The following is a 41,327-nucleotide window of genomic DNA, read 5'->3' on the forward strand; positions in this document are numbered from 1 at the left end:
GAAACGCGGACATCGACGCGGTCTCGGGCGCCACGTACACCAGCGCCGGCTACAAGAAGTCGCTCCAGTCGGCCCTGGACAAGGCTCCGGCCGGGGGCGGCGGCTCCTCGCAGGCCGCGGGTTCGGGAGGCGGCCAGGCCGAGACGCAGACGCTGACCGGCAGCGCGGCGCAGACGCAGTACGGTCCGGTCCAGGTGCGGGTGACCGTCACCGGCGGGAAGATCACCAAGGCCGAGGCCGTCCAGGCCCCCAAGGGCGGCCGCAGCGACCAGATCACCTCCTCCTCCGTCCCCCGCCTCAACCAGGCCGCCGTCACGGCCGGAAACGCGGACATCGACGCGGTCTCGGGCGCCACGTACACCAGCGCCGGCTACAAGCAGTCCCTCCAGTCCGCGCTGGACCAGGCCGGTGGCTGACACGGTGGCCGACTCCGCACAGGCTCCCGCCGCGGTACGTCATGCCGAGGAGACGATGGGGACCGTCTTCTCCTTCGACGTCCGCGGCGGGGAACCGGCCGCCGTGCGCGCTGCCCTCGACGAGGCCGTAGCCGGACTGCACCGCGTCGACGAGGTGTTCAGCACGTACCGCGAGGACAGCCAGATCTCGCGGCTGCAGCGCGGGGAGGTGACCGTCGCGGAGTGCGATCCCGAGGTCGCCGAGGTGCTGGAACTGGCCGCCGAGGCGGAGCGGCTGAGCGACGGCTGGTTCAGCACGTCGTACCGGGGCCGCCTCGATCCGACCGGCATCGTCAAGGGCTGGGCGGTCGAGCGGGCGGCGCGGGGGCTGGCCGATGTGCCCGGGGTGTGCGGAGTGAACCTGAACGGCGGCGGCGATGTGCAGTTGCTCGGGACACCGGGTGGGCAGCGGCCGTGGCGCGTGGGCGTGTCCGACCCGTTGCGTCCGGGGGGTCTCGCGGCAGTCGTCTCCGCGGCCGGGATGGCGGAGCTGTCCGTGGCCACGTCCGGGACGGCGGAGCGGGGAGACCACATCGTCGATCCCCGTACGGGGCGTTCCGCGGTGACCGACCTTGTCGCCGTGACGGTGGTGGGCCCCCGGCTCACGTGGGTGGACTGCTGGGCGACGGCGGCGTTCGCGATGGGCTCGCGGGAGGGGCTGGCGTGGCTGGAGTCGCTGCCGGATGTGGAGGCGCTGTTGATCACGGCTGGGGACGAGGTGCGCTGTACCGGGGGGTTGGCGGCGCGGCTGGGGTGAGTTGTGGCTTCGAGGGCGGAGGCTCCGCAGCCGGCGTAGCGGGGTGCCGCTGCGGTTATGCGTGCCGTCCCTGGCGGCACGCATAACCGCAGCTGACCAACCCAGGGGCGCGGGGAACTGCGCGACCGGCCATGGCCGCCCCCCGCCCGAACGACAACCACTCAGTGCCCGTTCTGCGCCAGCCTCAGCAGATGATCCGCCAGTGCCTGCCCACCCGTCGGCTCCCGGCTGATCAACAGCAACGTGTCGTCACCGGCGATCGTCCCCAGGATGTCGTGCAGCTCGGCCTGGTCGATGGCAGAGGCCAGGAACTGCGCCGCCCCCGGAGGGGTACGCAGCACCACGAGGTTCGCCGAAGCCTCCGCGGAGATCAGCAGCTCCTGCGAGAGCCGCCGCATCCGCTCCTCCTTCGCCGACCCGCCCAGCGGAGCACGCGGTGTACGGAACCCGCCCTCACTGGGCACCGCGTAGATCAGGTCGCCGTCGGCGTTGCGGATCTTCACCGCGTTCAGCTCGTCCAGGTCCCGGCTGAGCGTCGCCTGCGTGACGCTCAGTCCGTCGTCGGCGAGCAGCTTCGCCAGCTGGCTCTGCGAGCGGACCGGCTGCCGGTTGAGGATGTCCACGATCCGGCGGTGGCGGGCGGTGCGGGTCTGCGGCACGGCGGGCCCGTTCGCCCCCGGCTGCTCGTGGTCCTGCGCCTGGCTCATCGTCGTCTCATTCCCCGGATCGTCCGTCCCCGCATACTGCCTGGAGGATGCCGGGCAGCGCCCCGAGGAACGCGTCCGCCTCGTCGTCGCCGAGGTTCAGCGGCGGCATCAGCCGGACGACGTCGGGGGCGGGCACGTTCACCAGGAATCCGGCCTCCTGAGCCGCCTGGCGCACCTGGGGCGCGAGCGGCTCGGTGAGCACGATACCCAGGAGGAGTCCCGTACCCCGGACGAAATCGATCAACTGGTGGCCGAGGCCCTCGATTCCGTCCCGCAGCCTCTCGCTCTGCCGTTTGACGTTCTCCAGCAACCCCTCGTTCTCGATGGTGTCGAGGACGGCGAGCCCGGCGGCGCAGGCGACGGGGTTGCCGCCGAAGGTCGTGCCGTGCTGGCCGGGCTGGAGCAGGTCGGCCGCGCGCCCGAAGGCGACGGTGGCGCCGAGCGGCAGTCCGCCGCCGAGCTGCTTGGCGAGGGTGACGATGTCGGGCAGGACGCCCTCGTGGGCCTGGTACTCGAACCAGTGCCCGGTCCGGCCGATCCCGGTCTGCACCTCGTCGAGGACCAGGAGCGCCCCGGTCGCTGCGGTGATGGCCCGGGCGGCCTTGAGGTAGCCGGCCGGGGGGACGACGACGCCGAGTTCGCCCTGGACCGGCTCGAGGATGACGAGCGCGGTCTCCTCGGTGACCGCTGCGGCCAGGGCCTGCGCGTCACCGAAGGGCACGTGGGTGACGTCGCCGGGCAGCGGCAGGAACGGCTCGCGCTTGCCGGTCTGGCCGGTCATCGCCAGGGCGCCCATGGTCCGCCCGTGGAAGGCGCCCTCGGTGGCGACGATGTGGGTCCGCCCGGTCAGCCGGCCGATCTTGAAGGCTGCCTCGTTGGCCTCGGCGCCGGAGTTGCAGAAGAAGACCTTGCCGTCCCGGCCGAAGAGGCGGAGCAGCCGCTCGGCGAGGGCGACGGTCGGCTCGGCCATGAAGAAGTTGGAGATGTGGCCGAGGGAGCCGATCTGGCGGCTCACGGCCTCGACGACCGCCGGGTGGGCGTGGCCGAGGGCGTTGGTGGCGATGCCGCCGACGAAGTCGAGGTACTCGGTGCCGTCGGCGTCCCACACCTTGGTGCCCTCGCCGCGTGCCAGGGGCAGCAGCGGGGTGCCGTAGTTGTTCATGAGCGCGCCCTGCCACCGCTCGGCGTACTCCTGGTGGGCGGTCATACGGCATCCCCCTCTTGCTCGTCCGGCACGACCATCGTGCCGATGCCCTCGTCGGTGAAGATCTCCAGCAGGATCGAGTGCTGGACCCGGCCGTCGATGACGCGGGCGGTGGTGACGCCGTTGCGTACGGCGTGCAGGCAGCCCTCCATCTTCGGCACCATGCCGGACGACAGGTCCGGCAGCAGCCGCTCCAGCTCGACGGCGGTGAGGCGGCTGATCACCTCGTCGCTGTGCGGCCAGTCCTCGTAGAGGCCCTCGACGTCCGTGAGGACCATGAGGGTTTCGGCGCCCAGAGCAGCAGCGAGTGCCGCAGCCGCCGTATCAGCATTAACGTTGTAGACATGCCCCACCTCACCGTCGTCCTGGGAGCGGGCGATCGAGGAGACGACCGGAATGCGGCCGTCGGCGAGCAGGGCCTCGATCGCGCCCGTGTCGATCGCGGTGATCTCGCCGACCCGCCCGATGTCGACCAACTCGCCGTCGATCTCGGGCCGGTGCTTGGTGGCGGTGATGGTGTGCGCGTCCTCGCCGGTGAGGCCGACGGCGAGCGGTCCGTGCTGGTTGAGCAGCCCGACCAGTTCGCGCTGGACCTGCCCGGCCAGCACCATCCGTACGACGTTCATGGCGTCCTCGGTGGTCACCCTGAGGCCCGCTTTGAACTCGCTGACGATGCCGTGCCGGTCGAGGGCGGCGCTGATCTGCGGGCCGCCGCCGTGCACGACGACGGGCTTGAGGCCGGCGTGGTGCAGGAACACCACGTCCTGGGCGAAGGCGGCCTTGAGATCCTCGTCGATCATGGCGTTGCCGCCGAACTTGATGACGACCGTCTTGCCGTTGTGCCGGACCAGCCAGGGCAGCGCCTCGATGAGGATCTGCGCCTTGGGCAGGGCGGTGTGTTTGCGGGTGGTGCTCATGACGAGTACGCGCTGTTCTCGTGGACGTAGTCCGCGGTGAGGTCGTTGGTCCAGATCGTCGCGGTCTCGGACCCGGCGGCGAGATCGGCGACGATGTGCACCTCGCGGTAGCGCATGTCGACCTTGTCGCGGTCCTCGCCGACTCCGCCGTTCTTGCACACCCAGACGCCGTTGATGGCGACGTTGAGCCGGTCCGGCTCGAAGGCGGCCCGCGTGGTGCCGATCGCGGAGAGCACACGGCCCCAGTTGGGGTCCTCGCCGTGGATGGCGCACTTGAGGAGGTTGTTGCGGGCGATGGAGCGGCCCACCTCGACGGCGTCGTCCTCGGTCGCGGCGTTGATCACCTCGACCTTGATGTCCTTGCTGGCGCCCTCGGCGTCCCGGATGAGCTGCTGGCCGAGGTCGTCGCAGACCTGCCGTACGGCCTCGGCGAACTCGGCGTGGTCCGGGGTGACGCCGGAGGCGCCGGAGGCGAGCAGCAGGACGGTGTCGTTGGTGGACATGCAGCCGTCGGAGTCGACCCGGTCGAAGGTCGTGCGGGTGGCGTCGCGCAGGGCCTTGTCGAGCACCTCGTCGTCGAGGGCGGCGTCGGTGGTGAGGACGACGAGCATGGTGGCGAGGCCGGGGGCGAGCATGCCCGCACCCTTGGCCATGCCGCCGACGGTCCAGCCGTCCTTGGTGACGACGGACGTCTTGTGGACGCTGTCGGTGGTCTTGATGGCGATGGCGGCCTTCTCACCGCCGTGCTCGCTCAGGGACGCGGCGGCCTTCTCGACGCCCGGGAGCAGCTTGTCCATCGGCAGGAGCACACCGATGAGGCCGGTCGAGCAGACGGCCACCTCGATGGCGCCCCGCCCGAGGACCTCGGCGGCCTTCTCGGCCGTCGCGTGGGTGTCCTGGAAGCCCTTGGGGCCCGTGCAGGCGTTGGCACCACCGGAGTTGAGGACGACGGCGGAGACCTGGCCGCTCTTCAGCACCTGCTCGGACCACAGGACCGGGGCGGCCTTCACACGGTTGGAGGTGAAGACGCCGGCGGCGGCGCGTCGGGGGCCGGTGTTGACCACGAGGGCCAGGTCGGGGTTGCCGTTCTCCTTGATCCCGGCGGCGATGCCCGCCGCCGTGAATCCCTTTGCTGCCGTCACACTCACGGCGCAACTCCGATCGTCGTCAGTCCGGTGGTCTCGTCGAGACCCAGGGCGATGTTCATGCTCTGGACGGCACCGCCCGCGGTGCCCTTGGTGAGGTTGTCGATGGCGCTGATCACGATGATCCGTCCGGCGGCGGCGTCGTACGCGACCTGCACCTGAACGGCGTTCGAACCGTGGACGGACGCCGTGGCGGGCCACTGTCCCTCGGGGAGCAGGTGCACGAACGGCTCGTCGGCGAAGGCCTTCTCGTAGGCGGCGCGCAGGGACTCGCCCGTGACGCCGTCGGCGGCCTTGGCGCTGCACGTGGCGAGGATGCCGCGGGGCATCGGCGCGAGGGTCGGGGTGAAGGACACCGTGACCGGGGCGCCGGCGGCCGCGCTGAGGTTCTGGGTGATCTCGGGGGTGTGCCGGTGCACGCCGCCGACTCCGTACGGGGACATCGACCCCATGACCTCGCTGCCCAGCAGGTGCGGCTTGGGTGCCTTGCCCGCGCCGGAGGTGCCGGACGCGGCGACGATCACGGCCTCGGCCCCGGCCAGGCCCGCGGCGTACGCCGGGAACAGGGCGAGGGAGACGGCGGTCGGGTAGCAGCCGGGCACCGCGACGCGCTTGGACCCCTCCAGCGCGGCGCGGGCACCCGGCAGTTCGGGAAGGCCGTAGGGCCAGGTTCCGGCGTGCGGCGAGCCGTAGAACCGCTCCCAGGCGGCGGCGTCCGTCAGCCGGAAGTCGGCGCCCATGTCGATCACCAGCACGTCCGGGCCGAGCCGCTCGGCGACGGCGGCGGACTGCCCGTGCGGCAGCGCGAGGAAGACGACGTCATGACCGGCGAGGACCTCCGGGGTGGTCTCCTGGAGCACTCGGCCGGCCAGGGGCAACAGGTGCGGCTGGAGCGCACCGAGCCTCTGCCCCGCGTTCGAGTTGCCGGTCAGGGCACCGATCTCGACCTCGGGGTGCGCCAGGAGCAGACGCAGCAGTTCCCCGCCCGCGTACCCACTCGCTCCGGCCACTGCCGCACGTACCGCCATGGATCCTCCTCCTAGAGGGCATGACTATACGTTGAGCCGCAGTTTTATGCAATCGATGTCGTCCAGCCCCTGGCCGACCGGGTCAGCTCATGAACTCGGCGCAGGCGCCCAGTGTCACCCGGACCGGCCCCGCACCGGCCGGTGGATTCGGCCGGAAGAGCACACCACGGACGCGCCCCGGGGCGCGCCCTGACGGGCGCCAGGGCGGCAGCCACCCCCCGCCGGGCCGCCACCGGCCGCGCAGACATGTGGGCCGCCGCCCTCGGACGGCGGCCCACATCCGGGTCCGGCGGCTACCTCTGCTTGATCCTCAGGAACGTGACGGAGTTCGCCGGGAAGGTGTACGTGAACGTCCCGGCCACGCCCCGGAAGGTGGACGTCACGGGCGTCACCGGGGTGTCCGTCTCGGTGTTCACGGCGTCCTCGTCGGCGGCCAGCGTGGTGACGCGGGCCGTGGAGGCGACCTTGGCGCCACCGAGGTCGACGGCCGTACGGGCCTCGGCCGGCTGGGCGTTGACGACCTTGACGATCAGGTCACCGGTCCTGGCGTCCTTGGTGACGACCTGGCGGAACGGCTCGGCCGGCTTGTCGTCCTTGAAGCTGCCCCACTCCTTGCCGTCCAGGAACAGGGTGACCTGGCGGCCGCGCACCTTGATGTCGATGTCGTAGGCCCGGCCCGTCTCGATCGACCCGGCCTTCGTCATCAGGGTGCCCTTGCCGCCGTCCACGGCCTGCTCGATCGCGGACTGGGTGTTGTTCCAGCCGCCGAGGTTCCACCAGTAGTAGTTGCCGGTGTCCTTGACGCCGAAGGCGACGAGGAAGCCCTCCTTGCCGGACTTCTTGGTGGCCTTCACATGCAGGTCGTAGTCCTTCCAGGCCGGGTCGCCCGCCGTGACCATGGTGTTCTCGGCGGCGGCGTCGGTCTGGACGTAGCTCCCGTCCTGGATGCTCCAGCTGCCCGCGCCGGAGTGCTTCCACCGCGAGGCGTCACCGGAGAAGTCGTCGCTCAGCAGCGTCGAGCCGTCCGCGGAGGTGACCTTCACGTCGTCGTACGCGGCGCTGGTCGCCCACGTCGACAGGCCGACGGCGCCGGTGATGGGGCCGCTGACGTTCGGCGTGGTGGTGGCCTTCGACGGGACCACGCGGTCGCCGACGTTGGTCATGAAGAGCTTCTGGACCTCGTAGTTGGCCGAGTTCCAGGAGGCCCGGTTGTTGAACCAGATCATGTCCGGCCGCCACTGGACGTAGTCCTCGTTGGCGAGCAGCGGGGCGTAGGAGGCGAGCTTGACGATGTCCGCGTTGCGCTCCAGGCCGGTCATGAAGGCGGCTTCGGAGAGGCCGTTCTTCCAGGCGTTGCCCTGGGAGGCGTACTCGCCGAGGAAGACCTCGGGGCCCTTGCGGTCGTAGGAGTCGTAGCGGTCGTTGTTCTGCAGGAACCAGTTCGGGCTGTTGTAGTAGTGCTCGTCGACCATGTCGACCTTGCCCTCGCGGTTGAGCTGCCAGGCGGTGTCGAAGGTCGTGCCGGCGTCGTCCGGGCCCGAGTTGGAGATGACGGTGATGCCCGGGTACTCGGCCTTGATGGCGGCCCGGAACTGCTCGAAGCGGGCGAAGAACTCCTTGGGGAGGTTCTCCTCGTTGCCGACCCCGAGGTGGGTCAGGTGGAACGGCTTGGGGTGTCCCATCCGCGCGCGGACCTTGCCCCACTTCGAGGTCGCCGGGCCGTTGGCGAACTCGATGAGGTCGAGGGTGTCCTGGATGTGGCGCTTGAGCAGGGCGTCGTCGTCGGTGGCCTTGTTCTGGCCACAGCCGGTCACCAGGGCGGGGACGACGGGCAGCGGCATGGCGCCGATGTCCTCGGAGAAGCGGAAGTACTCGTAGTAGCCGAGGCCGTAGCTCTGGTTGTAGCCCCAGAAGTTGGCGTTGGTGGCGCGCTCCTCGACCGGGCCTACGGTGTCCTTCCACTGGTAGCTGCGCTTGCGCTGCCAGTTCGAGGCCTCGCTGTAGTCCTCCATGGAGCCGGTGTTGACCAGGCAGCCGCCGGGGAAGCGCACGAAGCCCGGCTTCAGGGCGGCGATCTTCTCGGCGAGGTCCTTGCGCAGGCCGTTCGGCTGGTTCTTGTACGTCTCGCGCGGGAACAGCGACACCTCGTCGAGCGCGGCGGCGTTCGCCGAGGCGACGGCGAGCCGTCCTCGGTTGCTCGTGCGGGCGGCCGTGAACGTGGCCTTGTACTTGACCCAGCCGCCCTTCACCGCGATCCGGCGGGCGGTGGCCAGGCTGCCCGCGGCGTCCTTCAGCGAGACGGTGAGTGTGCTGCCGCTCTCGGCGCGGGCCCACACGGAGAAGTCGTACCGCTTGCCCTGCTCGACCCTGATGCCGGTGTTGTAGCCGGCGTTCGTGACGGACGAACCGGCGCCCAGGGAGAGGTAGTTGCGGTTGCGTTCGTTGAGCCGCCCGGCGTCGTTCACGACCTGGGCCGTGCCGCCGGCCGTCCAGGAGGTCAGGGGCGTGTAGGAGCCGTTGTCGGCGGTGGAGTACTCGAAGGAGCGGTTCTGTACGAGCTCGGCGTACAGACCGCCGTCGGCGGCCCGGTTGATGTCCTCGAAGAAGACGCCGTACATCGTGTCGTCGATCGCGGCGCCCCTGGCGGACGGGTCGACGGTGATCGCGTAGTCGGTGACGTCCTCGGCGTGCGCGGGGGCCGGTACGAGGGCCGCTGCCGTCAGGAGGGCGGTGGTCGTGAGACCCAGTCTCCATCGGGTGCGGGCGGCGGTGCTTGGCATGGATACTCCGCGGCTCTCTGGTAGAGGAGTGTTCGAAATGTCAGACATTGATCAGCACTTCGAACGGCAAGATAGGGAGGGGGCGGATGCGCGTCAATGGGTCACACAGCAATGGCCGGGGCGGAGAGCGGGGCAGGATGGGCGAGTTCTGGCCAGTGCCGGATGCCCTGGCGTATCTGGCCGGGCGCTGGCGGGTGTCACGGTCGGTGCGGGATCTCGCGAGTGGCGCGGAGGGCGAGTTCACGGGGAGCACCCTCTTCGAGGCGCTGGAGACCGGCGGGCTGCTGCACCACGAGTCCGGCACCTTCGTCTGGCAGGGCGTCGCCCGGCCCGCCGAGCGGACGCTGACGTTCCTGCCCGGCCCGGGCGGCACGGCGGACGTGCGGTTCGCCGACGGACGGCCGTTCCACGACCTGGACCTGGCGTCCGGCCGGCATGTCGCCGACCATCCCTGTTCGGCGGACCTCTACCGCGGCGAGTTCACCGTCCGCGGCATGGACCGCTGGCGGACGGTCTGGTGCGTCCGCGGCCCCGCCAAGGACCTGCTCCTGCGGACCGACTACGCGCGCGAGGGCTGAGCGGACACGACGGCTACGCCCGCGAGGGCTGAGCGGAGGCCCCGTCGAAGCGCAGGTTCCAGCGGCCCGCCCGGCCTGTCACGCAGGTCGTCGACAGCGGACGGACGTCGATGTTCCAGTACGCCGACGGCGGTGCCTTCAGGGCGTACACCAGGGCGGCCCGGATCACGGACGGCTCGGCCACCGCCACGATCCGGCAGCCGTCCTCGACGGGCCGGGTGTCGAGCCAGCCGCCGACCCGGGTGATGAAGTCGACCAGCGACTCACCGCCGTGCGGTGTGGCGCGGGGGTCGGCGAGCCAGGCGTCCACGGCCTCCGGCTCCCGGGCCATCGCCTCGCCCAGGGTCAGCCCGCGCCACCGGCCCATGCCGCAGTCGCGCAGGCCGAGCTGCACCAGCGGCGCGTACCCGAGCCCCTCCCCCGTCGCCCGGCTGCGCGGCGTCGGCGAGCAGTAGCGCAGTTCGGCCGCGGCGAGCGGCAGCAGCTTCCGGGCGACGCGCTCCACCTCGCCCCAGCCGGCCTGGTCCAGCGGCCGGTCGTCCTCGAAACGCTCGGCGAGCAGCGGGGAGCTGCGAGCGGCGGCGACGAAGGTGACCCGAAGTGGCATGCGGCGATCGTGAGCGCCGCAAGTGCGCAGGTCAAGAGGTGTTACCTACGAGTTACCCAGGGTGTACCGGCCCTTACTGGCCGAAGATCAGGGCCATCCAGTGCTCGGGCCGCTCCAGCCCGGCGAACCCGAGCTTCTCGTACACCCCGTGTGCGTCATGCGTGGCGAGCAGCACCCGCCGCACCCCGTACGACCGCAACTCCTCCCGTACGGAGGCCACAAGCGCGCTGCCGACGCCCTTGCCGCGCACCGACGGATCGACGTACACGTCACACAGCCATCCGAAGGTCGCCCGGTCGGTGATCACCCGGGCGTACGCCACCAACTCCCCCGACACCGTCTCGTACACGCCGAAGTTGAGCGACCCCTCGATCACCCGGTCCTGCCTCTCCCGGGGGCGCCCCAGCGCCCAGTACGCGTCGGTGGACAGCCAGTGGTGCACACGCTCGCGGTCGACGCGGCCGGGGTCGGTGGAGATCTCATAGCCCTCGGGCAGGATCGGCGTGTCGGTCATGTCCGCGATGCTCGCAGGCTGCCCGAAGGCACGTCGAGCGGTTGTCCCAGCACCTCGTCACAGGCCGTGCGCAGCCGCCGTACGCCCTCGGCGATCTCCCCGGTCCCGGCGACTGCGGCGAAGCTCAGGCGGATGTGCCCGGCGGGCGGCTCGGCGCTGAAGTAGGGGCGGCCGGGAGTGATCGCGACGCCGGCGCGAAGGGCGGCCGACACCAGGGCCGCCTCGTCGGCTCCGTCGGGAAGGCGTGGCCACAGGTGGTAGCCGCCGGACGGGACGTGCGGCAGTGCGATCTCCGGCAGGTGCCGGGCGAGGGCACCGGTCATCGCGTCCCGGCGGGCCTTCAGCTCCGCGGAGACGGCGCGCAGATGACGGGGCCAGGCAGGCGAGCCGACGAGTTCGAGTGCGGCTTCCTGGAGGGGACGCGGCACGAAGAACGTGTCGACGACCTGAATGGCGCGCAGCCGTTCCAGGACCGGTCCGCGGGCGGCCAGCGCACTCACCCGGAAGCTCGGCGAGGTCGCCTTGGTCAGTGAGGAGACATGGACGACGACGCCGTCGGGGTCGTCGGCGGCCAGTGGGCGCGGCAGCGGCCCGGCGTCCTCGTGCACGAGCCGCCGCACGAAGTCGTCCTCGACGACGAACGCGCCCGCCTTCCGGGCGATGCGCAGCACCTCGGCGCGCCGCTCGGGTGCGAGCACGGCACCGGTGGGGTTCTGGAAGAGCGGCTGGCAGACGAAGGCCGGGGCGCCGGTGCCCCGGAATGCGTCGGCGAGCAGCGCCGGTTTCACCCCGTCGGCGTCCACCGGGACGGGCACCGGGCGCAGGCCCGCGGCACGGGCGATGGCGAGCATGCCGGGGTAGGTCGGCGACTCGACCAGGACGGGGGCGCCGGGCGGCGCGAGGGCGCGCAGGGCGGTGGTGAGCGCGGACTGCCCGCCGGCGGTGACCAGCACCTCGGCGGCCGTGACCGGGCCGCCGATGCTCCGCGCGAACCACTCGCGCAGTTCCGGCAGCCCTTCCATGGGCGGCCGCCCCCAGGCACCGGGACGCCGCCCGGCCCGCGCGAGGGCGGCGGCCATCGCCCGCTCCGGCTGCAGCGACGGGTGCAGATAGCCACCGCTGAACTCGATCACGCCGGGCGGCGGCGCGGCCAGCGACACCAGCACCCCGGAGGCGTCGACCGAGCGCGGCACCAGGTCGGCGGCGCCGTCGGCGCTGAGCGCGACCTCCTGCCAGGAGGTGTCCCCCGCGGGGGCCGGTGCCGTCCGGGCCTGTGCGCGGAACGCGCCCGCGCCGGGCCGGGTGACCACAAGGCCCTCGGCGGCGAGCTGTGCCAGGGCCCGCGACACCGTCACCGGGCTCACCCGGAACCTCTCGATGAGCGCCCGGCTCGACGGCAGCTTTCCACCCGGTGAGTAGCGGTCGAGCTCCCGCCTCAGATGTTCCACCAGTTCAGCCACGCTGCTACGCTCTTGCATGAGAGCACAGAGTAGCGCTACTACGCCGCCTTCGATAGCAGTCGCCGCTCCGGGTCCGGAACGCCCCGGCTTCGGCACCCTCCAGGCCGCCCTCGGCGTCGTCGCCTTCTCCCTCACGTTCCCCGCGACCGCCTGGGGGCTGGAGGGCTTCGGACCCTGGTCGCTGGTCGCCGTGCGGAGCGTCCTTGCCGCAGTGATCGCGGGCGGCTGTCTGCTGGTGCTGCGCGTGCCGCCGCCCGCCCGCCGGCACGGGCCGGGCCTCGCGGTCGTCGGGGCCGGGGTCGTCCTCGGCTTTCCCCTGCTGACCACACTGGCGCTGGAGACCTCCACCACCGCGCACGCCGCCGTCGTGGTCGGACTGCTCCCGCTGACCACCGCGCTCTTCTCCGCCCTGCGCGTCGGCACCCGCCCCTCGCGCACCTTCTGGATCGCCGCCCTCGCGGGCGCGGCGGCGGTGCTGGCCTTCACCGTGCAGCAGAGCGGCGGCGCCCTGACCACCGCGGACCTCTACCTCTTCGCCGCGCTGCTGGTCTGCGCGGCCGGCTACACCGAGGGCGGCCGGCTGGCCCGGGTCATGCCGGGCTGGCAGGTGATCGGCTGGGCGCTGGTGCTGTGCCTGCCACTGACGGTGCCCGTCGCCGCGCTCGCCCTGGCGCACGAACCCGTGCACCTGACCGCGCACAGCGTCACCGGCCTGCTGTGGGTCGCGGCGGGCTCGCAGTTCGCCGGGCTGGTCGTCTGGTACCGCGGCATGGCGGCCATCGGCATCCCCAAGGCCAGCCAGTTGCAGCTCGCCCAGCCGCTGCTCACACTGGTGTGGTCGGTGCTGCTGCTGGGCGAGCACCTCACGGTCGCCGCCCCGCTGACGGCCGCGGCGGTGCTGGTCTGCATCGCCGTCACACAGCGATCACGCGGCTGAGCGGGACGGCGTACGGCCACTGCCGGCCGGCGCCCCCCGCCGTAGACTCGGAGGCCACGGACCGCTGCTTCGCACCTCGTGAGGAGGCCCCAGATGCGCGCAACCGTGGGCGACCAGCTCGTCCAGCACGGCAGGGTGGTCGGTCAGCACGACAAGGTCGGCGAGATCGTCGAAGTGCTCGGCCAGGAGGGCAACCCCCCGTACCGCGTCCGGTTCGAGGACGGGCACGAGGGCGTGTGCTCCCCGGGACCCGACACGGAGATCCGGCACCGGGAGACCACCACCGGGCCATGACTCAGCGCGGGGGCGACGCCGGCTGCCCGTAGTGGTCGGCGACGACCCGCGCCATCGCCCCGATCCGGTCGGCCGCCACGTCCCTGGCGGCGAAGTAGACGTGGCCACGCACCTGCGGGTACTTCCCGGCCAGCGTCAGGTGGCGGGAGAGTTCGCCCGTCTCCTGCCACCCCGCGGGCTGCTCCGGGTCACCTGCCTTGTACAGCGCCTCCCCCACGTAGAGCTGTGTCGAGCTGCCGCGGGCGACCTCCGCCCACCAGGGCACCAGCTTGGCGTAGTCGGCGGCGGCGAAGCCGATGTTCCAGTACAGCTGCGGGACGATGTAGTCGATCCAGCCCTCGCGCACCCACGTGCGCGTGTCCGCGTGCAGGTCGTCGTACGTCTGCACACCCGCCCGGGTGTCCGAGCCGAGCGGGTCGGTCGCGGCGTTGCGCCACACGCCGAAGGGGCTGATACCGAAACGGGCGCCCGGCCGGACCTCCTTGATGCGGTCCGCCGTCTCCCGCACCAGCCGGTCGATGTTGTCCCGCCGCCACGCGGCCCGGTCCGGGAAGCCGCTGCCGTGCTGGTCGTAGGCCGCGTCGTCGTCGAAGCTCTGCCCCGCCACGGGGTACGGGTAGAAGTAGTCGTCGAAGTGGACGCCGTCCACGGGATACTTCGCCACCGCGTCGAGCATCGCGTCCTCGACGAAGGCGCGGACCTCGGGCAGCCCCGGGTCGTAGAAGAGCTTCCCGCCGTACGTCACCACCCAGTCCGGGTTCCGGCGTGCGGGGTGGGAGGCGGCGAGCCGGTCCAGGTCGGTGTGGGCGGCGATCCGGTACGGGTTGAACCAGGCGTGCAGCTGAAGGCCCCGGGCATGCGCCTCCTCCACCGCCGTACCCAGCGGGTCCCAGCCGGGGTCCTTGCCCTGGGTGCCGGTGAGGTACTGCGACCAGGGTTCGTACGGCGAGGGCCACAGGGCGTCCGCCGTGGGCCGGACCTGGAAGAACACGGTGTTGAGCCGGTTGCGGACCGCGGTGTCGAGGTGGGTGAGCAGCTCGGCGCGCTGCTGCGACGCGCTCAGCCCGGGCTTCGACGGCCAGTCCCGGTTGGCCACGGACGCGATCCAGACGCCCCGCATCCCGGAGTGCGGCGCCCCGCCCCGGCGCCCGGTCGCGGCCGACGCCTGAGGCATCATCGTGAAGGCCGACAGCGCCGCCGCCGCGAACGCCCTGCGTGACACTGGTCCCATCCGCATGCCCCAAAAAGCCGCGGATCCGCCCGGTCGCGGATCGCTCCGGGGCCAGCATGCCCGATGCGAACGCGACCCCGGCGATCGATCATCGATACTTGGCGGTAACGTGCACGAACGGAGCAGGCGCCGGGACCCGGCCGGTCTGCCCGGTCGTGGATCAGCAGCGAAAGGGACGATGTGACGGAGACCCCAGCGGGAGACATTGCACGCGTCGGAGTCGTGGGCTGCGGTCAGATGGGCGCGGGGATCGCCGAGGTGTGCGCCCGGGCCGGCCTGGACGTCATGGTCGCCGAGACCACCGGCGAAGCCCTGGAGATCGGCCGCACCCGGCTGTTCACCTCCCTGGCCAAGGCAGCGGAACGCGGCAAGATCACCGAGGAGGAGCAGGAGGCCACGCTGGCCCGCCTGAGCTTCACCACGGACCTCGGCGAGTTCGCCGACCGTGACCTGGTGATCGAGGCCGTCGTGGAGAACGAGCAGGTCAAGACCGAGATCTTCCAGGTGCTCGACCAGGTCGTGACCCGGCCTGAGGCGATCCTGGCGTCCAACACCTCCTCGATCCCGCTGGTGAAGCTGGCGGTGGCGACCTCGCGGCCCGACCAGGTCATCGGCATCCACTTCTTCAACCCGGCCCCGGTGCAGAAGCTCGTCGAGCTGATCCCGGCGCTCACCACGTCCGAGGGCACGATCAGCCGCGCCCAGCTCTTCACGGAGAAGCTGCTGGGCAAGCACGCGATCCGCGCCCAGGACCGCTCCGGCTTCGTGGTCAACGCGCTGCTGATCCCGTACCTGCTCTCCGCGATCCGGATGTTCGAGACGGGCATCGCCAGCCGCGAGGACATCGACAACGGCATGGAGATGGGCTGCGCCCACCCGATGGGCCCTCTGAAGCTGTCCGACCTGATCGGCCTGGACACGGTCGCCTCGGTCGCGCAGTCCATGTACGAGGAGTACAAGGAGCCCCTGTACGCCGCTCCCCCGCTCCTGCAGCGCATGGTCGACGCGGGCCGGCTGGGCCGCAAGACGGGCTCGGGCTTCTACACCTACGCCTGACCGTCCGGCTGACGCAGCCACCTCAACGCCGCCGCTCCTCCGGCCACGGCCGGAACCGGCGGCGTCCCCATTCCTGCGCCTGCCCGCTGAGGCGGCGGTGCAGCCAGCCCACCCAGAAGCCGAGCGGAGTGGCCACGAGAGCGAGCAGCAGCGCCGTACCCCACTCCTGCCCGCCGGAGGAGAACCGGAGCACCACGACCAACAGCGCGTAGAGCGCCAGCGCATAGGCCCGCGTTCTTCTGCCACTTCGTCATGACATCCCGGGTACCCCCGAGGCTGATTACGGACGGTCAGGTTTCGGCCAAGCTGCGGGCCCGGCACCGCACTTGGTGCCGGGCCCGCGGCATTCACACACCGTGTGCGCGTCGGGCTCGCATATGCCCTACGCACACTCTCCCCAGGCGCCCACCAGGCGAGTTGACTCCTCAGCGCGTGCAAGGGATGTGAAACGACTACGGAAAGGAGCGGACTCGTGACCGCCGATCCCGAGCATCCCGTCGTTCATGGAGAACTCGCAGAGTTACGACGCCGCCTCGATGTGGCCTACGCCCGAGTCGAGGGCGGGCTGGCCCTGCTCAGTCACCGCACCGAGGAGACCGCCAAGGAACTCGACGAGCTCAACACCCGGATCAACTCGCTCGAACACGCGCGCTGGCCGCTGCCCGCGGTCGCCGCCCTCACCGCCGTGGGTGCCCTCGTCATGGCGATCTGGCAGGCGCTGGGACATTAGCTCAGGGCACCATGTCCTGACCGAGCCTGAGATGGTGCAGCAGAAGTAACGCGGCCGCCATGTTGGCGGCCGGGACCTCGCCGCGGGCGACCATGTCGGGGACGAGTTTGAGAGGCACCCACTCCCGGCGGTCCGACTCGAAGTCGTCCACGGGGTGCCCGACGTACTCGCCCTCGTCGGCCCAGTACACGTGGTGCCGGGCGTCGGTGAGCCCGTTGGACGGCTCCACGCTCATGAGGTGGTGCAGGGGTCCCGGCCGCCAGCCGGTCTCCTCCTCCAGTTCCCTGGCGGCCGCACGGGCGATGTCCTCGCCGTCCTCGACCACCCCGGCCGCGAGTTCCCACCCCCAGTTGTCGGTGATGAAACGGTGCCGCCAGAGCAGCAGCACCTCGTTGGCCTCGTTCACGACCGTGGCCACCGCAACGGGCCGCAGCCGTATGAGGAAGTGGTCCAGGTGCCGGCCGTCCGGCAGTTCGACATCCGCGAGATTGACGCTGAACCAGCGGTTTGAGTACACAGTTTGTTCGTTGCGTTTCGTCCACTGCACGGTTCTGCCACCTTCCGTCGAGTAAGTGGCAATATCGCAGCAGGGACGGACTGACAGCAGGCGCACGGGAAGCGCCTCGGAGCGACACGGGCACCACCGCCCGGATCTACAACGGTACGCGCAGTGCTCCGTCGATGAGTTCGGCGGCCTCGGCCGTGCGCGCGCAGCCACTGCGCACCAGGTGCTCCCGCACCGCGCGCAGCCGGTCGCGCAGCCGCTGGGACTCCATGCCCCGGGCCTGCTCGGCCATCTGCACCGCGATGGCCACCGCCTTGTCGGCGTTGCCCTGCCGCAGCTCGATGGTGCTGAGCATCGCCAGCCGGTGCACCCGGCCGCGGTCGTGCGCCGGGTTGTCGACGGCGGCCGCGGCATGCTCCCCGGCGGCCGCGATCTCGCCCAGGCTCAGCAGCGCCTCCGCCACCTGCACGTTGACCAGGCCCGGCTGCACATAACCGGTCTCGTCGGGCTCGTAGCCGCGCCGGATGCGCTCGGCGGCCTGCTCGGCCCGCCGGATGCAGGACAGGGCGCTGCCGCCGTCGCCGAGGTGCGCGTACGCCTTGGCCTGCATCGCGTACAGGTCGGAGGCGAGCGCCGGGGTGATGTGCTTGCCGGCGGCCCGCAGCGCGGCCTCCGCGAAGGCGACCGACTGCCGGTACTCCCGCATGAACAGCGACTGGTTGACGAGCAGGGCGATCACATACGCCCCGAGTCCCCGGTCCCCGCTGGCCTTCGCGAGCCGCAGCGCCTGGTGGAAGTAGCGCTGGGCGAGCCCGTGGGCGTCGGAGTCGTACGCGCAGATGCCGGCGACCGCCACCAACCCGCCGGTGGCCCGGTGCAGTTGCCGGCCGGTCGCGTCGGTGTAGCTGCCGCGCAGCAGCGGGGCGGCCTCGGCGTTGAGGAAACCGACGATCCGGGCCCGCGTCGCGATGCCCCCGGCCTTGCGGTACAGCTGCTCGTAGTGCGTGCGGGCGGCCCGCAGCATCTCCAGGTCGCCCGGAGTCACCCGGTGTCTGCCGCCCCGGGAGACATCCACGTCCTCGGGCGGGTTCTCCCACTCCCACACCGGCATCACGGCGGGCGTGCCGGTGAGCGCGGGCGCGCCCAGGATGTGCGGGCGCTGCTGCTGGTCGGAGCGCCACAGGGCGGTGGCCCGTTCGACGAACCCGGACAGGGAGCCGGTGTGCGGGGCGGACGGCTCACCGGGCACGCCGAGGCCGATGTCGTCGAGGGTCACCTGCCGCTGCAGCCGGCCCGCGAGCACCTCGCAGATCAGGTCGGGCACCTGGCCCCGGGGGCGCTGACCCTTCAACCACCGGGCGACAGCGGTGTGTTCGTACCTCAGGGACAGGCCGCGCGCCCGTCCTGCCTGGTTGACGTGTGCGGCCAGCCCCGCGTGCGAGATCCCCGCCTCGTCCAGGATCGCGTCGAGCAGAGTATTGGGCTGCATGTGGGCCCCCCGGGTGGCTCGGTGCGGCCAGGTTAGTGGTTGCGTCTTCACACGGGGTGTGAACGGAGTGCCCGAATCCGCACTGTGTGCGCACTGTCGCTCAGAGTCGCCGGCCGGTTGACTGAACTGCCTCGAAAGAGGCCGGCCGGGCCGCCGGCTCCCCCTCGTACAGTGCGGCGGCCCGCTCCCGCCGTCCGCCCGGCTGCCTGCCCGACACTCCGTGGCGGGGCGGACGGCATCGCCGGCAGTGCGTTCTCCCGCCGTGGTTCAGAGGTGTGTGGTCTGCTGCGGGTGCGTCGTGGTCGTTCCTGACGGCATCGCCCCGCTGTTCGTGAGCACGAGCAGGGCGACATCGTCCGGGGGTGTGCCCCGGGCGTGCTGCACGAGGGCCGTGGAGATCCTGCCGGCGACACTCTGCGAGGAGAGCGGGCCGTCCCTCGCAATGCTCGTCAGCGCGGTCGCCAGGGGGAAGAAGCGGCCCCCGGCGTCGCGTGCGTCCTGGGCGCCGTCCGTGTAGAGGAACAGGGCGTCATCGGGCTCGAGATACCCCAGGTCCACGGTCGGCAGAACGGCCTGCAGGGGGAACAGCCCCAGGGGCGGGTACGGATCGCCGGGGGCCAGCTGTTCCACCCGGCCCCCGCTCATCCGGTACGGCCACGGGTGACCGCAGTTCAGGGCGAGCATCCCGCCGTCGGGCCGGATCTCCACGAGGAGCAGGGTCACGAACTCCTCGGCGGCGCTCGCGGGATGCTCCTGGCGCAGATGCCGGTCCAGGGCACGTTCCAGCCGGCGCAGCACCCCGCCGAGGTCCTGCTCGTCGTGCGCGGCCTCGCGGAAGCAGCCCAGCACGGCGGCCACGGTCCCGAACGCGCCGATCCCGTGCCCGCGCACGTCACCCATGACGGCCCGTACGCCGTACTCGGTGGCGACGACCTCGTACAGGTCGCCCCCGACCGCGGCGCCACGCTCCGCCGACACCTGGGCGGCGGCCACGTCCAGTCCGTCGATCCGCGAGGGCAGCGGCCGCAGCAGCGCGCGCTGAGCGGCACCCGCGATCCTGCGCAGCTGCCGCAGCTCTCGCAGCAGCGACTGCCGCACATGCAGAATCAGCCCGGTCCCGACCGCGAAGAACACCGCACTGGTGACGATCCGCGCCGGAAGACCGGTCTCCTGGGCGAGCGGACAGGCCAGCTTGTACGTGACGGCCGCCGCGCCCCACATCGTGGGCAGACCGAGGCTGCGCACCCGACCCCTGATGCGGATCATGCCGATGGCCCCCCAATAGGCCCTGACACACAGAATCGGACCGGCCAGAAAGGCCGGTCCGATTCTGTCGACAGCAAGCCGGAAAGGGCAGGATCACCTGCCTTTACCACTCGAACGAGTGAGGTACCCCGGCCTTCTTCAGCTCCGCAATGCGGCCCCGACACGCTCGCCCGCGAGGGCGACCGCCGCGTCCCGGGCCGCGGAGGCCTCGTCCACCGTCAGCGTCCGGTCGGCCGCGCGGAATCGCAGCGCGTACGCCAGCGACTTCCGCCCCTCCCCCAGCTGCTCGGCGTTCTCGTACACGTCGAACAGCCGGATGGACTCCAGCAGCTCCCCGGCCCCGTCCCGCAGCGCCGCCTCGACATCCACGGCCGGCACGAACGCGTCGACGACCAGGGCGACATCCTGCGTGGCGACGGGGAACGCGGAGATCCGGGGCGCCGCGGCCGTGGCGTCACCGGCGGCCTCCACCGCGTCCAGGTCGATCTCCATCGCGCAGGTGCGCGCGGGCAGCCCCAGGGCCTTCACGACCCGCGGGTGCAGCTCGCCCGCGTGTCCCACGACCCGCTCGGCACCGTCCACGGTGACCGCCAGCTCGGCGCACCGCCCCGGGTGCCACGGCCCGTACTGGCCCTTGCGGATGACGAGTTCGGCGCCGGCCTCACGCGCGACGGACCGCGCGGCCTCGACCGCGTCGGCCCAGTCGGCCGGACGGCCCTTGCCCCACCAGCCGGCCTGCTCGCGCGCACCGGCGAGGACGACGGCCACCTGCCGCGGCTGCTCGGGCAGCGCCGCGTTCAGTTCGGCGAGCTCCTCGTCGGTCGGGCGGCGGTCGACGGGCAGCACGGCCGCGATCCGCTGCTCCTCGCGCGGCCGGAAGACCAGACCGGACTCGAACAGCGCGAGGTCGTGCGAACCCCGGCCGTCGTTGCGCCGCAGCGCGGTGAGCAGACCCGGCAGCAGCGAGGTGCGCAGCGCGGGCTCCTCGTCGCTCAGCGGGTTGCTGAGCTTCACGACGCGGCGGGCCGGATCGTCCGCGTCGAGGCCGAGCTGGTCGAAGACCTGCTCGCCGATGAAGGGGTAGTTCAGCGCCTCGACGTATCCGGCACCGGCCAGGGCCCGGCCGACGCGGCGGTGCAGCCGCTGCCGGTCGGTCAGGCCGAGGCCCGCCGGGGGCTTGGGCAGCGTGGAGGGCAGGTTCTCGTAGCCCTCCAGCCGGATGACCTCTTCGGCCAGGTCGTTCGGGTCGGTGAGGTCGGGCCGCCAGGACGGCACGGTGACGATCAGCTCGTCCTGCCCGTACACGTCGCAGCCGACCTCCTGGAGGCGGCGTACGACGGTCCCGCGGCCGTAGGCGACGCCCGCGACCTTGTCCGGGTGGTCGGCCGGGATGGTGATGGTGCGCGGCGCGGACGGGGCGAGGACCTCGGTGACGCCGACCTCGGCGGTGCCGCCCGCGAGCAGGACCAGCAGGTCGACGGTGCGCTGCGCGGCGGCCGCCGCGGCCTGCGGGTCGACGCCGCGCTCGAAGCGCCGGGACGCCTCGGAGGACAGCTTGTGCCGGCGGGCCGTGCGCGCGATCGACACCGGGTCGAAGTGCGCGGCCTCGATCACGACGTCCGCCGTGGCGTTCTCGGTGCCGATGGGGGTCCCCCCTGCTCGAGCGGAGTCGAGAGCTTGGGGGAGGTCGGCGATCTCCGTGTCGGCGCCGCCCATGACGCCGGCGAGGCCGATCGGGCCGCGGTCGTCGGTGATCACCAGGTCCTCGGCGTCCAGCGTGCGCTCGACACCGTCGAGGGTGGTGAGCTGCTCGCCCTCCTCGGCCCGGCGCACGCCGATCGTGCCCTGGACCAGGCCGCGGTCGTAGGCGTGCAGCGGCTGGCCGAGCTCCATCATCACGTAGTTCGTGACGTCGACGGCGAGCGAGATCGGGCGCATGCCGACCTTCTGCAGCCGGCGCTGGAGCCAGATCGGGGAGCGGGCCTCGGCGCTGAGGCCGGTCACCGTGCGGGCCGTGAAGCGGTCGCAGCCGATGGGGTCGGAGATCCGCACCGGGTAGCCGTACGCGTTCGGGCCGGGCACGTCGATCAGCGCCGGGTCGCGCAGCGGCAGGCCGTAGGCGATGGCGGTCTCCCGGGCCACGCCGCGCAGCGACAGGCAGTAGCCGCGGTCGGGCGTGACGGCGATGTCGAGGACCTCGTCGACCAGTTCGAGCAGCTCGACGGCGTCCTTGCCGACCTCGGTCTCCGGCGGCAGCACGATGATGCCCTTGGTGCCGTCGTCGCCCATGCTCAGTTCGTCGCTGGAGCAGATCATGCCGCGGGACATCTTGCCGTAGGTCTTGCGCTCGGCGATCTGGAAGTCACCGGGCAGGACGGCCCCGGGCAGGGCCACGACGACCTTGTCGCCGACGGCGAAGTTCCGGGCGCCGCAGACGATCTCCTGGGGCTCGCCGGTGCCGTTGGCCTGCCCGACGTCGACGGTGCAGAAGCGGATCGGCTTCTTGAACTCCGTCAGCTCCTCGATGGTCAGCACCTGGCCGACGGCGAGCGGCCCCTTGAGGTCGGCGCCGAGGTGCTCGACGGTCTCGACCTCCAGGCCGGCCGAAATGAGCTTGGCCTGGACGTCCCGGCCGGTCTCCGTCGCCGGCAGGTCGACGTACTCCCGCAGCCAAGAAAGCGGGATCCGCATCAGATCTCCATCCCGAACGGCCGGGTGAACCGGACGTCACCCTCGACCATGTCTCGCATGTCCTCGACGTTGTGGCGGAACATCAGCATCCGCTCGATGCCGAACCCGAAGGCGAATCCGCTGTACTTCTCGGGGTCGACGCCGCAGGCGGTGAGCACCCGCGGGTTGACCATGCCGCAGCCGCCGAGCTCGATCCAGCCCTCGGACGAGCAGGTGCGGCAGGGCCGGTCGGGGTTGCCGATGGACTCGCCCTTGCAGACGTAGCAGAGCATGTCCATCTCGGCGCTGGGCTCGGTGAACGGGAAGAAGTTCGGCCGCAGCCGGGTCTTCATGTCCGCGCCGAACAGGGCCTGGACCATGTGGTCCAGGGTGCCCTTGAGGTCGGCCATCGTCAGTCCCTCGTCCACCGCGAGCAGCTCGATCTGGTGGAAGACGGGCGTGTGCGTGGCGTCCAGCTCGTCGGTGCGGAACACGCGGCCGGGGCAGACGATGTAGACCGGCAGCTCACGGTCGAGCAGCGCGCGGGCCTGCACCGGGGAGGTGTGCGTGCGCAGCACGACGCCGGACCCCGACTCGTCGGTGCCCTCGGGGCCCTGGACGAAGAACGTGTCCTGCATCTGCCGGGCCGGGTGGTCGGGCAGGAAGTTGAGGGCGTCGAAGTTGAACCACTCCGCCTCGGCCTCCGGTCCTTCGGCGACCTCGTAACCCATGGCCACGAAGACGTCCGCGACCCGCTCCATCATGGTGGTGAGCGGGTGCCGGGCGCCGGACGGTACGCGGTCGTACGGCAGCGTGACGTCCACCGCCTCCTCGACGAGCACGCGCGCGTCCCGCTCGGCCTCGAGCTCCACCTGGCGGGCGGCGAGGGCCTTGTTCACGGCGCCTCGGGCCTGGCCGACGCGCTTGCCGGCCTCGGCCTTGGCGTGCGGGGGCAGTGCGCCGATCTCGCGGTTGGCGAGGGCCAGCGGGGAGGTGGGGCCGGTCTGGGCGACCTTGGCCTCGTGGAGCGCGTCGAGGGAGTCCGCGGCGGCGAAGGCGGCGAGCGCCTCGTCCCGCATGCGCTCGATCTCTTCCGGTTTCAACGTCTCGACCTCGACAGGGTCGTACGACTTATTCGGTGCCGACATCTCTTCCCGTGCTTCCGATTGGCTGGCTGGAGGTCCCCGTCTCCGACTCGGACGGCCGCCTGAAGGGACACAAAGGTGCCAATGGCCGAGTCTAACGGGGTGGAGGTACGCGAATGCGCCCGCGGTGCTCAGGCGAGATAGGCCGGAGCGCTCACGGGCAACGTAAATCGGAACTCGGCGCCGGCGCCGGGGGCGCGGCCGACCATGATGGTGCCGCCGTGGGCCTCGACGATGCCCTTGACGATGTAGAGCCCGAGGCCTGTGCCGCCGCGCTTGCTGCCCCGCCAGAAGCGGGTGAAGACGCGGTTCATGGACTCCTCCGGGATGCCGGGCCCCTCGTCGCTCACCGTGACCGACGTGGCTGCGTTCTCGGCGTACTCGCCCTCGCGGAGGGACGCCGTGGCCGTGACGTCGATCGTGACAGTTCCCTCGCCGTGCCGCACGGCGTTTTCCAGCAGGTTGCTGAGCACCTGGTCGATCTTGTCGGGGTCGGCCCACAGGTCGGGCAGCGGCTGCTGGACGCGCAGCAGGAACCGGTCGGCGGGCTGCCCGGCGGCGACGTAGGCCTGGATGTGCCGTCCGACGGCGGCGCCGATGTCGACGGGCTGGCGCCGCACCTCCAGGCGGCCGGAGTCGATCCGGGAGATGTCGAGCAGCTCGGCGATGAGCCGGGTGACCCGGTCGGCGTCGGCGTCGACGGTCTCCAGCATCAGGCGCTTCTGGTCGTCGGTGAAGCGTTCCCACTTGGCGAGCAGCGTGGCGGTGAAGCCCTTGACGGAGGTCAGCGGGGAGCGCAGTTCGTGGGCGACGGTGGCGATCAGCTCGGCGTGGCTGCGCTCGGTGCGGCGGCGGGCCTCGGTGTCGCGCAGGGTGACCACCAGGCGCCGGACGGGGCCGGTGGGCCGGGTACGGACGTAACGCGCGGAGACCAGAACTTCGCGCCCGCCGGGCAGGAGCAGGTTGCGCTCGGGCTGTCCGACGCGGATGGCGAGGCCGCCGTAGGGGTCGGTCAGCTGCCACCAGCGCCGGCCCTCCAGGTCCTCCAGCGGCAGGGCCTTCTCCAGCGGCTGCCCGAGGGCGTCCCGGGCGCGGACGGCGGTGATGCGCTCGGCGGCCGCGTTGAAGCAGATGACGCGGCCCTGCTCGTCGGCGACGACGAGTCCGTCGGGCAGCATGTCGGGGTCGATGCCGAGGTCTGCGGGGTCGTCGGGTGGCCGGGACGCGGCGGGCGGGTTCCCGGCGTTCTGGGCTCCCGGTGCGCTGCTGGTGCCGACACTCATCCCCGTACCCCACCTCCAAGGCTCCGCAGAGGGGTCCCTGAGCTGGTCACCCTACTAGTTCCCGGTGACGGAGCGGCACCCTCCGGCGGCGCGCTGTGCACGCGCCGACGCATAGAGACATACGGCGGCGGCGGTGGCGAGGTTCAGGCTCTCGGCCATCCCGTGGATCGGGACGCGTACGACGGCGTCCGCGAGGGCACGGGTCTCCTCCGGCAGGCCCCAGGCCTCGTTGCCGAAGACCCAGGCGGTCGGCCCGCCCATGGTGCCCTTGTCGAGCTCGTCGTCGAGGTCGCGGTCGCCCGCCCCGTCGGCGGCGAGGACACGGACACCGGCGTCCCGCAGCGCGTCGACGGCGTGCTCCACGGGGACGCCGACGGCGACGGGCAGGTGGAACAGGGAGCCGACGGAGGCGCGGACGGCCTTGGGGTTGTACACGTCGACGGAGGCGTCGGTCAGGACCACGGCCTCGGCCCCTGCGGCGTCGGCGCAGCGCAGCACGGTCCCGGCGTTGCCGGGGTCACGGACGTTGGCGAGGAGGGCGACGAGCCGGGGGCGGGCCGCGAGGACCTCGTCGAAGGGCGTGTCCAGGAAGCGGCAGACGCCGACGAGGCCTTGCGGGGTGACGGTGGTGGAGATGTCCGCGATGACCTGCTCGGCGGCGAGGTGCACCCGGGCTCCGGCGTCCCGGGCCGCCCCGACGATCTCGGCATGGCGGTCGGCGGCCTCCGGTGTGGCGAACAGCTCCACGAGTGTGGCCGCGTCCCCGGCCCGGTGCCCGGCTGCCTCCCGCACGGCCTGTGGCCCTTCCGCCAGGAACAGCCGGTCCTTCCCCCGGAAGTTCCGCTTGGCCAGCCGCCGCGCGGCCAGGACGCGGGAAGAGCGGGGGGAGATGAGCTCGGGGGTGGCAGGGGGCATCCTGTTCGCTTTCTCGGTAGCTACACAGCAGGACCCGCAGACCGTCCGGCCTGCGGGTCCTTCAGTCACCTCGGCTCGGAGCCGGCGTCACGCGGCCTTCGGCGCGTTCACGTCGCTCGGCAGCGCCTTCTGGGCGACCTCGACGAGCGCGGCGAACGCACCGGCGTCGTTGACGGCCAGCTCGGCGAGGATCTTGCGGTCGACCTCGATGTTCGCGGCCTTCAGACCCTGGATGAAGCGGTTGTAGGTCATGCCGTTGGCGCGGGCAGCGGCGTTGATGCGCTGGATCCACAGCTGACGGAAGTCGCCCTTGCGCTTCTTGCGGTCGTTGTAGTTGTAGACCAGCGAGTGGGTGACCTGCTCCTTGGCCTTGCGGTACAGGCGCGAACGCTGACCGCGGTAGCCGGAAGCCTGCTCGAGGATCGCCCGGCGCTTCTTGTGGGCGTTGACTGCCCGCTTGACGCGTGCCACTTGTTAACTCCTTGTAGCGGGGTCGTGGGGGTGCTCACACGACCCGAAATCGATTGGGTCCCGGTCCGGCGTACGTACGGCGCTCACGCGCCCGGACGTCACTTGCCGAGAAGCTTCTTGATCTTCGCGGCGTCGCCCGGGGCCATCTCGGCGTTGCCGGTGAGGCGACGCGTCACACGGGACGACTTGTGCTCGAGCAGGTGGCGCTTGCCGGCGCGCTCACGCAGCACCTTGCCGGAGCCGGTGATCTTGAAGCGCTTGCTGGCACCGCTGTGCGACTTGTTCTTCGGCATAGCGCCGTTCTCTCCTCGTCGGTGGCGCTCCGGTGCCCGGTCGCGAAACCGGGCACGGTGGAGCGTCGTCTTGTATCGGTTACGTCCTGGGACTGGCGTCCCGGGAGTCACGCCTCGGCGGGCTCCTCAGCCGGCGCCTCGGCCATCGCCTCGGCCTCCGCGGCGTTCTGCGACTTGCCGGGGTTGGCCTTCGCTTCCGCCTTGCGGGCTTCCTGCGCCTGGCGGGCCTCGGCCATCGCCTCGGTCTTCTTCTTGTGCGGACCGAGAACCATGATCATGTTTCGGCCGTCCTGCTTCGGGTTCGACTCAACGAAACCGAGGTCGGCAACGTCCTCCGCGAGCCGCTGCAGCAGTCGGTAGCCCAGCTCGGGACGGGACTGCTCGCGACCACGGAACATGATCGTGATCTTGACCTTGTCGCCCTGCTTGAGGAACCGGACGACGTGACCCTTCTTGGTGTCATAGTCGTGCGGGTCGATCTTCGGCCGGAGCTTCATCTCCTTGATGACCGTGTGCGCCTGGTTCTTGCGCGCCTCACGGGCCTTCATGGCCGACTCGTACTTGAACTTCCCGTAGTCCATGAGCTTGCACACGGGCGGACGGGCGTTCGCCGCGACCTCGACCAGGTCCAGGTCGTACTCCTGCGCAAGCTCCAGTGCCTTGGCCAGGGGGACGATGCCCACCTGCTCGCCACTGGGACCGACAAGTCGCACCTCGGGAACGCGAATCCGGTCGTTGATGCGGGGCTCGGCGCTGATGGATCCTCCTCGGTAGCACCACGCGACGGTCTGGCGGACGGCCGCGTAACGTCTGTGTTCGATAGACCTAACCGCGCCGAGGCAACAAAAATGCCCCGGACGATCCCAGGCGGGGCTCCTCGAACTACCGGAGCACCGCCGCGGGGTGCCGCGGGGCGCGCTTTCGGACGGATCTCCGCCGCTGGGACGGGACCGTCTGACCGGTGACCCACCGCCTTGGGGGCGATCGGGTGGGAGTTCGGAAGCCTCCACTTGTGGGCCGGGCTCGCGGTTGTGAGGCGCACGTGTCCGACCGGTCGTTACACGAGGTTACCAGCAATGGCCAGGGACGGCCAATTGGGGCGAGCCGGGGTCATGTGGGGAGCACCGGCTCCCTGCGCCTATCGTGTGGGCCATGAGTGAGACCCCTCCTGAATCCCCCGACTTCGACGCCATGGCCCGTGACATCGCCGAGGTCCCGGCGGTCGAGGTGATCGTGACGGTCGCCGTCAACCTGATGAGCGCCGCTGCCGTGAAGCTCGGTCTGACCGAGGAGGGCGAGAAGCACAAGGACCTGGACGAGGCCCGCAAGCTGGTCCACGCCCTGGCCGGTCTGCTGGACGCGACGGCGACCGAGATCAGCTCCTTCCACGCGGCACCCCTGCGCGACGGCCTGAAGTCGCTGCAGCTGGCCTTCCGCGAGGCCTCCCTCGTCCCGGACGAGCCGGGCCAGGGCCCGGGCGAGAAGTACACGGGCCCGGTCTACGGCTAGTCCCGCGACAGGCAACGTTCGCCCCGTCGCCACGCCCGGCACGCACTCTCGCCGCACCGGACGCCGCTCCTTGACGGGCAAACGTTGCCTGCCGCGGCACTAGTTCAGCCGCGTACGTACAGGGGCTCGCCCGGTGGCGTCGCCTCGGCCGGCAGCAGTGCCAGGTCGAGGCCGCGCACCAGGCGGGCCCGCAGGGTCGCGTCGGCGGCGAGCCGCTGGGCGACGGCCCGCGCGGCCTCGGCCGGCGCCGCGGACGGGTCCAGCACCAGGGCGAGAGTGCCGTCGGCCTGGCCCGGGCCGAGGTGGGCGCGCACGACGGCGGGCTCGGCGGCCACGGCTCCGCGCACGGCCTCGACCACGGCCGGGTCGGTGAGCGGGTCGGTGGTCGAGCGTCCTTCGGCGAGGGCGAGCAGGGCGGGGCCGGTCAGCTCGAAGGGCACCGGTCCGGCCAGGTCGAGCACGATCGTGTCCGCCTTCTCGTGCGCGGCGGCCTGCAGGGCCTGGTGCAGCGGTACGGCGACGGGGCGGGCCTGCGGGTCCCAGCGGGCGAGCGAGTCCGTTGAGGTGAAGGCGGGCAGTGCGGTGCGGTTCCCGGCCTTCAGGGTCGGTACGGCCATGTCGCTGGTCTTCTCGCGGCGCAGTCCCCGCTCGTCCTCCTCGACCTCGCCGAGCACGGCCACGACGGGGACGAGCAGCCGGGCGCTCTTGAGGGCGGCCAGGACCGGGCCCACGGCGCTCCGGTCCGCGGACCAGGCGGCGAGTGCCGCGCTCAGCCGGGGGTCGGCGGAGCCGTCGTCGTCGGAGAAGCCGGGGTCCGGGATGTTCTTGTTCGCCACGCGTCGACCCTATCGGCCGGATGGTGAGCGTCCGGCAGCGGCTCAGACGTCCTCGCGGCCGGTACGGCGGCCGCGCCACAGGACGACCGCCACGACCAGCAGGACGCCGCCGGCGCCGCCCGCGAGGGGGGCGGCCCAGTCGGCGGTGTCGTCGCCGGAGGCGTCGGCGTCCGGTCCGCTGCCGAAGTACTTCGCGCCGTAGGACGCCGACTGGAGGTCCTCGGGCTTGAGCCGGCCGGCGGCCTCGATGGCGGCGGCCGGGTCGACGAAGCCGAAGCCTCGGGAGTCGTCGCGGCCCGCGGCGGGGGCGTTGCGGGCGGTGTCCTCAAGGAGCGACTTGATCTGGGCCGGGGCGAGGCCGGGGTGGGCGGCCTTGACCAGGGCGGCGGCGCCGGAGACGAAGGCGGCGGCGGCGCTGGTGCCCCACCCCTCGTAGTACTTGTGGTCGGGGTCGGCGATGACGACGTCGACGCCGGGGGCGCTGACCGTGGCGTACCAGCGGCGGGTGGAGAAGGGGGCGCGGGTGCCGGAGCGGTCGACGGCCGTGGCGGCGATGACGCCCGGGTAGGCGGCCGGGTAGGAGATGCGGTCGCCCTTCTCGCCGCCGTTGCCGGCGGAGGCGACGACGACCACGCCCTTCTCCAGGGCGTACTGGATGGCCTGGTCCTCGGCGGGTTCGGGGTGCGCGGAGGCGGAGTCGTCGCCGAGGGAGAGGTTGATGACGTCGGCGCCGTTGTCGGCGGCCCAGCGGATGCCCTCGGCGAGGGCGTTGCCGCGGGTGCTGCGGGCCTTGGCGCGGGAGGGATCGCCGTCCTCGAGGATCACGCGGACCGGGAGGATCTTCGCCTCGGGGGCGATGCCGAGGATGCCGTCGGCGTTGCCGGGGCCGTGTCCGTGGCCGGCGATGATGCCGGCCATGGCGGTGCCGTGCCGGGCCCAGGCGCGGTCCCCGGGTTCGGCGCCGAAGCGGACCAGGTCCTTGCCGGGGAGGACGTTGCCGGCCAGGTCGGGGTGGTCTTCCTCTACGCCGGTGTCCAGGACCGCGACCGTGACGCCCCGGCCTTTGGTGGTCTGCCAGGCCTGCTCGGTGTGCATGGCCTCCAGGGCCCACTGCTGGGCGCGGATGCCGTCGGCGTGCGCGGTGGCGGCGGGGAGGAGGACGAGACCGGCGGTGAGCAGCGCGCCCAGGGCGGCGGCCGTCCGGGACGGCCTGCGCGGGCGCTTCCCGGCCGGGGGGTGTACTGCGGTCACGAGGGCTGCTCCGAGGCCGAGCGGACGTTTCTGCGGAAGTCGCGTTCGACGCGGTCGGCGAGGCCCTTCGCCTCGTTGCCGAGGCCGGCCTGGGCGGCGGCGGTGGTCGCGTCGGCCTCCACGGCGTCCCCGGCGGGCTGCGGGTCGTCGACGGTACGGCCGTCGGCCCAGCCGGAGACGGCGTAGACGACGACCGGGGCCTCGGTGAGCACGGAAACGGTCCAGGATGCGCGCTGCCGGGCGCCGAAGCCGGCGGCGGGCGTGCCCTTCGCTGCGAACGGCAGGGGCATCAGGTCGCTGCGGCGGTCCAGGCGTTCCTTGCGGAAACGGTTCGCGAGGGCGGTCATGCCGGGGGCGTCAGCCGTGGTGAAGAGCAGGCCGACGGTGGTGACGTAGCTCTCGGTGGCGTCGGTGTAGGTGGCGCGCAGGAGGCGCTCGCAGCCGGCCGGGGCGAGGACCTTGCGCAGCAGCGGGTCGAAGGCGTCCTTGCAGCCGCTGTCCGGCGCGACGGCGATCCGGGTCCAGGTGCGGTCGGCTCCGCCGGGGCCGGCGCCCCGGCCCTGCACGGTGGGCGGGAACAGCTCGTCGACCGGGACGCTGTGCCAGAGGCTTCCGGCGGCGGCGAAGGTGCTGGGCGAGCCCCCTTGCCCGGAGTCCCCGACGAGCCAGCTGCCGGTGACCGCTCCCGAGATGAGGCCCAGCCCGAGCACGAGGCAGACGGCGGCCGCCGCGGCCTGCGGTGCCCCACGCCGGCCGAGTGGCCGGGGCCGGGCGTCGCCGACGTAGCCCTCGGGCTCGCCGAAGGACACCAGGGGGCGCGTGGCGCTCCAGGAGAGGGCGGGGTCGGGAGAGACGGGGGTGGGGTTCCGGGGTGGTGGGGCGAAGGGGGCCGACGGTTCGTGTGCGGGGCGCGGCGGGGTGGAGTGCGCGGATCCCGGGCGGGCTGTCGTCGTCCCCTGCGCGGCAGGGCGGCCGAAGGGTGGGGCGGGCTCGTCCGGTGCCGGGGCCGCGGGGACCGGGCGCAGGCGCGCGGTCGTCTCGGACGAGCGCTCGCCGGGGGCACCGGTACGGCGGGGCGCGGGGAGGCGGAAGGGCCGGCCGGACGTCTCCGGCGGCGCCCCGGCCGCAGCGTCCGGACGACCGGGGGCGGAGAGGCGGAAGGGCCGGCCGGACGTCTCCGACGCGGTCCCGTCGGGAGCGTCGGAACGCCCCGCGCGGCCGGAGGAGCCCGGCGTGGGGAGGTGGCGCGGCCGCGGCGGGGCGTCAGATGCCGACGAGGAGGGCGGCCTGTTCGCGCCAGGGCGGGTCTCGCGGCCGACACCGGGCGACGTGTCCGCGCCGGGGCGGGTCTCGCGGCCGATGCCGGGCGACATGTTCGCGCCAGGGCGGATCTCACCGCCGACACCAGACGACGTGTCCGCGCCTGCACGGGCCTCGCGGCCGATGCCAGACGACATGTTCGCGCCAGGGCGGATCTCACCGCCGACACCAGACGACGTGTCCGCGCCTGCACGGGTCTCGCGGCCGATGCCAGGCGACGTGTCCGCGCCGGGGCGGGTCTCGCGGTCGGCGCGGGGCGGCACGTCGGGGAAGCGGGTGGAGGCGCGGGGCGGAGGCAGCGGGGCGGACTCGGTGCGCCGGGGTGCGACGGCACCCACGTTCGCGGCGCCGAAGCTCGGGAACCGGGGGCGGCCGTTCGTGTTCGGCCTGTCGGAGGACTTGGCCCCGTCCGTGCCCGCGGCCGTCCCGGCAGGAGTCGCAGGGCCGGGGGCGGTGCCCGGTGTGTCCCGCTCGTCCGCCGCCGGGGCTTCCGGCGCGGCCGGGGGGTGTGACGGGCGCGGTGGTGTGGTGGGGCGCGGGGGTGTGGTGGGGCGCGGGGGGAAGGAGGCACGCTGCGCTTCCGTGCTCATGCACCCCCCGTTTCCTCATGCCCGGGCCGCTCGTCTAGCGCGGGCCGGTGTCGTCCTGCCCGCGGCCCGGTACGGAATCGTCCCGGGCACACATACCCGTACGGACGGAGCGTCATCCCGGCACGGACAACCGGCCGGCGTCGTCCGCCGTACGTGCGCGTCACTCTACGGCTTGTTCCTGGACGAACGGGAACCAGTCCGCGACGCCGGGGCATCTGCCCGGAACGTCCCCCTACCCTGCGGTAATCCAGTCTGGCAGGCTGCGTTCATGACTGCGCGCGCCGCCGACCGGGCCCGTTACGACCGGGCCACAGCCCATCTCGACGCCCCTCTCGCGATCGTGGACCTGGAGGCTTTCGACGCCAACGCCGCCGACCTGGCCCGACGTGCCGGGGGCAAGCCGATCCGGGTCGCCAGCAAGTCCGTGCGCTGCCGGGCGCTGCTGGAGCGCGTCCTGGCCCGGGACGGCTTCGCGGGGATCATGTCGTTCACCCTCGCCGAGTCGCTGTGGCTGGCCCGTTCGGGGTTCGAGGACGTGCTGCTCGCCTATCCGTCCGCCGACCGTGCTGCCTACGCCGAACTGGCCGGTGATCCCAAGCTCGCCGCCGCCGTGACCGTCATGGTCGACGACGTCGCCCAGCTGGATCTGATCGACGCCTCCCGAGGCGGCGGGCGTGAAGTGGTGCGGGTGTGCCTGGAGTTGGACACGTCCCTGAAGCTGTTCGGCGGGCGGGTGCGGGTCGGGGCCCTGCGTTCGCCGCTGCACTCCCCCGCGCAGGTCGCGGATGTGGCGCGGGCGGTGGCCCGGCGGCCCGGCTTCGAGGTCGTGGGGATCATGGCGTACGAGGGGCATGTCGCCGGTGTCGGGGACGCGGTGGCGGGCCGGCCGCTGCGGTCCCGTGCCATCCGGCTGATGCAGTCCGCCGCCAGGCGTGAACTCGCCGAGCGGCGTGCGGAGGTGGTGCGCGCGGTGCGGGCCGTGGTTCCGGCTCTTGAGTTCGTCAACGGCGGCGGCACCGGCTCGGTGCAGCACACGGCGGCCGAGGACGCGGTGACCGAGATAGCCGCCGGGTCGGGGCTGTACGTACCGCGTCTGTTCGACAACTACACGTCGTTCAGCGGCCGTCCGTCAGCCCTCTTCGCCCAGCCGGTGGTGCGGCGGCCGGGGGTCGGGGTCGTGACGGTGCTGGGTGGTGGGTATCCCGCGTCGGGTGCGGCGGGTGCCGACCGGTCGCCCGTGCCGTATCTGCCCGAGGGGCTGCGCTACGACCCGCGGGAGGGGGCCGGTGAGGTGCAGACGCCGCTGCTCGGCTCGCCCGCCGACGATCTGCTGATCGGGGACAAGGTGTGGTTCCGGCACGCCAAGGCCGGTGAGCTGTGCGAGCGGTTCGACGCACTGCACCTGGTCGAGGGCGAGGCGGTGACGGCGACCGTGCCCACCTATCGCGGCGAGGGCCACACGTTCCTGTAGGACCTCAGTCCGTCGGGCCGATGCTGCTGCCGACGCCGCCGCCCGTGTCCGCGTCGCCGAACGGGCGGATGCCCTTGGTGATGCGGTCCATGTCGGCGAGCGGCGGTCCCTCCTCGCCGGCGTGGAAGACGTACCGGACGAGGACCGGTGACTCGGTGCCGACGCTGGAGGGAAAGGCGAGCGACTGGACGTAGCCGCCGGGGCCCTTGGCGGTCCTGACGCGCCAGCGCACGAGGTATCCGGCGCGGCCCGCCACCGCGACCGGTCCGGATTTCACGACCTGGTGGGACTTCATGCCCCCGTGGAGCTCGCGGCCGAGCCGGTCGCGGTCGTAGGCCTCGTCGGCGGCCTCGGAGATGTCCGCCCTGGCGAGGGCCTCGGGGGACTTCTCGTCGTTCTCGGTCACCGTGCGGGAGAAGACCATGCCGTGACGGCACAGGCCCACGCCGCCGGGACAGTCGTAAGTGCCGTCGGTCGTCATGACGACGTCGTCCTGGGCGACGTACCGGGGGCGGACCCAGCCGTCGGGCAAGGGGAACGTGATGCCGTTGAGCTGGTCCTCGACCAGCGCGGGGTCGTCGGCGGACGGCTGCGAGGAGGACGCCTCGGGGGTCGGCTCCGGCGAGCCGGGCGTGGCCTCGGGGGCGGAGGACGGTGCCGTCCTGGTCTCCGTGCCGCGGCCGTCTCCCCCGTCGAGGGCGACGGCTCCGGTGACGATCGCCGCGACCAGGACGGTTCCGGCGGCGGTCAGGGCGACCGCCTTCGTCCGGCCGGTGCCGCCGCCCGGCGGCGGGGCGGCGGGGGCCCCGGGCACGTGGCGGTGTTCGGTCCAGGCCGTGCCGTCCCACCAGCGCTGCAGGTGCGGGGCGTGCGGGTCGGGATACCAGCCGGGCGGAGGCGTCATGCTCATCCCGGCACTGTAGGGCGCGCCCCGGACCGAACGGGCACGCGCTACAGGGGTGTGACGTACGCCCCTGCGATCCCGCCGTCGACCAGGAAGTCGGTGGCGTTCACGAACGAGGAGTCGTCGCTGGCCAGGAAGGCCACGGCGGCGGCGATCTCCTCGGCCTCGGCGAACCGGCCCAGCGGGATGTGCACCAGGCGGCGCGCGGCCCGCTCCGGGTCCTTGGCGAACAGCTCCTGGAGGAGGGGGGTGTTGACCGGGCCGGGGCACAGGGCGTTCACGCGGATGCCCTCGCGGGCGAACTGCACGCCCAGTTCACGGGACATGGCGAGGACGCCGCCCTTGGAGGCCGTGTACGAGATCTGGGAGGTCGCCGCTCCCATCCTGGCGACGAAGGACGCCGTGTTGATGATCGAGCCCCGGCCCTGGCGCTGCATGTAGGGGATGGCGGCCTTGCAGCACAGGTAGACGGAGGTGAGGTTGACCTCCTGGACGCGCTTCCAGGCCTCCAGGCCGGTTTCCAGGATGGAGTCGTCGTCGGGCGGGGAGATGCCGGCGTTGTTGAAGGCGATGTCGACGCTGCCGTAGGTGTCGTAGGCGGTCTTGAAGAGGGCCTCGACCTGCTCGGGGTCGGTCACGTCGACGTTCACGAAGGTGCCGCCGACCTCCTCGGCGGCCGCCTTGCCGCGGGCCTCGTCGACGTCGCCGCAGACGACGTGCGCGCCCTCGGAGGCGAGGCGGCGGACGGCGGCGAGGCCGATGCCGCTGCCGGCGCCGGTGACGACGGCGGTGCGGCCGGCCAGGCGGCGGCAGATGTTTTCCTGGGCAGTCACTGTGCGGGGCCCTCCGTGCTGATGAAGACGTTCTTGGTTTCGGTGAAGGCGGCCAGGGCGTCGGGGCCGAGCTCGCGGCCGACGCCGGACTGCTTGTAGCCGCCGAACGGGGTCCAGTAGCGGACGCTGGCGTGGGAGTTGACGGACAGGTTGCCGGCGCGGACGGCCTGGGAGACGCGCAGGGCGCGGCCGACGTCCCGGGTCCAGATGGAGCCGGAGAGGCCGTAGGGGGTGTCGTTGGCCAGGCGGATCGCGTCCTGCTCGTCGGCGAAGGGCAGGAGGACGGCGACGGGGCCGAAGATCTCCTCGCAGGCCGCCGCCGAGCCGGGGCTCTCCCCGGTGAGGACGGTGGGCGGGAACCAGAAGCCGGGGCCCTCGGGGGCGCTGCCGCGCAGGGCCGGGGCGTCGTCGGGCACGAAGCCGCGGACGCGGTCGAGCTGCTGCCGGGAGATCAGCGGCCCCATCTGGGTCTTCTCGTCGGCCGGGTCGCCCACCACCACGGCGGCCAGCGCCTCGGCGAGCAGCTCGCGGACCTCGTCGAAGACGGACTCCTGGACCAGGACGCGGGTGCGGGCGCAGCAGTCCTGGCCGGCGTTGTCGAGGAAGGAGAAGGGGTCGACGGCGGTCTTGAGGTCGGCGTCGGCGAAGACGACGTTGGGGCTCTTGCCGCCGAGTTCGAGGGTGACGGGCTTGACCTGCTCGGCGCCGAGGGCCGCGACGCGTGTCCCGGTCCGGGTCGAGCCGGTGAAGACGATCTTGGCGACTCCGGGGTGCCGGACCAGGGCGTCGCCCGTGATGTCACCGCGTCCCGGCAGGACCTGGAAGAGGTGCTCCGGGAGTCCGGCCTCCAGGGCCAGTTCCGCGAGGCGCAGGGCGGTGAGGGGGGTCGTCTCGGCGGGCTTGAGGATGACGGCGTTGCCGGCCGCGAGGGCGGGGGCGGTGCCCCAGGCGGCGATCGGCATGGGGAAGTTCCAGGGCGCGATCACGCCGACGACGCCGAGCGGTTCGAGGATCGTGACGTTCAGGCCGCCGGGCACCGGGATCTGCCGGCCGGTGAGCCGCTCCACTCCCCCGGCCGCGTAGTCCAGCAGGTCGCGGACGTTGCCGGCCTCCCAGCGGGCGTTGCCGATGAGGTGCCCGGCCTCGCGGACCTCCAGACGGGCCAGTTCCTCCAGGTGCTGGTCGACGGTGGCGGCGAAGCGGCGCAGCAGCCGGGCGCGGTCGCCGGGGGCGAGGGCGGCCCAGACCCGCTGTGCCCTGGCGGCGTGGGTGACGGCCGCGTCGACGTCGGCCGGGCTCGCCCCGGCGATGGCGGCGACGACCTCCTCGGTCGCGGGGTTCAGTACTTCCAGAAGGTGCTCGGAGGACAAGAGGGGCCTCACAGACGTTCGAAGGAGCGGCGCAGCTCCCAGTCGGTCACCGCGGCGTCGAAGGCGTCAAGTTCGACCCGCGCCATGTTGCGGTAGTGCGCGACGACCTCGTCGCCGAAGGCGGCCCGGGCGATGGGGCTGTTCTCCCAGAGCTCGGCGGCCTCGCGCAGGGTGGTGGGGACGTGGGCCAGGTCGGCGGCGTAGGCGTTGCCGGGGCAGGGCTCGGGCAGCTCCAGCTTCTGCTCGATGCCGTGCAGTCCGGCCGCGACCAGTCCGGCGACGGCGAGGTAGGGGTTGACGTCGCCGCCTGGCAGGCGGTTCTCGAAACGCAGGGAGCGGCCGTGTCCGACCACCCGCAGCGCGCAGGTGCGGTTGTCGTGGCCCCAGGCGACGGCGGTCGGGGCGAAGGAGCCGGGCTGGAACCGCTTGTAGGAGTTGATGTTGGGGGCGTAGAGGAGGGAGAAGTCGCGCAGGGCGGCGAGCTGGCCGGCGAGGAAGTGCCGCATGACCTCGGACATGCCGCCTTCGAGGTCGCCGGCCATGGCGTTGGTGCCGTCCGCGTCCCCGAGCGAGAGGTGGATGTGGCAGGAGTTGCCCTCGCGCTCGTTGTACTTGGCCATGAAGGTGATCGACATGCCCTCCTGGGCGGCGATCTCCTTGGCGCCGGTCTTGTAGACGGAGTGCTGGTCGCAGGTGACGAGGGCCTCGTCGTAGCGGAAGGCGATCTCGTGCTGGCCGGGGTTGCACTCGCCCTTGGCGGACTCGACGGTGAGGCCCGCGCCGGCCATCTCGTTGCGGATGCGGCGCAGCAGGGGCTCGATGCGGCCGGTGCCGAGGACGGAGTAGTCGATGTTGTACTGGTTGGCCGGGGTGAGGCCCTTGTAGCCCGCGTCCCAGGCCTGTTCGTAGGTGTCCTTGAAGACGATGAACTCCAGCTCGGTGCCGACCTGGGCGGTGTAGCCGAGCTCCGCGAGGCGCTCCAGCTGGCGGCGCAGGATCTGGCGGGGGGCGGAGACGACCGGGGAGCCGTCGCTCCAGGCGAGGTCGGCGTGGAGCATGGCCGTGCCCGCGTTCCAGGGGACGCGGCGCAGAGTGGTCAGGTCCGGGTGCATGGCGAAGTCGCCGTAGCCGCGGTCCCATGAGGACATCGCGTAGCCGTCGACGGTGTTCATCTCGGTGTCGACGGCGAGCAGGTAGTTGCAGCCCTCGGTGCCGTGCCGGAGGACTTCGTCGAGGAAGAAGCGTGCGGCGAACCGCTTGCCCTGGAGTCGCCCTTGCATGTCGGGGAAGGCCAGGACGACAGTGTCGATCTCACCGCCGGCGACGAGGGTGTGCAGCTCCTCGACGCTCAGCGGGGGTGTGCGGTCTGCCACGGGAGGGCCTCCTTGGCTCCTTGAGTCCGCCGGGAGCCATAAGGTATTTCGGAGAACCATTGCTTGGGAAGGGGGTACGGCCACATGCCGGAGGAAGCTGACGGCGGCGAGGTGGAGCGCGACGGGCTGACGCCGGTGCTGCGGCCGGTGCGCGCGGGGAACGGCTTCGAGGAGGCGCTGGAGCAGATCCTGCAGGTCGTACGGCTGGGTCTGGTGCCGGGGGGCGAGCGGCTGCCGGCCGAGCGGGAGCTGGCGGAGCGGCTGGGGATCAGCCGGGTGACACTGCGCGAGGTGCTGAAGGTGCTCCAGGACCAGGGTCTGGTCGAGTCGCGGCGCGGCCGGTACGGCGGCACGTTCGTGCTGCCGCGAGCCGACGCCGTCGGCGAGGACGAGCTGCGGCGCCGGGTCTCCGAGGTCGACATAGAGGACGTGCTGCGGTTCCGGGAGGTGCTGGAGGTGGGCGCGGCCGGGCTGTGCGCGGCGCACGGCCTGGACGAGAAGCAGGCGGACCGGCTCCGTGAGGCCCTGGCGCGCACGCACGACGCGCCGCTCGCCGGGTACCGGCGCCTGGACACGTTGCTGCACCTCACGATCGCCGAGCTGTCCGGCTCCCCCACGCTCACCGCGCAGTACGCGGCGGTCCGCGCGACGCTCAACGACCTGCTCGACTGCATCCCGCTGCTGGTGCGCAACCTGGAGCACTCCCAGCGGCAGCACACCGCCCTGGTGGAGGCGGTGATCGAGGGCGACGCCGACCAGGCGCGGGAGATCGCGCGCGAGCACTGCGGGGGCACGGCGGCGCTGCTGCGGGGCTTTCTCGGCTGAGCCGGGCGCTGTCGTGGCGCGGTGAGGATTTACGGGCGATTAACGCACGGGGCTTGCCTTCCCCCGTCCGGCACCGCAAAGGTATGGCTCCATTCCATTGGATCGAAGCCCGCTCGCCCCTCGTGACCGCCGCCGCCCCGTCGGGAGTCTGCCCATGTCCCAGGAACCCACCCTCACACCCGCCGCCCCGGAGGGCGACGACTATCTGGAACGCAGAGCCCTGCGCCGCGGCAGCGCCGGCTGGGTGCTGCTCACCGGCCTCGGCGTCGCCTACGTCGTCTCCGGCGACTACTCGGGCTGGAACTTCGGCCTGGCCGAAGGCGGCTTCGGGGGCCTGGCGATCGCCATGGTCCTCATGGGCGCCATGTACGCCTGCATGGTCTTCGCCCTCGCCGAGCTCTCCTCGATCCTGCCCACCGCGGGCGGCGGCTACGGCTTCGCCCGGCGGGCGCTCGGCCCGTGGGGCGGCTTCCTCACCGGCACGGCGATCCTCATCGAGTACGTCCTCGCGCCCGCCGCGATCGTCATCTTCATCGGCGACTACGTCGAGTCGCTGGGCCTGTTCGGCCTGGAGTCCGGCTGGCCGATGTACCTGGTCTGCTTCGCGATCTTCCTCGGCATCCACCTGTGGGGCGTGGGTGAGGCGCTGCGCTTCAGCTTCGTGGTCACCGGCATAGCCGTGGTCGCCCTGGTCGTGTTCGCGCTGGCGGCACTGCCCGACTTCTCCTTCGCGTCGCTGGACGACATCCCGGTCGACTCCGCCGCCGCAGGGTCGAGCTCCTGGCTGCCGTTCGGCCTGCTCGGCATCTGGGCGGCGTTCCCCTTCGGCATGTGGTTCTTCCTGGGCGTGGAGGGCGTGCCGCTGGCCGCCGAGGAGACCAGGGACCCGGCCCGTACGCTGCCGAAGGCGATCCGCTGGTCGATGGGCATCCTGGTGGTGCTGGCGGTGGTCACGTTCTTCGCGGCGGCCGGGGCACGCGGTTCCGACGCGATCCAGGGGGCGGGCAACCCGCTGGTCGAGGCACTCCAGCCGAACGGCGAGGCGACGACCCTCAGCCGGATCGTGAACTACGCGGGCCTGGCCGGCCTGGTGGCGTCGTTCTTCTCCCTGATCTACGCGGGCTCGCGCCAGCTGTTCGCCCTGTCCCGCGCGGGCTACCTGCCCCGCTTCCTGTCGCTCACGAGCCGCCGCAAGGCGCCGTACCTGGGCCTGCTGGTGCCCGGCACGATCGGCTTCCTGCTGGCGGCGGTCTCCGGGAACGGCGCGCGGATGCTGAACATCGCCGTCTTCGGCGCCACCATCTCCTACGCGCTGATGTCCCTGTCGCACATCGTGCTGCGCCGCAAGGAGCCGGAGCTGCCGCGGCCGTACCGCACGCCGGGCGGGGTGCTGACCTCCTCGGTCGCCCTGGTGCTGGCCTGTGCGGCGCTGGTGGCCACGTTCCTGGTGGACGTGACGGCCGCGTTCATCGCGCTTCTGGTCTACGCCGTGGCCGTCGCGTACTTCGGCCTGTACAGCCGGAAGCGGCTGGTGGCGAAGGCGCCGGAGGAGGAGTTCGCCGCGCTGGCGGCGGCCGAGGCAGAGTTGGCACGGGACTGACGTATCGAGTGTGAGGGAGTTTTCGTGGGCAGGCCGTTGATCGGGGTCAGCACCTATCTGGAGTCCGGTGCGCGCTGGGGCGTGTGGGAGCTGGAGGCCGCCCTGCTGCCGGTCGGCTACCCCCGCCTGGTCCAGCGGGCGGGCGGCCTGGCCGCGATGTTGCCGCCGGACGACCCGCGGTACGCCGCGGCCGCCGTGGCCCGGCTGGACGGGCTGGTCATCGCGGGCGGGCCGGACGTGGAGCCGGTCCGCTACGGGGCGGAGCGCGAGGAGCGGACGGGGCCGCCGGCACCGGAGCGGGACGCGTGGGAGCTGGCGCTGATCGAGGCGGCGCTCTCGGCGGGCCTGCCGCTGCTGGGGATCTGCCGGGGCATGCAGCTGCTGAACGTCGCCCTCGGGGGGAACCTCGTACAGCACATCGACGGGCACGCGGAGGTCGTGGGCGTCTTCGGGGGGCATGCCGTCAAGCCGGTGCCGGGCAGTCTGTACGCCGGGGTCGTGCCGGAGGAGACGTTCGTGCCGACGTACCACCACCAGGCCGTCGATCGTCTGGGCGAGGGCCTCGTCCCCACGGCGTATGCGGCGGACGGGACGGTGGAGGCGGTGGAGCTGCCCTCCGCCGACTGGGTCCTGGGCGTGCAGTGGCATCCGGAGATGGGGGAGGACGTGCGGGTGATGCGGGCGCTGGTGGAGGCATCGGCCAAGGCCTGACCGGCGACCCGGCAATCCAGCGACCCGGCATCCCAACGGCCCAGCAGCGCAGCGGCCGGGCGAACGCAGCGGCCCGGCACCTCGGCGACACAGCAGCCCGGCGCCGCAGCCCCCCAGCACCTCGGCGACACAGCAGCCCGACAGCCAGCGCCCCCCGCAACCCAGCAACCGGACAGCGCCGCGGCCCAACAGCGCACCAGCCGAGCAACACAACAGCCCGGCACCGCAGCCCCCAGCACCTCGGCGACACAACGGCCCGACAGCCAGCGCCCCGATGCCCCGACAGCCCGACGGCCC

General features: G+C 72.3%; 40 protein-coding genes. 12 read left to right on the forward strand and 28 right to left on the reverse strand.

Annotated features, from left to right (window positions below):
* Together ACFU3E_RS16300 and ACFU3E_RS16305 are read left to right on the forward strand one after the other, a co-directional pair.
* A partial coding sequence (locus ACFU3E_RS16300) for an FMN-binding protein (RefSeq protein WP_384157597.1) occupies positions 1-416 on the forward strand: 416 nt, incomplete at its 5' end.
* Positions 409-1,212, forward strand: coding sequence for an FAD:protein FMN transferase (locus ACFU3E_RS16305; RefSeq protein WP_384157600.1), 804 nt, complete (start codon positions 409-411; stop codon positions 1,210-1,212). The genes ACFU3E_RS16300 and ACFU3E_RS16305, both read left to right, overlap by 8 nt.
* Before the next feature lie 161 nt (positions 1,213-1,373).
* Here the strand turns inward: ACFU3E_RS16305 and ACFU3E_RS16310 are convergent, their stop codons facing one another.
* The 6 genes from ACFU3E_RS16310 to ACFU3E_RS16335 form a co-directional block, all read right to left on the reverse strand.
* On the reverse strand, positions 1,374-1,919 hold the full coding sequence (locus tag ACFU3E_RS16310) for an arginine repressor (RefSeq protein ID WP_033311957.1): 546 nt from the start codon (positions 1,917-1,919) through the stop codon (positions 1,374-1,376).
* 7 nt (positions 1,920-1,926) lie between these two features.
* Positions 1,927-3,126: an acetylornithine transaminase gene (locus ACFU3E_RS16315; protein WP_384157603.1), complete on the reverse strand. Its 1,200-nt coding sequence runs from the start codon at positions 3,124-3,126 to the stop codon at positions 1,927-1,929.
* The gene (argB, locus tag ACFU3E_RS16320) at positions 3,123-4,040 is read right to left on the reverse strand and encodes an acetylglutamate kinase (RefSeq protein ID WP_384157606.1); all 918 of its coding nucleotides are present in this window, start codon (positions 4,038-4,040) and stop codon (positions 3,123-3,125) included. Before argB ends, ACFU3E_RS16315 begins: the two co-directional genes overlap by 4 nt.
* Positions 4,037-5,188: a bifunctional glutamate N-acetyltransferase/amino-acid acetyltransferase ArgJ gene (gene argJ, locus ACFU3E_RS16325; RefSeq protein ID WP_384157608.1), complete on the reverse strand. Its 1,152-nt coding sequence runs from the start codon at positions 5,186-5,188 to the stop codon at positions 4,037-4,039. Before argJ ends, argB begins: the two co-directional genes overlap by 4 nt.
* Entirely contained in the window at positions 5,185-6,213 is a 1,029-nt protein-coding gene (argC, locus tag ACFU3E_RS16330) for an N-acetyl-gamma-glutamyl-phosphate reductase (protein ID WP_384157611.1), read from the reverse strand. The genes argJ and argC overlap by 4 nt, the downstream gene beginning before the upstream one ends.
* A 293-nt stretch (positions 6,214-6,506) precedes the next feature.
* Positions 6,507-8,993, reverse strand: coding sequence for an alpha-L-arabinofuranosidase C-terminal domain-containing protein (locus ACFU3E_RS16335; RefSeq protein WP_384157614.1), 2,487 nt, complete (start codon positions 8,991-8,993; stop codon positions 6,507-6,509).
* A gap of 137 nt (positions 8,994-9,130) precedes the next feature.
* On the opposite strand from ACFU3E_RS16335, the gene ACFU3E_RS16340 reads away from it, so the two are divergent.
* The gene (locus ACFU3E_RS16340) at positions 9,131-9,571 is read left to right on the forward strand and encodes a DUF6314 family protein (RefSeq protein WP_384157617.1); all 441 of its coding nucleotides are present in this window, start codon (positions 9,131-9,133) and stop codon (positions 9,569-9,571) included.
* Between the two features lie 13 nt (positions 9,572-9,584).
* Here the strand turns inward: ACFU3E_RS16340 and ACFU3E_RS16345 are convergent, their stop codons facing one another.
* From ACFU3E_RS16345 to ACFU3E_RS16355, 3 genes are all read right to left on the reverse strand, one after another.
* Positions 9,585-10,178, reverse strand: coding sequence for a histidine phosphatase family protein (locus ACFU3E_RS16345; RefSeq protein WP_384157619.1), 594 nt, complete (start codon positions 10,176-10,178; stop codon positions 9,585-9,587).
* A gap of 73 nt (positions 10,179-10,251) precedes the next feature.
* On the reverse strand, positions 10,252-10,692 hold the full coding sequence (locus tag ACFU3E_RS16350) for a GNAT family N-acetyltransferase (RefSeq protein WP_384157622.1): 441 nt from the start codon (positions 10,690-10,692) through the stop codon (positions 10,252-10,254).
* Entirely contained in the window at positions 10,689-12,170 is a 1,482-nt protein-coding gene (locus tag ACFU3E_RS16355; protein ID WP_384157625.1) for a PLP-dependent aminotransferase family protein, read from the reverse strand. Before ACFU3E_RS16355 ends, ACFU3E_RS16350 begins: the two co-directional genes overlap by 4 nt.
* Here ACFU3E_RS16355 and ACFU3E_RS16360 point away from each other — a divergent pair.
* Together ACFU3E_RS16360 and ACFU3E_RS16365 are read left to right on the forward strand one after the other, a co-directional pair.
* On the forward strand, positions 12,169-13,089 hold the full coding sequence (locus tag ACFU3E_RS16360) for a DMT family transporter (RefSeq protein WP_384157628.1): 921 nt from the start codon (positions 12,169-12,171) through the stop codon (positions 13,087-13,089). The two genes, ACFU3E_RS16355 and ACFU3E_RS16360, sit on opposite strands and share 2 nt — an antisense overlap.
* A 93-nt stretch (positions 13,090-13,182) precedes the next feature.
* On the forward strand, positions 13,183-13,383 hold the full coding sequence (locus ACFU3E_RS16365; RefSeq protein ID WP_010045242.1) for a DUF1918 domain-containing protein: 201 nt from the start codon (positions 13,183-13,185) through the stop codon (positions 13,381-13,383).
* Between the two features lies 1 nt (position 13,384).
* On the opposite strand, the gene ACFU3E_RS16370 is transcribed toward ACFU3E_RS16365, so the two are convergent.
* Entirely contained in the window at positions 13,385-14,620 is a 1,236-nt protein-coding gene (locus ACFU3E_RS16370) for a glycoside hydrolase family 10 protein (RefSeq protein WP_384157632.1), read from the reverse strand.
* A gap of 174 nt (positions 14,621-14,794) precedes the next feature.
* On the opposite strand from ACFU3E_RS16370, the gene ACFU3E_RS16375 reads away from it, so the two are divergent.
* Positions 14,795-15,670: a 3-hydroxybutyryl-CoA dehydrogenase gene (locus ACFU3E_RS16375; protein ID WP_384157635.1), complete on the forward strand. Its 876-nt coding sequence runs from the start codon at positions 14,795-14,797 to the stop codon at positions 15,668-15,670.
* 22 nt (positions 15,671-15,692) lie between these two features.
* On the opposite strand, the gene ACFU3E_RS16380 is transcribed toward ACFU3E_RS16375, so the two are convergent.
* Positions 15,693-15,866, reverse strand: coding sequence for a hypothetical protein (locus ACFU3E_RS16380; protein WP_384157638.1), 174 nt, complete (start codon positions 15,864-15,866; stop codon positions 15,693-15,695).
* Between the two features lie 276 nt (positions 15,867-16,142).
* Here ACFU3E_RS16380 and ACFU3E_RS16385 point away from each other — a divergent pair, with 276 nt between their 5' ends.
* On the forward strand, positions 16,143-16,400 hold the full coding sequence (locus ACFU3E_RS16385) for a hypothetical protein (protein ID WP_384157641.1): 258 nt from the start codon (positions 16,143-16,145) through the stop codon (positions 16,398-16,400).
* 1 nt (position 16,401) lies between these two features.
* On the opposite strand, the gene ACFU3E_RS16390 is transcribed toward ACFU3E_RS16385, so the two are convergent.
* The 10 genes from ACFU3E_RS16390 to infC all read right to left on the reverse strand — a co-directional run bounded on the left by ACFU3E_RS16390 (position 16,402) and on the right by infC (position 27,195).
* Complete coding sequence (locus ACFU3E_RS16390) at positions 16,402-16,947, reverse strand: NUDIX hydrolase (protein ID WP_384157643.1); 546 nt, start codon at positions 16,945-16,947, stop codon at positions 16,402-16,404.
* 106 nt (positions 16,948-17,053) lie between these two features.
* Positions 17,054-18,394, reverse strand: a complete 1,341-nt coding sequence (locus ACFU3E_RS16395) for a transcriptional regulator (RefSeq protein WP_384157646.1) — start codon at positions 18,392-18,394, stop codon at positions 17,054-17,056.
* Positions 18,395-18,661: 267 nt separating this feature from the next.
* A complete protein-coding gene (locus ACFU3E_RS16400; protein WP_384157649.1) occupies positions 18,662-19,660 on the reverse strand; it encodes a PP2C family protein-serine/threonine phosphatase in 999 nt (332 codons plus the stop codon).
* Positions 19,661-19,798: 138 nt separating this feature from the next.
* Positions 19,799-22,351, reverse strand: coding sequence for a phenylalanine--tRNA ligase subunit beta (locus tag ACFU3E_RS16405; protein ID WP_384157652.1), 2,553 nt, complete (start codon positions 22,349-22,351; stop codon positions 19,799-19,801).
* Positions 22,351-23,478 carry a phenylalanine--tRNA ligase subunit alpha gene (pheS, locus tag ACFU3E_RS16410; protein WP_189589464.1) on the reverse strand — a complete coding sequence of 376 codons (1,128 nt, stop codon included), beginning with the start codon at positions 23,476-23,478 and terminating at the stop codon, positions 22,351-22,353. Before pheS ends, ACFU3E_RS16405 begins: the two co-directional genes overlap by 1 nt.
* A gap of 128 nt (positions 23,479-23,606) precedes the next feature.
* Positions 23,607-24,758 (reverse strand): ATP-binding protein, encoded by a 1,152-nt coding sequence (locus tag ACFU3E_RS16415; protein WP_384157656.1) that lies wholly within the window; start codon positions 24,756-24,758, stop codon positions 23,607-23,609.
* A gap of 54 nt (positions 24,759-24,812) precedes the next feature.
* On the reverse strand, positions 24,813-25,673 hold the full coding sequence (locus ACFU3E_RS16420; protein WP_384157659.1) for a TrmH family RNA methyltransferase: 861 nt from the start codon (positions 25,671-25,673) through the stop codon (positions 24,813-24,815).
* An 87-nt stretch (positions 25,674-25,760) separates the two neighbouring features.
* Complete coding sequence (gene rplT / locus ACFU3E_RS16425; RefSeq protein WP_010045263.1) at positions 25,761-26,144, reverse strand: 50S ribosomal protein L20; 384 nt, start codon at positions 26,142-26,144, stop codon at positions 25,761-25,763.
* Between the two features lie 98 nt (positions 26,145-26,242).
* Positions 26,243-26,437, reverse strand: coding sequence for a 50S ribosomal protein L35 (gene rpmI / locus ACFU3E_RS16430; protein ID WP_003977225.1), 195 nt, complete (start codon positions 26,435-26,437; stop codon positions 26,243-26,245).
* 107 nt (positions 26,438-26,544) lie between these two features.
* The gene (infC, locus tag ACFU3E_RS16435; protein WP_185009647.1) at positions 26,545-27,195 is read right to left on the reverse strand and encodes a translation initiation factor IF-3; all 651 of its coding nucleotides are present in this window, start codon (positions 27,193-27,195) and stop codon (positions 26,545-26,547) included.
* Positions 27,196-27,589: 394 nt separating this feature from the next.
* On the opposite strand from infC, the gene ACFU3E_RS16440 reads away from it, so the two are divergent.
* Entirely contained in the window at positions 27,590-27,946 is a 357-nt protein-coding gene (locus tag ACFU3E_RS16440; protein ID WP_062925865.1) for a DUF1844 domain-containing protein, read from the forward strand.
* Positions 27,947-28,050: 104 nt separating this feature from the next.
* Here ACFU3E_RS16440 and ACFU3E_RS16445 read toward each other — a convergent pair whose 3' ends face one another.
* From ACFU3E_RS16445 to ACFU3E_RS16455, 3 genes are read right to left on the reverse strand one after another with little or no spacing between them, the layout of a single operon-like run.
* A complete protein-coding gene (locus tag ACFU3E_RS16445; protein ID WP_384157663.1) occupies positions 28,051-28,782 on the reverse strand; it encodes an SseB family protein in 732 nt (243 codons plus the stop codon).
* Between the two features lie 42 nt (positions 28,783-28,824).
* Positions 28,825-30,033, reverse strand: a complete 1,209-nt coding sequence (mycP, locus tag ACFU3E_RS16450) for a type VII secretion-associated serine protease mycosin (RefSeq protein ID WP_384157666.1) — start codon at positions 30,031-30,033, stop codon at positions 28,825-28,827.
* Positions 30,030-31,943, reverse strand: a complete 1,914-nt coding sequence (locus ACFU3E_RS16455) for a hypothetical protein (RefSeq protein WP_384157669.1) — start codon at positions 31,941-31,943, stop codon at positions 30,030-30,032. The genes mycP and ACFU3E_RS16455 overlap by 4 nt, the downstream gene beginning before the upstream one ends.
* 268 nt (positions 31,944-32,211) lie before the next feature.
* Here ACFU3E_RS16455 and ACFU3E_RS16460 point away from each other — a divergent pair, with 268 nt between their 5' ends.
* Positions 32,212-33,414 (forward strand): amino acid deaminase/aldolase, encoded by a 1,203-nt coding sequence (locus ACFU3E_RS16460; protein WP_384157672.1) that lies wholly within the window; start codon positions 32,212-32,214, stop codon positions 33,412-33,414.
* A 4-nt stretch (positions 33,415-33,418) separates the two neighbouring features.
* Here ACFU3E_RS16460 and ACFU3E_RS16465 read toward each other — a convergent pair whose 3' ends face one another.
* From ACFU3E_RS16465 to ACFU3E_RS16480, 4 genes are read right to left on the reverse strand one after another with little or no spacing between them, the layout of a single operon-like run.
* Entirely contained in the window at positions 33,419-34,318 is a 900-nt protein-coding gene (locus ACFU3E_RS16465; protein WP_384157824.1) for a DUF2510 domain-containing protein, read from the reverse strand.
* 47 nt (positions 34,319-34,365) lie between these two features.
* Entirely contained in the window at positions 34,366-35,151 is a 786-nt protein-coding gene (locus ACFU3E_RS16470) for a 3-oxoacyl-ACP reductase (RefSeq protein WP_384157675.1), read from the reverse strand.
* Positions 35,148-36,521 (reverse strand): aldehyde dehydrogenase family protein, encoded by a 1,374-nt coding sequence (locus tag ACFU3E_RS16475; protein WP_384157678.1) that lies wholly within the window; start codon positions 36,519-36,521, stop codon positions 35,148-35,150. Before ACFU3E_RS16475 ends, ACFU3E_RS16470 begins: the two co-directional genes overlap by 4 nt.
* Positions 36,522-36,529: 8 nt before the next feature.
* On the reverse strand, positions 36,530-37,894 hold the full coding sequence (locus tag ACFU3E_RS16480) for a glutamine synthetase family protein (RefSeq protein WP_384157681.1): 1,365 nt from the start codon (positions 37,892-37,894) through the stop codon (positions 36,530-36,532).
* A gap of 84 nt (positions 37,895-37,978) precedes the next feature.
* Between ACFU3E_RS16480 and ACFU3E_RS16485 the strand changes: the two genes are divergently transcribed.
* The 3 genes from ACFU3E_RS16485 to ACFU3E_RS16495 all read left to right on the forward strand — a co-directional run bounded on the left by ACFU3E_RS16485 (position 37,979) and on the right by ACFU3E_RS16495 (position 41,030).
* Positions 37,979-38,719 carry a FadR/GntR family transcriptional regulator gene (locus tag ACFU3E_RS16485; protein WP_384157684.1) on the forward strand — a complete coding sequence of 247 codons (741 nt, stop codon included), beginning with the start codon at positions 37,979-37,981 and terminating at the stop codon, positions 38,717-38,719.
* Between the two features lie 154 nt (positions 38,720-38,873).
* Complete coding sequence (gene eat, locus ACFU3E_RS16490; protein ID WP_384157687.1) at positions 38,874-40,319, forward strand: ethanolamine permease; 1,446 nt, start codon at positions 38,874-38,876, stop codon at positions 40,317-40,319.
* Between the two features lie 36 nt (positions 40,320-40,355).
* Positions 40,356-41,030, forward strand: coding sequence for a gamma-glutamyl-gamma-aminobutyrate hydrolase family protein (locus ACFU3E_RS16495; protein WP_384157827.1), 675 nt, complete (start codon positions 40,356-40,358; stop codon positions 41,028-41,030).
* The last annotated feature ends 297 nt before the right edge of the window (positions 41,031-41,327 follow it).

Source organism: Streptomyces sp. NPDC057424 (assembly GCF_042803315.1).
Taxonomy (GTDB): domain Bacteria; phylum Actinomycetota; class Actinomycetes; order Streptomycetales; family Streptomycetaceae; genus Streptomyces.

Coding starts and splice junctions, on each gene's coding strand:
- ACFU3E_RS16310 (WP_033311957.1), bottom strand. CDS start 1,919: ATGAGCCAGGCGCAGGACCACGAGCAGCCGGGGGCGAACGGGCCCGCC.
- ACFU3E_RS16315 (WP_384157603.1), bottom strand. CDS start 3,126: ATGACCGCCCACCAGGAGTACGCCGAGCGGTGGCAGGGCGCGCTCATG.
- argB (WP_384157606.1), bottom strand. CDS start 4,040: ATGAGCACCACCCGCAAACACACCGCCCTGCCCAAGGCGCAGATCCTC.
- argC (WP_384157611.1), bottom strand. CDS start 6,213: ATGGCGGTACGTGCGGCAGTGGCCGGAGCGAGTGGGTACGCGGGCGGG.
- ACFU3E_RS16335 (WP_384157614.1), bottom strand. CDS start 8,993: ATGCCAAGCACCGCCGCCCGCACCCGATGGAGACTGGGTCTCACGACC.
- ACFU3E_RS16340 (WP_384157617.1), top strand. CDS start 9,131: ATGGGCGAGTTCTGGCCAGTGCCGGATGCCCTGGCGTATCTGGCCGGG.
- ACFU3E_RS16345 (WP_384157619.1), bottom strand. CDS start 10,178: ATGCCACTTCGGGTCACCTTCGTCGCCGCCGCTCGCAGCTCCCCGCTG.
- ACFU3E_RS16350 (WP_384157622.1), bottom strand. CDS start 10,692: ATGACCGACACGCCGATCCTGCCCGAGGGCTATGAGATCTCCACCGAC.
- ACFU3E_RS16360 (WP_384157628.1), top strand. CDS start 12,169: ATGAGAGCACAGAGTAGCGCTACTACGCCGCCTTCGATAGCAGTCGCC.
- ACFU3E_RS16355 (WP_384157625.1), bottom strand. CDS start 12,170: ATGCAAGAGCGTAGCAGCGTGGCTGAACTGGTGGAACATCTGAGGCGG.
- ACFU3E_RS16365 (WP_010045242.1), top strand. CDS start 13,183: ATGCGCGCAACCGTGGGCGACCAGCTCGTCCAGCACGGCAGGGTGGTC.
- ACFU3E_RS16370 (WP_384157632.1), bottom strand. CDS start 14,620: ATGCGGATGGGACCAGTGTCACGCAGGGCGTTCGCGGCGGCGGCGCTG.
- ACFU3E_RS16395 (WP_384157646.1), bottom strand. CDS start 18,394: ATGCAGCCCAATACTCTGCTCGACGCGATCCTGGACGAGGCGGGGATC.
- ACFU3E_RS16400 (WP_384157649.1), bottom strand. CDS start 19,660: ATGATCCGCATCAGGGGTCGGGTGCGCAGCCTCGGTCTGCCCACGATG.
- ACFU3E_RS16405 (WP_384157652.1), bottom strand. CDS start 22,351: ATGCGGATCCCGCTTTCTTGGCTGCGGGAGTACGTCGACCTGCCGGCG.
- pheS (WP_189589464.1), bottom strand. CDS start 23,478: ATGTCGGCACCGAATAAGTCGTACGACCCTGTCGAGGTCGAGACGTTG.
- ACFU3E_RS16415 (WP_384157656.1), bottom strand. CDS start 24,758: ATGAGTGTCGGCACCAGCAGCGCACCGGGAGCCCAGAACGCCGGGAAC.
- ACFU3E_RS16420 (WP_384157659.1), bottom strand. CDS start 25,673: ATGCCCCCTGCCACCCCCGAGCTCATCTCCCCCCGCTCTTCCCGCGTC.
- rpmI (WP_003977225.1), bottom strand. CDS start 26,437: ATGCCGAAGAACAAGTCGCACAGCGGTGCCAGCAAGCGCTTCAAGATC.
- ACFU3E_RS16440 (WP_062925865.1), top strand. CDS start 27,590: ATGAGTGAGACCCCTCCTGAATCCCCCGACTTCGACGCCATGGCCCGT.
- ACFU3E_RS16455 (WP_384157669.1), bottom strand. CDS start 31,943: ATGAGCACGGAAGCGCAGCGTGCCTCCTTCCCCCCGCGCCCCACCACA.
- ACFU3E_RS16460 (WP_384157672.1), top strand. CDS start 32,212: ATGACTGCGCGCGCCGCCGACCGGGCCCGTTACGACCGGGCCACAGCC.
- ACFU3E_RS16465 (WP_384157824.1), bottom strand. CDS start 34,318: ATGACGCCTCCGCCCGGCTGGTATCCCGACCCGCACGCCCCGCACCTG.
- ACFU3E_RS16485 (WP_384157684.1), top strand. CDS start 37,979: ATGCCGGAGGAAGCTGACGGCGGCGAGGTGGAGCGCGACGGGCTGACG.
- eat (WP_384157687.1), top strand. CDS start 38,874: ATGTCCCAGGAACCCACCCTCACACCCGCCGCCCCGGAGGGCGACGAC.